General features: G+C 73.4%; 50 protein-coding genes and 1 tRNA gene (2 of these 51 cut by a window edge). 36 read left to right on the forward strand and 15 right to left on the reverse strand.

Features of this window, described 5'->3' with window-relative positions; translation table 11 throughout:
* Positions 1-322: the 3' portion of a WhiB family transcriptional regulator gene (locus tag IE180_RS05780; RefSeq protein WP_015034550.1), read on the forward strand. It extends 23 nt beyond the left edge of the window; the window shows 322 of its 345 coding nt (coding positions 24-345); the start codon falls outside the window, past its left edge; it ends in the stop codon at positions 320-322.
* A 62-nt stretch (positions 323-384) separates the two neighbouring features.
* On the opposite strand, the gene bagB is transcribed toward IE180_RS05780, so the two are convergent.
* Entirely contained in the window at positions 385-1,704 is a 1,320-nt protein-coding gene (bagB, locus tag IE180_RS05785) for an ATPase BagB (RefSeq protein WP_190155816.1), read from the reverse strand.
* 140 nt (positions 1,705-1,844) lie between these two features.
* The gene (bagA, locus tag IE180_RS05790) at positions 1,845-2,807 is read right to left on the reverse strand and encodes an ATPase BagA (protein WP_190155639.1); all 963 of its coding nucleotides are present in this window, start codon (positions 2,805-2,807) and stop codon (positions 1,845-1,847) included.
* A 122-nt stretch (positions 2,808-2,929) separates the two neighbouring features.
* On the opposite strand from bagA, the gene sp36 reads away from it, so the two are divergent.
* The 5 genes from sp36 to IE180_RS05815 all read left to right on the forward strand — a co-directional run bounded on the left by sp36 (position 2,930) and on the right by IE180_RS05815 (position 6,573).
* On the forward strand, positions 2,930-3,088 hold the full coding sequence (gene sp36 / locus IE180_RS05795) for a Sp36 family protein (protein WP_015034547.1): 159 nt from the start codon (positions 2,930-2,932) through the stop codon (positions 3,086-3,088).
* Complete coding sequence (locus IE180_RS05800) at positions 3,085-3,555, forward strand: RidA family protein (RefSeq protein ID WP_030690870.1); 471 nt, start codon at positions 3,085-3,087, stop codon at positions 3,553-3,555. The genes sp36 and IE180_RS05800 overlap by 4 nt, the downstream gene beginning before the upstream one ends.
* A gap of 152 nt (positions 3,556-3,707) precedes the next feature.
* Positions 3,708-4,595: an NUDIX hydrolase gene (locus IE180_RS05805; protein WP_190155640.1), complete on the forward strand. Its 888-nt coding sequence runs from the start codon at positions 3,708-3,710 to the stop codon at positions 4,593-4,595.
* Entirely contained in the window at positions 4,592-5,422 is an 831-nt protein-coding gene (locus tag IE180_RS05810; protein ID WP_190155641.1) for an MBL fold metallo-hydrolase, read from the forward strand. The genes IE180_RS05805 and IE180_RS05810 overlap by 4 nt, the downstream gene beginning before the upstream one ends.
* Positions 5,423-5,688: 266 nt before the next feature.
* Positions 5,689-6,573 carry a prohibitin family protein gene (locus IE180_RS05815; RefSeq protein ID WP_190155642.1) on the forward strand — a complete coding sequence of 295 codons (885 nt, stop codon included), beginning with the start codon at positions 5,689-5,691 and terminating at the stop codon, positions 6,571-6,573.
* A gap of 68 nt (positions 6,574-6,641) precedes the next feature.
* Here IE180_RS05815 and IE180_RS05820 read toward each other — a convergent pair whose 3' ends face one another.
* Positions 6,642-7,316, reverse strand: a complete 675-nt coding sequence (locus IE180_RS05820; RefSeq protein WP_015034542.1) for a Crp/Fnr family transcriptional regulator — start codon at positions 7,314-7,316, stop codon at positions 6,642-6,644.
* Between the two features lie 254 nt (positions 7,317-7,570).
* On the opposite strand from IE180_RS05820, the gene nth reads away from it, so the two are divergent.
* The 3 genes from nth to IE180_RS05835 all read left to right on the forward strand — a co-directional run bounded on the left by nth (position 7,571) and on the right by IE180_RS05835 (position 10,487).
* Complete coding sequence (nth, locus tag IE180_RS05825; protein ID WP_229860313.1) at positions 7,571-8,395, forward strand: endonuclease III; 825 nt, start codon at positions 7,571-7,573, stop codon at positions 8,393-8,395.
* A 109-nt stretch (positions 8,396-8,504) separates the two neighbouring features.
* On the forward strand, positions 8,505-9,209 hold the full coding sequence (locus IE180_RS05830) for an NUDIX hydrolase (protein ID WP_190155644.1): 705 nt from the start codon (positions 8,505-8,507) through the stop codon (positions 9,207-9,209).
* Between the two features lie 78 nt (positions 9,210-9,287).
* Complete coding sequence (locus IE180_RS05835) at positions 9,288-10,487, forward strand: MarP family serine protease (RefSeq protein WP_190155645.1); 1,200 nt, start codon at positions 9,288-9,290, stop codon at positions 10,485-10,487.
* Positions 10,488-10,647: 160 nt separating this feature from the next.
* Here the strand turns inward: IE180_RS05835 and IE180_RS36155 are convergent, their stop codons facing one another.
* The 6 genes from IE180_RS36155 to IE180_RS05860 form a co-directional block, all read right to left on the reverse strand.
* On the reverse strand, positions 10,648-10,839 hold the full coding sequence (locus IE180_RS36155; RefSeq protein WP_229860314.1) for a hypothetical protein: 192 nt from the start codon (positions 10,837-10,839) through the stop codon (positions 10,648-10,650).
* Between the two features lie 152 nt (positions 10,840-10,991).
* Positions 10,992-11,927: an alpha/beta fold hydrolase gene (locus IE180_RS05840; RefSeq protein WP_190155646.1), complete on the reverse strand. Its 936-nt coding sequence runs from the start codon at positions 11,925-11,927 to the stop codon at positions 10,992-10,994.
* Positions 11,924-12,409 carry a phage holin family protein gene (locus tag IE180_RS05845; protein WP_190155647.1) on the reverse strand — a complete coding sequence of 162 codons (486 nt, stop codon included), beginning with the start codon at positions 12,407-12,409 and terminating at the stop codon, positions 11,924-11,926. Before IE180_RS05845 ends, IE180_RS05840 begins: the two co-directional genes overlap by 4 nt.
* 38 nt (positions 12,410-12,447) lie before the next feature.
* Positions 12,448-13,836 (reverse strand): Na+/H+ antiporter NhaA, encoded by a 1,389-nt coding sequence (gene nhaA / locus IE180_RS05850; protein WP_229860315.1) that lies wholly within the window; start codon positions 13,834-13,836, stop codon positions 12,448-12,450.
* A gap of 256 nt (positions 13,837-14,092) precedes the next feature.
* Positions 14,093-16,048: an acetate--CoA ligase gene (gene acs / locus IE180_RS05855; protein WP_190155649.1), complete on the reverse strand. Its 1,956-nt coding sequence runs from the start codon at positions 16,046-16,048 to the stop codon at positions 14,093-14,095.
* A 266-nt stretch (positions 16,049-16,314) separates the two neighbouring features.
* Positions 16,315-18,735, reverse strand: coding sequence for a SulP family inorganic anion transporter (locus IE180_RS05860; RefSeq protein WP_229860316.1), 2,421 nt, complete (start codon positions 18,733-18,735; stop codon positions 16,315-16,317).
* Between the two features lie 292 nt (positions 18,736-19,027).
* Between IE180_RS05860 and IE180_RS05865 the strand changes: the two genes are divergently transcribed.
* Complete coding sequence (locus IE180_RS05865; protein WP_190155650.1) at positions 19,028-20,329, forward strand: polysaccharide deacetylase family protein; 1,302 nt, start codon at positions 19,028-19,030, stop codon at positions 20,327-20,329.
* A gap of 147 nt (positions 20,330-20,476) precedes the next feature.
* Here the strand turns inward: IE180_RS05865 and IE180_RS05870 are convergent, their stop codons facing one another.
* Positions 20,477-21,463, reverse strand: a complete 987-nt coding sequence (locus tag IE180_RS05870) for an ATP-binding protein (RefSeq protein WP_190155651.1) — start codon at positions 21,461-21,463, stop codon at positions 20,477-20,479.
* 102 nt (positions 21,464-21,565) lie between these two features.
* Between IE180_RS05870 and IE180_RS05875 the strand changes: the two genes are divergently transcribed.
* A complete protein-coding gene (locus IE180_RS05875; protein WP_190155652.1) occupies positions 21,566-22,408 on the forward strand; it encodes a Fic family protein in 843 nt (280 codons plus the stop codon).
* A 530-nt stretch (positions 22,409-22,938) separates the two neighbouring features.
* Here IE180_RS05875 and IE180_RS05880 read toward each other — a convergent pair.
* Complete coding sequence (locus IE180_RS05880) at positions 22,939-23,805, reverse strand: HAD family hydrolase (protein WP_190155653.1); 867 nt, start codon at positions 23,803-23,805, stop codon at positions 22,939-22,941.
* Between the two features lie 478 nt (positions 23,806-24,283).
* Here IE180_RS05880 and ssd point away from each other — a divergent pair, with 478 nt between their 5' ends.
* The 7 genes from ssd to IE180_RS05915 all read left to right on the forward strand — a co-directional run bounded on the left by ssd (position 24,284) and on the right by IE180_RS05915 (position 29,405).
* Positions 24,284-25,384, forward strand: a complete 1,101-nt coding sequence (gene ssd, locus IE180_RS05885; protein ID WP_190155654.1) for a septum site-determining protein Ssd — start codon at positions 24,284-24,286, stop codon at positions 25,382-25,384.
* Positions 25,381-26,580, forward strand: a complete 1,200-nt coding sequence (locus tag IE180_RS05890; protein ID WP_190155655.1) for a TadA family conjugal transfer-associated ATPase — start codon at positions 25,381-25,383, stop codon at positions 26,578-26,580. Before ssd ends, IE180_RS05890 begins: the two co-directional genes overlap by 4 nt.
* 8 nt (positions 26,581-26,588) lie before the next feature.
* Complete coding sequence (locus IE180_RS05895) at positions 26,589-27,455, forward strand: type II secretion system F family protein (RefSeq protein WP_190155817.1); 867 nt, start codon at positions 26,589-26,591, stop codon at positions 27,453-27,455.
* Positions 27,452-28,243: a type II secretion system F family protein gene (locus IE180_RS05900; protein WP_373302679.1), complete on the forward strand. Its 792-nt coding sequence runs from the start codon at positions 27,452-27,454 to the stop codon at positions 28,241-28,243. The genes IE180_RS05895 and IE180_RS05900 overlap by 4 nt, the downstream gene beginning before the upstream one ends.
* Before the next feature lie 145 nt (positions 28,244-28,388).
* Complete coding sequence (locus IE180_RS05905; protein ID WP_190155819.1) at positions 28,389-28,595, forward strand: DUF4244 domain-containing protein; 207 nt, start codon at positions 28,389-28,391, stop codon at positions 28,593-28,595.
* Positions 28,582-28,938 carry a TadE family type IV pilus minor pilin gene (locus IE180_RS05910; protein WP_229860317.1) on the forward strand — a complete coding sequence of 119 codons (357 nt, stop codon included), beginning with the start codon at positions 28,582-28,584 and terminating at the stop codon, positions 28,936-28,938. The genes IE180_RS05905 and IE180_RS05910 overlap by 14 nt, the downstream gene beginning before the upstream one ends.
* Positions 28,939-29,084: 146 nt before the next feature.
* On the forward strand, positions 29,085-29,405 hold the full coding sequence (locus tag IE180_RS05915; protein ID WP_373302684.1) for an Rv3654c family TadE-like protein: 321 nt from the start codon (positions 29,085-29,087) through the stop codon (positions 29,403-29,405).
* Here IE180_RS05915 and sftH read toward each other — a convergent pair.
* On the reverse strand, positions 29,359-31,824 hold the full coding sequence (sftH, locus tag IE180_RS05920; protein ID WP_190155657.1) for a DEAD/DEAH box helicase: 2,466 nt from the start codon (positions 31,822-31,824) through the stop codon (positions 29,359-29,361). The two genes, IE180_RS05915 and sftH, sit on opposite strands and share 47 nt — an antisense overlap.
* A gap of 80 nt (positions 31,825-31,904) precedes the next feature.
* On the opposite strand from sftH, the gene IE180_RS05925 reads away from it, so the two are divergent.
* From IE180_RS05925 to IE180_RS05990, 14 genes are all read left to right on the forward strand, one after another.
* Complete coding sequence (locus IE180_RS05925; RefSeq protein ID WP_056569340.1) at positions 31,905-32,258, forward strand: STAS domain-containing protein; 354 nt, start codon at positions 31,905-31,907, stop codon at positions 32,256-32,258.
* A 15-nt stretch (positions 32,259-32,273) separates the two neighbouring features.
* Positions 32,274-32,732, forward strand: coding sequence for an ATP-binding protein (locus IE180_RS05930; protein ID WP_190155658.1), 459 nt, complete (start codon positions 32,274-32,276; stop codon positions 32,730-32,732).
* Positions 32,733-33,082: 350 nt separating this feature from the next.
* Positions 33,083-35,401, forward strand: a complete 2,319-nt coding sequence (locus IE180_RS05935; RefSeq protein ID WP_190155659.1) for a sodium-translocating pyrophosphatase — start codon at positions 33,083-33,085, stop codon at positions 35,399-35,401.
* A 161-nt stretch (positions 35,402-35,562) separates the two neighbouring features.
* Positions 35,563-36,279, forward strand: coding sequence for a small secreted protein (locus tag IE180_RS05940; RefSeq protein WP_190155660.1), 717 nt, complete (start codon positions 35,563-35,565; stop codon positions 36,277-36,279).
* 97 nt (positions 36,280-36,376) lie between these two features.
* Positions 36,377-37,942, forward strand: a complete 1,566-nt coding sequence (locus IE180_RS05945; protein ID WP_190155661.1) for a DUF7059 domain-containing protein — start codon at positions 36,377-36,379, stop codon at positions 37,940-37,942.
* Positions 37,939-38,943: an ArsR/SmtB family transcription factor gene (locus IE180_RS05950; protein WP_190155662.1), complete on the forward strand. Its 1,005-nt coding sequence runs from the start codon at positions 37,939-37,941 to the stop codon at positions 38,941-38,943. Before IE180_RS05945 ends, IE180_RS05950 begins: the two co-directional genes overlap by 4 nt.
* 130 nt (positions 38,944-39,073) lie before the next feature.
* Complete coding sequence (locus IE180_RS05955) at positions 39,074-40,090, forward strand: ABC transporter ATP-binding protein (protein ID WP_190155663.1); 1,017 nt, start codon at positions 39,074-39,076, stop codon at positions 40,088-40,090.
* Positions 40,087-40,860, forward strand: a complete 774-nt coding sequence (locus IE180_RS05960; protein ID WP_190155664.1) for an ABC transporter permease — start codon at positions 40,087-40,089, stop codon at positions 40,858-40,860. The genes IE180_RS05955 and IE180_RS05960 overlap by 4 nt, the downstream gene beginning before the upstream one ends.
* A gap of 14 nt (positions 40,861-40,874) precedes the next feature.
* Complete coding sequence (locus tag IE180_RS05965) at positions 40,875-41,693, forward strand: ABC transporter permease (protein ID WP_190155665.1); 819 nt, start codon at positions 40,875-40,877, stop codon at positions 41,691-41,693.
* A 228-nt stretch (positions 41,694-41,921) separates the two neighbouring features.
* Positions 41,922-42,119: a hypothetical protein gene (locus IE180_RS05970; protein WP_190155666.1), complete on the forward strand. Its 198-nt coding sequence runs from the start codon at positions 41,922-41,924 to the stop codon at positions 42,117-42,119.
* A gap of 318 nt (positions 42,120-42,437) precedes the next feature.
* Positions 42,438-45,266 carry a type I DNA topoisomerase gene (topA, locus tag IE180_RS05975; RefSeq protein WP_190155667.1) on the forward strand — a complete coding sequence of 943 codons (2,829 nt, stop codon included), beginning with the start codon at positions 42,438-42,440 and terminating at the stop codon, positions 45,264-45,266.
* A gap of 113 nt (positions 45,267-45,379) precedes the next feature.
* Entirely contained in the window at positions 45,380-48,667 is a 3,288-nt protein-coding gene (tmk, locus tag IE180_RS05980) for a dTMP kinase (protein ID WP_190155668.1), read from the forward strand.
* Between the two features lie 87 nt (positions 48,668-48,754).
* Positions 48,755-49,531 (forward strand): ABC transporter ATP-binding protein, encoded by a 777-nt coding sequence (locus tag IE180_RS05985; RefSeq protein WP_229860319.1) that lies wholly within the window; start codon positions 48,755-48,757, stop codon positions 49,529-49,531.
* A complete protein-coding gene (locus IE180_RS05990; RefSeq protein WP_190155669.1) occupies positions 49,528-51,954 on the forward strand; it encodes an FtsX-like permease family protein in 2,427 nt (808 codons plus the stop codon). The genes IE180_RS05985 and IE180_RS05990 overlap by 4 nt, the downstream gene beginning before the upstream one ends.
* 63 nt (positions 51,955-52,017) lie before the next feature.
* Here IE180_RS05990 and IE180_RS05995 read toward each other — a convergent pair whose 3' ends face one another.
* A complete protein-coding gene (locus tag IE180_RS05995; protein ID WP_030692566.1) occupies positions 52,018-52,662 on the reverse strand; it encodes a LuxR C-terminal-related transcriptional regulator in 645 nt (214 codons plus the stop codon).
* Positions 52,650-53,834, reverse strand: a complete 1,185-nt coding sequence (locus IE180_RS06000; RefSeq protein ID WP_190155670.1) for a sensor histidine kinase — start codon at positions 53,832-53,834, stop codon at positions 52,650-52,652. The genes IE180_RS05995 and IE180_RS06000 overlap by 13 nt, the downstream gene beginning before the upstream one ends.
* Positions 53,835-53,996: 162 nt before the next feature.
* On the opposite strand from IE180_RS06000, the gene IE180_RS06005 reads away from it, so the two are divergent.
* From IE180_RS06005 to IE180_RS06020, 4 genes are all read left to right on the forward strand, one after another.
* Positions 53,997-54,170: a hypothetical protein gene (locus IE180_RS06005; RefSeq protein WP_190155671.1), complete on the forward strand. Its 174-nt coding sequence runs from the start codon at positions 53,997-53,999 to the stop codon at positions 54,168-54,170.
* A gap of 80 nt (positions 54,171-54,250) precedes the next feature.
* The gene (locus IE180_RS06010) at positions 54,251-55,453 is read left to right on the forward strand and encodes a DNA polymerase III subunit delta' (RefSeq protein ID WP_190155672.1); all 1,203 of its coding nucleotides are present in this window, start codon (positions 54,251-54,253) and stop codon (positions 55,451-55,453) included.
* Between the two features lie 133 nt (positions 55,454-55,586).
* Positions 55,587-57,131, forward strand: coding sequence for an alpha/beta hydrolase (locus IE180_RS06015; protein ID WP_190155673.1), 1,545 nt, complete (start codon positions 55,587-55,589; stop codon positions 57,129-57,131).
* 84 nt (positions 57,132-57,215) lie between these two features.
* Positions 57,216-57,289 (forward strand) — tRNA-Thr (locus IE180_RS06020).
* Positions 57,290-57,335: 46 nt separating this feature from the next.
* Here IE180_RS06020 and IE180_RS06025 read toward each other — a convergent pair.
* Positions 57,336-57,540: the final stretch of a tyrosine-type recombinase/integrase gene (locus tag IE180_RS06025; protein ID WP_229860320.1), read on the reverse strand. 1,202 nt of this gene lie beyond the right edge of the window; only the last 205 of its 1,407 coding nucleotides appear in the window; the start codon falls outside the window, past its right edge; its stop codon occupies positions 57,336-57,338.

The raw sequence follows: 57,540 nt of genomic DNA on the forward strand, positions 1-57,540 counted from the left end.
TGCGCAGGCGGCCTGCCGCACTACCGATCCGGATGAACTTTTCGTGCAGGGAGCGGCGCAGAACAGGGCGAAGGCGGTGTGCACCGGATGCCCGGTGCGGACCGAGTGCCTCGCCGACGCCCTCGACAACCGCGTGGAGTTCGGCGTGTGGGGCGGCATGACGGAGCGCGAGCGTCGCGCCCTGCTGCGCCGCAGGCCGACCGTCACCTCGTGGCGCCGGCTCCTGGAGACCGCGCGGACGGAGTACGAGCGGGGAGCGGGCCTGCTGCCCGTGGCGATCGAGGACGACGCGACGTACGAGGCGTACGCCGCGGTCGGCTGACCCCGCGACCCGTACGAGAAGCGGGTACGAGTACGGATACGGGTACTCGTACGCGAGACGGCTCAGGCCGAGGGCGTCCGCCCCGCAGTGAGCCGGTCACCGATGGCCCGCAGCCCGGCGAGGTCGTGCACATCGCCGGGCAGGGCGGCCACTTCGGTCACCGCCACCTCCGGGTGGAGCGCGGTGAAGCGGTCGCGCGTGCGCTGCTCACGCGCGAGCACCCGCATGCGCTCTGCATGCAGGCGCAGAAGTCCTGCGGTGAGATGTCGTACGTCCACGTCTGTTTCCTGTGCCGGTTCGGCTGTGGGGGCAGCCTCGGGTACGGGATGTGCGGCGGCGGTGGCGAGATCGTTCGGCTCGGGCTCGGTCTCAAGCTCGGGCGTGGTGGCCGGGGAGCCACGCAGTCCAGCCTTCCCGTCCCCCTGATCCACAATGCGCCCCTCGTCAAGATTTTCCGCGGCGGCCCGCGCCCGCTCGGCCGAGAGCCGTGCGGCCCCGCTGCCGTGGACGCGGTTGAGGACGAGACCGGCCAGCGGCATCCGTTCGGCGGCCAGCCGCTCCACGAAGTACGCGGCCTCGCGCAGCGCGTCCCGCTCCGGCGTGGCGACCACGAGGAAGGCCGTGCCCGGGGCCTGGAGCAGTTTGTACGTGGCGTCCGCGCGGGTCCGGAAACCGCCGAACATCGTGTCCATCGCCGCCACAAACGTCTGCACGTCCTTGAGGAACTGACCCCCCAGCAGCTTCCCCAGGGTCCCCGTCATCATCGACATGCCGACGTTGAGGAACTTCATCCCGGCCCGGCCGCCGACCTTCGCCGGGGCCATGAGCAGCTTGATGAACTTCCCGTCGAGGAAGGACCCGAGCCGCTTCGGCGCGTCGAGGAAGTCCAGCGCGGACCGGGACGGCGGGGTGTCGACGACGATCAGGTCCCACTCGTCGCGGGCCCGGAGCTGCCCCAGCTTCTCCATCGCCATGTACTCCTGCGTACCGGCGAACCCGGCCGACAGGGACTGGTAGAAGGGGTTCTCCAGGATCGCCCGCGCCCGCTCGGGCTCCGCGTGCGCCTCGACGATCTCGTCGAAGGTCCGCTTCATGTCGAGCATCATGGCGTGCAGTTCGCCGCCGTCGGACCCCTTGATCCCGTCGACCTTGCGGGGCGTGTTGTCGAGGGAGTCGATGCCCATGGACTGGGCGAGCCGGCGCGCCGGGTCGATGGTGAGGACCACGACCCGCCGCCCGCGCTCCGCCGCCCGCACGCCGAGGGCCGCCGCCGTGGTCGTCTTGCCGACCCCGCCCGCGCCGCAGCACACGATGATCCGGGTCCCCCGGTCGTCGAGGAGCGGATCGAGCTCCAGGAGGGGCGCGCGATCGAGCCCGTCCACGGCGTCCGGTCCGGCCGCACCACCCGCTTCCTCCGCGGTGTCGGGCCCGGCCGCGGTGTCGGGCCCGACACCTGTTCCTGCGTCAGGCCCGGCTCCGGCGGTGGCCGCTTCGGGGGCCGTCGTGGCGTCCGCCTTCTTCGTCACGCGCCCACCCCTTGCTTCCGCAGTTCCTTCGCCAGCCGGTAGAGCCCGGCGATGTCCGCCCCGTCCCCGAGGAAGGGCAGTTCGTACGAGGGGACGCCGACGCCGTCCAGGACGGCGCGCTGCGCCCGTTCCAGCTCGACCCGTCGCGCGTGCCCGGTCGCCTGGTCGAGGAGCGGCTCGACCAGGCGCGTCCCGCCCGTGACGCCGACGGACGCCAGGGTGCGCGCGATCGCGTCCCGGTGGTCGCCCGAAGCGGCCCGCACCGCCGCCTCGTCGAGCACGTGCGGGCGGACCATGTTCACCACGACCCGCCCCACCGGCAGGTCGGCGGCCCTCAGCTCCGCGATGCCGTCGGCGGTCTCCTGGACCGGCATCTCCTCCAGGAGCGTCACCAGGTGCACCGCCGTCTCGGGGGACTTCAGGACCCGCATGACGGCCTGCGCCTGGTTGTGTATCGGACCGATCCGGGCCAGGCCCGCGACCTCGTCGTTCACGTTGAGGAAGCGGGTGATGCGGCCGGTGGGCGGCGCGTCCATGACCACGTGGTCATAGGTGGGGCGGCCGTCCTTCTCGCGCCGCCGGACCGCCTCGCACGCCTTGCCGGTCAGGAGCACGTCCCGGACGCCCGGCGCTATCGTCGTCGCGAAGTCGATCGCGCCGAGCTTCTTCAGGGCCCGCCCCGCACCGCCCAGTTTGTAGAACATCTGGAGGTAGTCGAGGAGCGCGCGCTCGGCGTCGATCGCCAGCGCGTACACCTCTCCGCCGCCGGGGGCGACGGCGATCTTGCGCTCCTCGTACGGAAGGGCTTCCGTCTCGAAGAGCTGTGCGATGCCCTGCCTGCCTTCGACCTCGACGAGGAGGGTCCGCTTCCCCTCCGTCGCGAGGGCGAGGGCGAGGGCGGCGGCGACCGTCGTCTTACCGGTACCGCCCTTGCCGCTGACGACCTGGAGCCTGCTCACGCTGTCGAGCCTAACCACTGGCGGCCGCGCGCAATCAGCAGGCCGCCCCGGAGAAGCTCCCTAGGGGGAGCTTCGGGGGCCACCTCGGCGGACGGCCCCGCGGCAGCGGATACAGTCGGCCCATGACCAAGTGGGAGTACGTCACGGTGCCGCTTCTGGTGCACGCGACCAAGCAGATTCTGGACACCTGGGGCGAGGACGGCTGGGAGCTCGTCCAGGTCGTGCCCGGGCCGAACAACCCCGAGCAGCTCGTGGCCTACCTGAAGCGGGCCAAGTCGTGAGCGGGGCCGTCGAGGCGCGGATCGCCGAGCTCGGCCTGACCCTGCCCGAGGTCGTGCCGCCGATCGCCTCCTACCAGCCGGCCGTGCAGTCCGGCGTGTACGTCTACACCTCGGGCCAGCTCCCGATGGTGGCGGGCAAGCTTCCGGTGACCGGCAAGGTCGGCGCCGAGGTCACGCCGGAGGAGGCCAAGGAACTCGCCGCCACCTGTGCGCTCAACGCGCTCGCGGCCGTGAAGTCGGTCGCCGGTGACCTCGACCGCATCAAGCGCGTCGTGAAGGTCGTCGGCTTCGTCGCCTCCGCCGCCGACTTCACCGGCCAGCCCGCCGTCATCAACGGCGCCAGCGAGCTGCTCGGCGAGATCCTCGGCGAGAAGGGCGTGCACGCGCGCAGCGCCGTCGGCGTGGCCGTGCTGCCGCTCGACGCGCCGGTCGAGGTCGAGGTCCAGGTCGAGCTCGTCGAGGCCTGACCGCCGATCCGGACGACTCGACGAGGGCCCTACGACTCCGTACGTTCGCCCGACTCGCGCGTCCGTGTGACTCCGTACGACAGGGAGCCGGTTTTCCACAGCCCGGGAAACCGGCTCTCGTGCATTCCGATGCTTGCGCATAGCATCCGGCCATGTCGAATGGTCAGTCGAAGCAGTCGAACGGTCAGTGGTACCCGGCGGAATGGCCGGACCGCATCCGGGCCCTCGCCGCCGGTGAGCTCACCCCCGTGACGCCCCGGCGCGCCGCCACGGTCCTGCTCCTGCGCGATGGGGCCTCCGGGCCCGAGGTCCACATGCTGCGCCGCCGCACCTCGATGGCCTTCGCGGGCGGTGCGTACGCCTACCCCGGCGGCGGCGTCGACCCGCGCGACGAGCAGCCGGTGCGCTGGGCGGGCCCGTCCCTGGAGACCTGGGCGGCCCGGCTCGGCCTCGACGATCCGGCGCAGGCCCAGGCCGTGGTCTGCGCGGCCGTGCGCGAGACCTTCGAGGAGGCGGGCGTGCTGCTCGCCGGAGAGACCACGGACGGCGTCGTCGGCGACACGACCGGCGAGGAGTGGGAGCGGGACCGGGAGGCGCTCGTCGCCCGGGAGCTGTCCTTCGCCGACTTCCTGGACCGGCGCGGGCTCGTCCTGCGCTCGGACCTGCTGGGCGCCTGGGCCCGCTGGATCACTCCGGAGTTCGAGCAGCGCCGGTACGACACCTGGTTCTTCGTGGCGGCGCTCCCGGCCGGGCAGCGCACCCGGGACGTGTCGGGGGAGGCGGACCGCACGGTCTGGATCCGCCCGGCGGACGCCGCGGCCGGCTACGACCGGGGCGAGCTGACGATGATGCCGCCGACGATCTCGACCCTGCGCACCCTGGAACCGTACGGGACGGCCGCCGAGGCGCTGGTGGCGGCGGAGGCGCAGGACATGGCCCCCGTCCTCGCACAGGCGCGCCTGGAGGGCGACGAGCTGGTCCTGAGCTGGCCGGGGCACGAGGAGTTCACCAAGGTCATCCCCGCGGGGGGTGAGCGATGAGCGACGCCGCCGCCCTGCCCGGCCGGCCGCGCGGACTGGTGGCCTCCGGGCCGGCGACCGACCGCGCCGTGAACGTCCTGGCGCCGAACCCGTCCGCGATGACCCTCGACGGCACCAACACCTGGCTGCTCTCCGAGCCGGGCTCGGACCTCGCCGTCGTGGTCGACCCGGGGCCGCTCGACGAGGGCCATCTGCGTCATGTGCTCGACACGGCCGAGAAGCTCGGCAAACGGGTCGCGCTGACCCTGCTGACCCACGGCCACCCGGACCACGCGGAGGGCGCCGGCCGGTTCGCTGAGCTGACCGGGACGGCCGTGCGGGCCCTCGACCCGGCGCTGCGGCTGGGCGACGAGGGGCTCGGCGCGGGGGACGTGGTGACGGTCGGCGGCATGGAGCTGCGGGTCGTCCCGACGCCCGGGCACACCTCGGACTCGCTCTCCTTCCACCTGCCGGCCGACCGGGCGGTGCTGACGGGCGACACGATCCTGGGACGCGGGACGACGATGGTCGCGCACCCGGACGGGCGGCTCGGGGACTACCTGGACTCGCTGCGGCGGCTGCGCTCGCTGGCCGTCGACGACGGGGTGCGCACGGTCCTGCCGGGACACGGGCCGGTCCTGGAGGACGCGCAGGGGGCCGTGGAGTTCTACCTCGCGCACCGGGCGAGCCGGCTCGCCCAGGTGGAGACGGCGGTCGAGGCGGGACACCGGACGGCGGCGGAGGTCGTCGCCCATGTGTACGCGGACGTGGACCGCTCGCTGTGGCCGGCGGCCGAGCTGTCCGTACGGGCGCAGCTGGAGTACCTGAGGGGCCGCGGCCTGGTCTGAGGGCGTGCGGCCGGGGCTGAAGGGGTGCGGCCGCACTCGAGGGACCGCGTCGGGTCCGGTCGACCGCGCCCCGGCCCGGCCCGGTCCACCGGGGCCCGACCGCGCCCCGGCCCGACTGCGCCCCGGCCCGACCGCGCCCCGGTCGGCCCCGCCCCGGCCCGGTCCACCGGGGCCCCGGCCCGTGGGACGGGACCCGGAACCTTTCGGCTTTCCCCTGTGTCTTACGCTCCGCTTACATCCGGCCGTAGCTCTCGGGGGGTCCACCCGTGTTCGTCATCGCCATCCTGCTGGTCATAGCCGCAGTGGTGCTCTTTCTCGTCGGTCGCGCCAACGACTCCAAGGGGCTGAAGTTCGGCGCCCTCGGCGCGGTCCTGGCCGGCCTCTTCTCGCTGATCGCGAGCATGACGTACGTGATCAGCGCGTACGAGGTCGGCGTGCCGGTCGCCTTCGGCAAGGTGGGCTCTCCGATGACCTCGGGCATGCACCTGAAGTCGCCGTTCACGGACGTCACGACCTTCTCCACCCGCCCGGTCGACCTCAACCTCTCCGACAAGGACGTGGTCGAGGTCCGCTCCTCGCAGGGCGGTGTCATGTACGTCGAGGTGACGGTGAAGTGGTCCGTCGACCAGGCCAAGTCCGTCGAGCTCTACAAGCTCGCGGGCAGCGAGGACGCCATCCAGCAGCGGCTGGTCTACCCGGACAGCCGGGAGATCATCCGTAACGTCTTCGCCCACTACACCAGCGAGCAGGGGTACGCCACCGACCGCGAGAAGATCAACGCCGAGATCGGCACCCTGATCAAGGAGCGTCTGGCCCCGCGCGGCATCGACGTGACCACGGTCAACCTGCGCAACGTGAAGCCCTCGGACGCCCTCCAGGGTCAGATCGACCGCAAGATCCAGCAGCAGCAGGCCACCGAGCGGGCCACCGAGGCCGCCCGTACGGCCAAGGCCGAGGCCGACCGGCGCCGCATCGAGGCGGAGGGCATCGCCCGCGCCAACAAGATCCTCAACGACTCGCTGACGGACAAGGTCCTGATGAACCAGTGCATCGACGCGTACCGGGAGGTCGCGGCGAAGAACCCGGTCTACGCGGTGCCCTGCGGCGACGGCGGCTCCGCCCCGGTGATCGTGGACGGCTCGAAGCGCTGACCGTCCCGCAGGACGCGGAAGGCCGCCCCGGTCCGACGACCGGGGCGGCCTTCCGCGTGCTCGGGGTACTAGCGCGAGCGCTTCGCGAGGCGCTCCACGTCCAGCAGGATCACGGCGCGGGCCTCCAGGCGCAGCCAGCCGCGCTGGGCGAAGTCGGCGAGCGCCTTGTTGACCGTCTCGCGGGAGGCGCCGACCAGCTGGGCCAGCTCCTCCTGGGTGAGGTCGTGGACGACGTGGATGCCCTCCTCCGACTGCACGCCGAAGCGGCGCGACAGGTCGAGGAGCGCGCGGGCGACACGGCCCGGTACGTCGGAGAAGACCAGGTCGGACATCTGGTCGTTGGTCTTGCGCAGTCGGCGGGCGACGGCGCGCAGCAGCGCGGTGGCCACCTCGGGCCGGGCGTTCAGCCAGGGCTGGAGGTCGCCGTGGCCCAGGCCGAGCAGCTTGACCTCGGTCAGCGCGGTCGCCGTGGCGGTGCGCGGGCCCGGGTCGAAGAGGGACAGCTCGCCGATGAGCTCGCCGGGGCCGAGGACGGCCAGCATGTTCTCGCGGCCGTCGGGGGAGGTGCGGTGCAGCTTCACCTTGCCCTCGGTCACCACGTACAGGCGGTCACCGGGGTCGCCCTCGTGGAAGAGCGCGTCGCCACGGGCGAGCGTCGCCTCACTCATCGAGGCGCGCAGCTCGGCAGCCTGCTCGTCATCGAGCGCCGCGAAGAGCGGGGCGCGCCGCAGAACGTCGTCCACGAGTTCTCTCCTACTGTCGACCTGCTCAAAGGACCTGGGTCCCATGATGCCGGACGCACAAAACAGTGCGATCAATCACAACAAGTTTGACGTACCGAGCCGCCCATCCGTACGTCAGGGGCCCGATTGGGCTCCGATCGGCCGTGCCCGGGGCGGATGTCGGCGGCGGCGCCTAGGCTGGTCGGGTGTCCAACTCGCCGGTGAGAGCGCAGGCCAAGGGGGCTGAAAGAGTGTCGGCCGAAGGTAATTCCGCCGTGGGCGAACACGGCGTGTCGAAACGGGTCAAAGGTGCGAACCGGAAGCCCGTCGGGCCCGAATCGCGGCTCGCCATGGTCCGTCGCGCCCGGAAGATCAACCGCGAGCTGGCGGAGGTCTACCCGTACGCCCACCCGGAGCTCGACTTCCGCAACCCCTTCGAACTGCTCGTCGCCACGGTCCTCTCGGCCCAGACCAACGACCTGCGGGTCAACCAGACCACCCCCGCCCTCTTCGCGAAGTACCCCACGCCCGAGGACCTCGCGGCGGCCGTGCCCGAGGAGGTCGAGGAGCTGATCCGGCCGACCGGCTTCTTCCGCGCCAAGACCAAGTCGATCATGGGCCTCGCCGCCGCCCTCAGGGACGACTTCGGAGGAGAGGTCCCCGGCCGCCTGGAGGACCTCGTCAAGCTCCCCGGCGTCGGCCGCAAGACCGCCTTCGTCGTCCTCGGCAACGCCTTCGGGGTCCCCGGCATCACCGTCGACACCCACTTCATCCGCCTCGCCCGCCGCTGGCGGTGGACCGAGTCCGACGACCCGGTGAAGATCGAGGCCGAGGTCGCCACGGTCTTCCCCAGGAGCGAGTGGACGATGCTCTCGCACCGGGTGATCTTCCACGGCCGCCGCATCTGCCACGCCCGCAGGCCCGCCTGCGGCGCCTGCCCGATCACCCACCTCTGCCCCTCGTACGGAGAGGGCGAGACCGACCCCGAGAAGGCGCGGAAGCTGCTCAAGTACGAGATGGGCGGCTTCCCCGGCCAGCGGCTGAACCCGCCGCCCGACTACCCGGGAACCCCGGCGCCCCCGCTCGGCGGCGGCGCCTGAACCCGCCCCCGGGAGCCCCGGGCGCGTTCCCCCGCCCCGGGCGTCCGGGGCGGGGGAACACCGGGAACGAACCCGTCCACCGACCGCGTTGTGAACCACGGGGGTACCTGTGACGCGCACTGACGAAGAGATCCACGGACCCGGGAAGGCCGGGCTGCTCAGCCGGGACGGCCTGCCCGACTGGCTCGAGCCGGTCGACCGGGCCGCCCGCACGGTCCGGCCCGAGCAGCTGAGCCGCTTCCTGCCGCCCGAAAACGGCACCGGCCGGCAGTCCGCCGTCCTCATCCTCTTCGGCGAGGGCGAGCGCGGACCCGAACTGCTGCTCATGGAGCGCTCCGGCAGCCTCCGCTCGCACGCCGGCCAGCTCTCCTTCCCCGGCGGCGCCCTCGACCCCGAGGACGGCGACCCGGCGGACGGCGGCCTGCTGCGCGCCGCCCTGCGCGAGGCCCAGGAGGAGACCGGCCTCGACCCGGCGGGCGTCCAGCTCTTCGGCGTCCTGCCCCGGCTCTACATCCCGGTCAGCAGCTTCGTCGTCACCCCCGTCCTGGGCTGGTGGCGCACCCCCAGCCCGGTCGGCGTCGTCGACCCCGGAGAGACCGCCCGCGTCTTCACCGTCCCCGTGGCGGATCTCACGGACCCCGCGAACCGTGCGACCACCGTGCACCCGAGCGGCCACAAGGGCCCCGGGTTCCTCGTCGCATCCGCTCTGGTCTGGGGTTTCACGGCCGGCGTCATCGACCGGCTGCTGCACTACGCCGGCTGGGAGCGCCCCTGGGACCGGTCCAGGCAGGTCCCGCTCGACTGGCGCTCATGACAGGCTGACCTCCGGGCGGACCGGCCGTGGGCCGACCGACCCCGGGTGACCGGAAACGAATCTGCGAGGCTATTGACGGTGAACGTGCTGGACATCTTGTTGCTGCTCGCCGCCGTGTGGTTCGCGATCATCGGTTACCGCCAGGGATTCGTCGTCGGCATCCTCTCGGTCGTCGGCTTCCTCGGCGGCGGCCTCGTCGCCGTCCTGCTGCTCCCGATCCTCTGGGACCAGCTGACCGACCACAGCGAGGTCTCGACGACGGCCACCGTCGTCTTCGTGATGGCGGTGATCGTCTGCGCCTCCGTCGGCCAGGCCTTCACCACCCACCTCGGCAACAAGCTGCGACGCCACATCACCTGGTCGCCGGCCCGCGCCCTGGACGCCACCGGCGGCGCCCTGGTCAACGTCGTCGCGATGCTGCTCGTGGCCTGGCTGATCGGCTCCGCCCTCGCCCGCACCTCCCTGCCCACCCTGGGCAAGGAGGTACGGAACTCCAAGGTGCTGCTCGGCGTGGAGCAGGTGATGCCGGATCAGGCCTCGGGCTGGTTCGGCGACTTCAGCTCCACCCTGGCCCGCAGCGGCTTCCCCCAGGTCTTCAGCCCCTTCGCGAACGAGCCGATCACCCCGGTCACCCCGCCCGACCCGGCGCTCGCCCACAGCCCCGTCGCCGCCCGCGCGCAGCGCTCCATCGTGAAGGTCGTCGGCACCGCGCAGAGCTGCGGCAAGGTCCTCGAAGGCACCGGCTTCGTCTTCGCCGACCGCCGCGTCATGACCAACGCCCACGTCGTCGGCGGCGTCGACGAGCCGACCGTCCAGATAGGCGGCGAGGGCAAGCTCTACGACGCCAAGGTCGTGCTCTACGACTGGCAGCGCGACATCGCCGTCCTGGACGTGCCGGGCCTCCGGGCCGCCCCGCTGGCCTTCACCGACGAGGACGCCCGCAGCGGCGACGACGCGATCGTCGCCGGCTTCCCGGAGAACGGCTCGTACGACGTGCGGTCGGCCCGGGTGCGGGGCCGCATCAGCGCCAAGGGACCCGACATCTACCACCGTGACGAGGTGCGCAGGGACGTGTACTCGCTGTACGCGACGGTCCGCCAGGGCAACTCCGGCGGCCCGCTCCTCACCGAGGACGGCGAGGTGTACGGCGTGATCTTCGCCCGCTCCCTCGACGACGCGAACACCGGATACGCCCTGACGGTCGACGAGATCCGCGAGGACATCGAGCAGGGCCGGACCGCCGACCAGCAGGTCGACACCCAGGCCTGCGCCCTCTGAGGCGAGTGGGGTGAGCCCGAAGGGGCTCACCGGGACGCCCCTTACGGGTTCTCGTTCACCGGGTGTCTGCCCACGACTGCCTGCTCACGGGCGCCTGTTCACGGGGTGCCCGTGCCAGGGGGTGCCTGTTCACGGGGTGCCCGTGCCAGGGGGTGCCTGTTCACGGGGTGTTCCTGGGGTGCCGCAGCCGGGCCGAGACCCATCGGGCCCGGCGGCGCAGGAGGCGCGAGATCCCCACCTCTGGTACCGCGTAGCCCGCGTCCGCCGGACCACCCCTCTCCCGGGAGCCCGGCCCCGTGGCCGAGCGGCGGTCGCGTGCTGTCGTGTCACCGTAGTCGTGCGTCCAGCCCATACTTCGACGTCTGCCCGGGGGCCAAGGTCGGTAACCGCCCCGGGGCCCGCCAATTGGAGTATGCGCGGGGCACATGGCCGTTCGACGGACGCCTGTGCGCCGGCGCCGTCCCCGAACGACGCCTGCCCGCCGGTGCCGCCCCTGACGGGGGCTCAGCGGTCGGGCTCGGGGTCCCTCAGCCAGTTGACGAGCTCCGTGGTGAAGGCCACCGGGTCCTCCTCGTGCGGGAAGTGCCCGAGGCCGTCGAAGAGCCGCCAGCGGTACGGCGCCTCCACGTACTCCCCGGACCCCGCCGCGCTGCGGGTCCGCATCACCGGGTCCAGGGAGCCGTGCAGATGGAGCGTCGGCACCCGGACCGGCCGCTTCATGCGCCGGTTGAACTGGATGCCGTCCGGGCGGGCCAGCGACCGCACCATCCACCGGTACGGCTCGATCGAGCAGTGCGCCGTCGACGGGACGCACATCGCCCGCCGGTACGCCTCGACGGCCTCCTCGTCGACCGGCTTCGGGCCCGACCAGTCCCGGATCAGCTCGCCCACGAGCGCGCCGTCGTCCGCGACGAGCTGACGCTCCGGCAGCCACGGCCGCTGGAAGCCCCAGACGTGCGAACCGGCCCGCGACTGGGCGAAGTCGGAGAGCATCGCCGAACGCCAGCGGCGCGGGTGCGGCATCGAGGAGACCACGAGCCGGCGCACCAGCTTCGGCCGCATGACGGCGGCCGTCCAGGCGAGGTAGCCGCCCAGGTCGTGCCCGACGAGCGCCGCGTCCGGCTCGCCCAGGGAGCGGACGACGCCGGTGATGTCGAGGGCCAGGTTGGCGGGGTCGTAACCGCGTGGTGTGCGGTCGCTGCCGCCCACCCCGCGCAGGTCCATCGCGACCGCCCGGAACCCGGCCTCGGCGAGGGCGGGCAGCTGGTGGCGCCAGGTCCACCAGAACTGCGGGAAGCCGTGCAGGAGCAGCACCAGCGGGCCGTCGCCCATCTCGGCGATGTGGAAGCGGGCGCCGTTGGCGGCGACGTCGCGGTGCGTCCACGGCCCGTCGAGCCGTACGGGCCCGCCGTTGCCGCCGGTGCTCTCGGGAAGGGTCATACGGACGAGCGTGCCACAACGGAGGCCTTGTCCAGCGCCGGGCGCGACTCCGGACGGGGGTGCGGCTTCGCGTTCTGCATGATCGCCGCCGTCTTCTTGGCGGAGGCGATGGACTTCTCCGGCGGCTTGACCTTCTTGAACTTGGCGACGGCGATCGCCCCGAGGAGACCCGCGATCAGCACGTTGAGGGTGAAGGACAGCAGGAAGCACCAGACGAGGTTCCAGCCCCCGTGGCCGTTGTGCCCGCCGGTCCAGGTGTTGATGGCGTACGCGAGCGCGAAGCTCAGCATCGGCAGCGAGAAGAGCAGTACCACGGCGGCCGCGATGCCCGCCGCGCTGCCGATCGCGCCGCGCTTGACGTCCTGTCGGATCTCGGCCTTGGCCAGGGCGATCTCGTCGTGCACCAACGCGGACATCTCGGCGGTCGCCGAGGCGACCAGCTGACCGAGGCTGCGCTCGGTGCCGTCGTACGGGTCGCTCATCGCTGCTCCCTCTCCTTGTGTCTACGGTCCGACTCAGATCATGCCGGACGGTCGGCGCCGTCGCGCGATGCCCCCGCCAGTTGGGCGCGCTCCCGGTGTTCCGCCGCCTTCCGCTCGTAGATCTCGGCCATCCTCAGGTGGTACTCGGGGTCGTCCTGTTCGTAGATGTCGGGGATGCCGTCCTCGTCGTCGTCGCGGTCCTCGTCGGCGCAGAGCGTCCGGTACTTCCGGTCCCGCAGCTTCAGCAGGACGGAGGCGAGAACGGCCGCGACGAGCGAACCGATCAGGACGGCGGCCTTCACCTCGTCGGTGAGGGCGTCGTCCCCGGCGAAGGCGAGTTCGCCGATGAGGAGCGAGACGGTGAAGCCGATCCCGGCGAGGGTGGCGACGGCGAACACGTCGGGCCAGGCCAGGTCCGGGTTGAGCTCCGCCCGGGTGAAGCGGGCGGCGAGCCAGGTGCCGCCGAAGACGCCGACCGCCTTGCCGACGACGAGGCCGAGGACCACGCCGAGGGTGACCGGCTGGGTGAAGACGTGGTGGATCGCGCCGCCGGAGATGCTCACGCCGGCGGAGAAGAGAGCGAACAGGGGTACGGCGAGCCCGGCCGAGAGCGGCCGGACCAGGTGCTCGACGCGCTCGCCGGGGGAGTGCTTCTCGCCCTCCCGGGTGGTGCAGCGGAGCATCAGGCCCATGGCGACGCCGGCGATCGTGGCGTGAACGCCGCTGTTGTACATCAGGGCCCAGATGACCAGGGCCAGCGGCACGTACACGTACCAGCCCCGGACGCCCTTGCGGAGCAGCAGCCAGAAGACGACGAGTCCGGCGGCGGCGCCGCCGAGCGCGGCGAAGTTCAGGTCGCTGGTGAAGAAGACCGCGATGATCAGGATCGCGAACAGGTCGTCGACGACGGCGAGGGTGAGCAGGAAGGCGCGCAGCGCGGACGGCAGCGAGGTGCCGATGACGGCGAGGACGGCGAGCGCGAAGGCGATGTCGGTGGCGGTGGGCACGGCCCAGCCGTCCAGTGGGCCGTCGCCGAGGGTGTTGACCAGGGTGTAGACGAGGGCGGGGGCGGCCATGCCGCAGAGCGCGGCGACGACGGGGAGCATCGCGGCCTTGGGGTCGCGCAGCTCGCCCGCGACGAGTTCGCGCTTGAGCTCGATGCCCGCGACGAAGAAGAAGACCGCGAGGAGGCCGTCGGCGGCCCAGTGCTGGATCGACAGGTCGAGTCCGAGGGCGGCGGGGCCCATGTGGAAGTCCTGCACGGCCTCGTAACCGCTGCCGAGCGTGTTCGCCCAGATGAGGGCGGCGACGGCGGCGAGGAGCAGCAGGACGCCGCCGACGGTCTCGGTGCGCAGTGCGTCGGCGAGGTACTGCCGCTCGGGCAGCGAGAGGCGGCCGAGGAACTTGCGGTCATTGGACACGGACACGTGGGAGACCTCCGTCGGGCAGGCAGGGCGAAGCACATGCCGACCAGACTTCCCGGCTCACCTGAGTCTTTCTGTCGCGTTCCTGACGCGTTCCTTACCTTACCTAACGAGCCCGGGGTGTGTCCGGCGAGAATAACTTTAGGGAAGTATGACCTTTTCGTCCCGTCGGCGGGGTGGGGACGGGGGGAGGGGCCCTGAGCACGCGGACGCCCGCCCCGAACGGCTCGGGGCGGGCGTCCTGCGGGGCCGTTGGGACTCAGTCCTCGCTGGGCGCGGCCGGCAGCTGGTTCTGGATGAGCGACATCACGGAGGAGTCGGTCAGGGTGGTGACGTCACCCAGCTCGCGGTTCTCCGCGACGTCCCGCAGCAGACGGCGCATGATCTTGCCCGAGCGGGTCTTCGGCAGCTCCGCCACCGGCAGGATCCGCTTCGGCTTGGCGATCGGGCCGAGGGTCGCGCCCACGTGGTCGCGCAGCTCGGCGACCAGACCCTCGTCCTCGCTCGCCGTACCGCGCAGGATGACGAAGGCGACGATCGCCTGACCGGTCGTCTCGTCGGCGGCTCCGACGACGGCCGCCTCGGCGACGGACGGGTGCGAGACGAGGGCCGACTCGACCTCGGTCGTCGAGATGTTGTGGCCCGAGACGAGCATGACGTCGTCGACCCGGCCGAGCAGCCAGATGTCGCCGTCCTCGTCCTTCTTGGCGCCGTCGCCGGCGAAGTACTTGCCCTCGAAGCGGGACCAGTACGTGTCGATGTAGCGCTGGTCGTCGCCCCAGATGGTGCGGAGCATCGACGGCCACGGCTCGGTGAGGACCAGGTAACCGCCGCCGCCGTTCGGGACCTCGTTCGCCTCGTCGTCCACGACGGTGGCGGAGATGCCCGGCAGCGGGCGCTGGGCGGAGCCCGGCTTGGTCTCCGTGACGCCCGGCAGCGGCGAGATCATCATCGCGCCGGTCTCGGTCTGCCACCAGGTGTCCACGATGGGGGTCCTGTTCGCGCCGATGTGCTCGCGGTACCAGACCCAGGCCTCGGGGTTGATCGGCTCGCCGACGGAGCCGAGCACGCGGAGGCTGGAGAGGTCGAACTTCGCGGGGATGTCGTCTCCCCACTTCATGAACGTGCGGATCGCGGTGGGCGCCGTGTAGAGGATCGTGACGCCGTACTTCTGCACGATCTCCCAGAACCGCCCCTGGTGCGGGGTGTCCGGGGTGCCCTCGTACATGACCTGCGTCGCGCCGTTGGCCAGCGGGCCGTAGACGATGTACGAGTGTCCGGTGACCCAGCCGATGTCGGCGGTGCACCAGTAGACGTCGCTCTCCGGCTTGAGGTCGAAGACGGCGTGGTGGGTGTAGGCGGCCTGGGTGAGGTAGCCGCCGGAGGTGTGCAGGATGCCCTTCGGCTTCCCCGTGGTGCCCGAGGTGTAGAGGATGAAGAGCGGGTGCTCCGCCGGGAAGGCCTCCGGGGTGTGCTCGGTGGACTGGCGGGCGACGATGTCGTCCCACCAGACGTCCCGGCCCTCGGTGACGGCGGTGTCCTGGCCCGTACGGCGGACCACGAGGACGTGCTCGACCTGCGGGCACTTGGCGACGGCCTCGTCGATGGCCGGCTTGAGGGCGCTCGGCTTGCCGCGGCGGTAGCCGCCGTCGGCGGTGACGACCAGCTTGGCGTCGGCGTCCTGGATGCGGGAGGCGACGGCGTCGGCCGAGAAGCCGCCGAAGACCACCGAGTGGGCGGCGCCGACGCGGGCGCAGGCCAGCATCGTGATGGCCGCCTCGGGGATCATCGGCAGGTAGACGGCGACCCGGTCGCCCTTGCGGACGCCCAGCTCGATCAGGGCGTTGGCGGCCTTGGAGACCTCGTCCTTGAGTTCGGCGTAGGTGATCGCGCGACTGTCGCCGGGCTCGCCCTCGAAGTGGATGGCGACCCGGTCGCCGTGGCCGGCCTCGACGTGCCGGTCGACGCAGTTGTACGCCACGTTCAGCTCGCCGTCCGCGAACCACTTGGCGAACGGCGGGTTCGACCAGTCGAGGGTCTCGGTCGGCTCGGTGGCCCAGCTGAGCCGCCTGGCCTGCTCGGCCCAGAAGCCCAGCCGGTCCGCCTTGGCCTGCTCGTACGCCTCCGCCGTCACATTGGCGTCCGCGGCCAGCTCGGTGGGCGGCGCGAACCGCCGCTCTTCCTTGAGCAGGTTGGCCAAGGATTCGTTGCTCACGACATCTCCCTTTCCCAGGGCGTCCTCTGTGCGTATGTGTCCCGCGTCATAGCTCACCAGCCAGATGCCCGGGTGACAAGAGCATCCAGGAAATTGGTTTAGACCTGTGAGCGGGCCGGTGCGCGACGGCCCCTTCCTCCCGAGCGGTGGGAGAAGGGGCCACACAGTCTCACGGCCGGGAGGGCCGGAAGGTTCAGGACGCGTGCGTCACCGGCGGCGCGGTCGCGGAGGTCGGACGCGCGCCACCGGTGTCGTGGCCGCCGGGATCAGGACGCGCGCGCCGCCTCCAGTCGGTCCGCCGGCGTGTCCCGGGTCACCTCTTCGAGGGAGACCGCGGGCACGTCCCGGGTTGCCGTCCCGGGGGAGTCCATGGGCAGCACCCGCGTGAAGACGTCGTCGTAGCCGTGCACCTCGTCCGCCCCGGTGAGCAGGTACGCCTGCGCCTCGCCCACGTGGAAGTACACGCCGTGCAGCGTGAGCGTGCCCTCGGCCAACCGGCGCGCGACCGGCTCGTACGCCCGCAGGTGCTCCAGCTGCTGGACCACGTTGGTCAGACAGAGCTGCTCGACCGCGTCGGCCGGAAGCCGACCGGCGATCCGGGCCCAGGCGTGCCGTCGGCTCGCCATCCGCTCCAGGCTGGGACGGCCGTGGCGCAGCCAGCGGCGGAGCGGGGTCGGCGGGTCGTCGGGGCTGCCGCCCAGCAGGGCCTGCATCGCGCCGCAGCCGGAGTGGCCGCAGACGGTGATCGACTCCACCCGCAGCACCTCCACCGCGTACTCGATCGCCGCCGCCACCGAGTCGTCCCCGCTCTCCTCGCCGGGGAGCGGGACGAGATTGCCGACGTTGCGCACGGTGAAGAGGTCGCCCGGACCGCTGGAGGTGATCATGCTGGTGACGAGACGGGAGTCGGAGCAGGTCAGGAAGAGCTGGGAAGGCCGCTGCCCCTCCCTGGCGAGCCGCGCGAGCTCGTCCCGCACCAGCGGGGCGGTGTTCCGCTGGAACTTGCCGATGCCGCTCGCGAGGTGCAACCCCGTCGCCCGTCCGGTCTCGTGTCTGCTCTCGGCCGGCTTCGTCCCGCACTGGTGGTTGTGCCAGGGAGTCCAGGGACGACAGCAGGAGTGCGCGGCGGAGTCGGTGACGGGCGCGGGTTCGGCGATCCGGGCACCGGACGGCCCGGTGGTCTCGACCGTCCCGCCGTGGGCGAGGTGCCCGGCGGTCCAGTCGCTCAGCGCCTCGTAGGCGGCGTGGTCCATGAAGGACCCGTCGAGCTCGACCACCACGTCGGATCCCCGCGGCAGTTGGTGCAGCGCCCGGCTGAGCCGGGGCACGGCGAGGAAGGTCAGTTGGCCCCGCACGTGCAGCAGGTGGCGGCCGTCCCGCTCCTCCCGGGTGATCCGGGTGCGGGTGAGCCGGTGCAGGGCGACCGCGATGGCCACGGCGATGCCGAGGGCGACGCCCTCCAGGATGCCGACGAGGACGACACCGGCCAGCGTCACCACGTAGACGACGACCTCGCGGTGCCGGGTGACCGTACGGATGTGGGTGATGCTCACCATCTGGATGCCGACCACCATGACGAGGGCGGCGAGCGCGGGCAGCGGGATCAGGTCGAGCACCGGCACGAGCAGCAGGGCCGCGAGCACGATCCACAGGCCGTGCAGCATGGTCGAGGCTCGACTCACCGCTCCCGCCGAGACGTTGGCGACGCTGCGGACCGCGACCCCGGCGACCGGGAGGCCGCCGAGTGCTCCGGAGACCATGTTGGCCGCGCCCTGTCCGGCGAGCTCGCGGTCGAGGCGGGAGCGGGGGACGCCCTGGCCGCGGTCCCCCCGGGCGGCGACCAGCTTGTCGACCGCGACGGCCGACAGCAGCGACTGCACGCTGGTGACGAGCGTGATCGTGAGCACGCCCGCCGCGATGCCGAGGGCGGGGCCCTCGGGCAGGCCGGGCAGGGCGTGGCTGCTCCAGGACGGCAGGTCCACGCGCGGCACGGCGAGCCCGGCGAAGGCGGCCGCGGCCGTCGCCCCGGCCACCGCGACGAGCGCGGCGGGGACCTTCCGTACGAGCCGCCCCGCACGGCCCGGCAGGCGCGGCCAGCACAGCAGCACGACCACGGTGAGAGCACTGATGGCGAGCGCCTCCGGGTGGGCCCGCGCCAACTGGGCGGGCAGCCCCAGGACGTTGTCCACGGCGGAGCTCTGCGGGGTGCCGCCGAGCACGATGTGGAGCTGGGCGAGGGCGATGGTGACGCCGATGCCGGCCAGCATGCCGTGCACGATCGCGGGCGAGACGGCGAGTGCCGAGCGGGCCACGCGCAGGGCCGACAGGACGAGTTGGGCGAGGCCGGCGAGGACGGTGATGGCGCAGGTGGTGCGCCAGCCGTACTTCTGGATGAGCTCGGCGGTCACGACGGTGAGTCCGGCGGCGGGGCCGCTCACCTGGAGCGGGGCGCCGCCGAACCGGCCGGCGACGAGGCCGCCGACGGCGGCGGCCACCAGGCCTGCCTGGAGCGGGGCTCCGGTGGCGAGTGCGATGCCGAGCGAGAGCGGCAGCGCGATCAGGAAGACGGCGACGGACGCGGAGACGTCGGCGCCTGCGAGGCGGAAGCGGCGGGGCCCGTCCGGCGGGCTGTGGGGCCGCTGGATGCGGGGCCGGTTGGTCGTGCGGGCAGGGGTGCAGAGAGTCATGTTCCCGTCTCCTCCGGGGCAGCGCGGTCGCGGCTCGTGCGGGGTGCAGCGGCGGGATTCGCGAGACCCTCCGGGTGATCTGCGTGTTCGAGTGGAGGATCAACGCTCAGTAAATGGATCGTAATGGAGAGTAAAGACTGCGGCATTATTTTCGGGGCAAACAGGGCAAAGGTTCACCTGTTCCGGTGACAGAACGTGCGCATGCCGCTTGTCGTTGACGGCCCCCGGTCCTCGTGGTGCGACGTTTACGCCGCTTGTACGGAAATCCGAGGATCTGAGGAGAGGTGCGCGGATGTCAGCCGCCCGCAGAACGACCACTGTCCGGAGGAAGGCGCTCGCCGTCGGCGCCCTCACCCTCGCCCTCGCCACCGGCCTCGCCGGCTGTTCGGGCTCCGACGACGCCGCCACGAAGAGCGCCTCGGGCGACGCGGGTGCCAAGAAGGGGCCGGCCGCGGCCCCGCAGACCGTGACCCGGCTGATCGGCGACGGCTCGACCGCCTTCACCGGCACCCAGCCCCACCAGCCGGTCTGGCAGAAGCTCAAGCCCGGCGAGGTCCCGCCGCAGTTCGTGGTCTTCTCGTGGGACGGCGCCGGCGAGGACAGCCAGAAGCTGTTCTCCCACTTCCGCGAGGTCGGCAAGAAGTACGGCGCCACCATGACGTACTTCCTCAGCGGCGTGTACCTGCTGCCGGAGGAGAAGCGGGAGCTCTACGCCCCGCCGCAGCACAGCCCCGGCCGCTCCGACATCGGCTTCAACGACGTCGCGGGCATCCGCGCCACCGTCCGCGAACTGCGCGGCGCGTGGCAGGAGGGCAACGAGATCGGCACCCACTTCAACGGCCACTTCTGCGGGAAGGAGAGCGGCGTCGACAACTGGTCGGTCGAGGACTGGAAGAGCGAGATCAACCAGGCCAAGTCCTTCGTCAAGCACTGGAAGACCAACGCCGGCCTGCGCGCCGAGCAGCCGCTGCCCTTCGACTACGACAAGGAGCTCGTCGGCGCCCGCACCCCCTGTCTGGAGGGCCGGAAGAACTTCGTCCGGGCGGCGGCGCAGATGGGCTTCCGCTACGACACCAGCGGAGTCAACGACCAGATCTGGCCCAAGAAGGACATGGGCCTGTGGGACCTGTCGATGCAGCTCGTGCCCGTCCCGGGCCGCGCCTTCCAGACGCTCTCCATGGACTACAACTTCCTCGTGAACCAGTCGGGCACGACCCAGGGCGACCCCTCCCAGCACCGCTACTGGGGCGACCAGATGCGCGACGGCCTGGTGCAGGCCTTCGAGCGCTCCTACCGGGGCAACCGCGCGCCGCTGATCATCGGCAACCACTTCGAGTCCTGGAACGGCGGCACGTACATGCGGGCCGTCGAGGAGACCATCGCCACGGTCTGCGTGCAGAAGGACGTCAAGTGCGTGTCCTTCCGCCAGCTCGCCGACTGGCTCGACGCCCAGGACCCCGACGTCGTCGCCAAGATGCGCACCCTGAAGGTCGGCGAGGCGCCGGCGGGCGGCTGGAAGGCCTTCCTCGCCCCCCAGCCGGCCGTCCCGGCAGGCGCCCCGGCCAAGGGCGCCAAGCGGACCGAACGACACTGAGCTCGGCCCTCGACGTCAGGCGGCCGAACGGCCCTGGGGCCTGCTGTCGGCAGCAGGCCCCAGGCAGCAGGCAGCAGGCGGCCGAAGTGCTCTGGGCCCTGCTGTCGGCGACAGGCGGCCGAAGGGCCTCAGCCCGGCCCTCGGGGGTCAGGCGGGCTGAACGGCACTGAGCCCTTCGGCCAGCACGAAGCCGGGGTCGACCTGCGACGCCAGGTCGGCCCCGGTCTTGGCGTTGCCCCAGCTCTCCGCGTTGCGCAGGTGGAAGTGGACCATCTGGCGCGTGTAGCGCTCCCAATCGCGGTGGGCGTACGAGTCGTCCGCCGCGTCCTGGAGGGCCTGGAGCGCCATGCGGTTCTCCGCCTCCAGGAGCTCGAAGCGGGACGGACGGCCCTTCTCCATCGCGCGCACCCAGTCCGAGTGCCCCACCGTCACCAGCAGGTCCTCGCCGACCTCCTCGCGCAGGAAGTCCAGGTCGTCCTGGCCCTGCACCTTGTTGCCGACGACCTTGAGCGCCACGCCGAAGTCCCGGGCGTACTCCTTGTACTGGCGGTAGACCGAGACGCCCTTGCGGGTCGGCTCGGCGACCAGGAAGGTCATGTCGAAGCGGGTGAAGAGACCCGACGCGAAGGAGTCCGAACCCGCCGTCATGTCGACGACCACGTACTCGTCGGCCCCGTCGACCAGATGGTTGAGGCAGAGCTCCACCGCGCCGACCTTGGAGTGGTAGCAGGAGACCCCGAGGTCCGACTCGGTGAAGGGTCCGGTCGCCATCAGTCGGATCTCGCCGTCGTCGAGCGGGACCGGACGCGCGCACGCCTCGTACACCGGGTTGTCCTCGCGGACCCGCAGCAGCCGTGAACCCTCCCCCGGGGGCGTCGTCTTGATCATCGTGTCGGCGGAGGCGATCCGCGGGTTGCTGCCCCGCAGGTACTCCTTGATGAGCGGCAGGTGCGCGCCCATCGCGGGCAGTGCGGCGGCCTCCGCCTCGGACAGGCCGAGTGCGGCGCCCAGGTGCTGGTTGATGTCGGCGTCGACGGCGACGACCGGCGCTTCGTTGGCGGCGAGGTGGCGGATGAAGAGCGAGGACAGCGTGGTCTTGCCGCTGCCGCCCTTCCCCACGAAAGCGATCTTCATGTTCACCTAGGGTAGCGGTATGATCGCGCCGCGTGGTCGGACTGCGTGAAGAAGACCACTCCATCGTGGGGCGGACCTCCAAGGCGCGTAGCCTCCCTACTTATGAGTACGCACGCCTCTGACCCCTTGGCCGCCCTCGGCTCCCTGCCGGGCGTCGCCGAAGCGGTGGACTCCGTACGCAAGGCCGTCGACCGGGTCTACGGCCACCGCGTGATGCGCCGCCGCAGCAACGAGATCTCCTCCGAGGCGGCCCTGCGCGGCGCGCGCGGCTCAGCCGCCCTGTCCGGGGCCGACTGGGCCCTGGAAGAGGTCCGCCGGCGCACCGACTTCAGCGCCGACGCCGAGGCCCGCACCGTCGGTGCCGCCCTGCGCCTCGGTGCCGAGGCCGGGCAGCTGCTCTCCATCTGGCGCCAGTCACCCCTGCGCGTGCTCGCCCGGCTGCACCTGGTCGCCGCCGGCGACGCGGGCCTGTCGGCCGGGGCCGGTGTCGGCGACTCCGTGGGCCGGCCCCGGTTGGACGGCGAGACGGTCGACGAGCCCCTGATCGGCCTCCCGCTGCCGACTCCCTCCGAGGTCGCGGGACGACTCGACGGCCTCGCCGAACTGATCGTCGCGGGCAGCGAGGCCCCGGCCCTCGTCACGGCCGCCGTGATCCACGGCGAACTGCTCGCGCTGCGCCCCTTCACCTCGTACAACGGCCTCGTCGCGCGGGCGGCCGAGCGGATCGCGCTGGTCGGCAGCGGCCTCGACCCCAAGGCCGTCTGCCCGGCAGAAGTCGGCCACGCGGAGCAGGGTCGGGCCGCGTACCTCGCCGCCTTCGAGGGGTACCTGTCGGGCACTCCTGAGGGCATGGGCGCCTGGATCGCGCACTGCGGACGCTCGGTCGAGCTGGGAGCCCGGGAGTCGACGGCCGTCTGCGAGGCCCTCCAGCGCGGAGCCGCCTGAACCGGCCCTGGGGCCTGAACCGGCTCTGAGGGGCCGTTCGGATCTTCGTGGGGCGTGCGAGATCTTCGTGGGGTGTGCGGGCCCGGGGCGTACGGCTCCTGTGCCTCACGGGCCAAGCGAGGCTTCGCGGGCGGTCCGGGCCGCGCGGGCGGCCTGGGGTCTCGCGGGCTCGGCCTGGGCCTCCTGGTCGGCTCGGCCCTCAGGGGGACGGCCAGGCCCTCGTGGGGCGAACAGGCCCGGAACGGGTTGCGGCGGCACCAGTTCTGGTACCGCCGCTGGCACGTCCACCCAGTTACCAAGCGTCCTCGATATGTGCCCATCAGGCCGGGTGCTTTGCCCGTGGCCTGGTGCGGCTGGCCCGTAATCGACGGGTCGACGTCGCGTGGGTGCCCGGTTTCAGTGCTAGGTCCGTGGGGCCTTCATGCTCAACAGGTGATCCTCTCGGATGTCCTCGGTCTCGCGGGCCTGATTCCTTTCTACTCCTGTCCGGGGGGAAGCGAAAGTGGTGGCTCCACTTCTCTGGCGATTGCTCAAATTCGGGCAAATTCCCCGGCGGGGCGAGGGGTGAGGGCCGCCTGTCGGCGTCGCGCCGCGTACCAGACGAGTCCGGCCCCGATGACCGCCGCTCCGACCGCCGCCGCGGCGACGAGCGTGGGGCGGGGCGGCATCCGGAATGCGGGCAGCCGCTGCTTGAGACGCACCGGCTTCTCGAAGGCCAGGACCGGCCACTCCCGTGCCACGGCCTCACGGCGCAGCGTCCGGTCGGGATTGACCGCGTACGGGTGGCCGACGGCCTCCAGCATGGGGATGTCGGTCGCCGAATCGCTGTACGCGTAGCAGCGCGAGAGGTCGTAGCCCTCCGACTTCGCGAGCTCCCGCACCGCCTCCGCCTTCGTCGGCCCGTAGGCGTAGTACTCCACCTCCCCGGTGAAGCACCCGTCCTCGCCGACCACCATCCTGGTGGCGACGACCCGGTCGGCGCCGAGCATCTCACCGATCGGCTCGACCACCTCGGCTCCTGAGGTGGAGACGATCACGACGTCGCGGCCGGCGGCGTGGTGGCCCTCGATGAGGGAGGCCGCCTCGTCGTAGATGATCGGGTCGATCAGATCGTGAAGGGTCTCGGCGACGAGCTCCTTCACCTGGGCGACGTTCCAGCCTTTGCAGAGCGCGGAAAGATATTCACGCATCCGCTCCATCTGGTCGTGATCGGCTCCGCCCGCCAGGAAGACGAACTGGATGTAGGCCGTCCGCAGGGCGGCGCGGCGGCTGATCAGTCCGCCCCTGTAGAAGGACTTGCTGAAGGTCAGCGTCGAAGACTTCGCAATGACCGTCTTGTCCAGGTCAAAGAAGGCGGCTGTGCGCGGCAAGGAGTGGTTTTCCACAAGCCTGAGCATAGGTGCCCGCCATTCGGCGTACGCTGGGGCGCGTGGGTTTGCCTGAGAAGGCTCTCGGGTACACCATGGAAGTCACGGATCGTTCGCGACCGTGCTAACCCGGCCCGGCTCCTCCCCCCCCGAGTCGGCCGGAAAGACGACCCCCGCTCTCCCCCCCGGCGGGGGTCGTCGCATGTCCGGAGCCATTTCAGCCCTGTGGGCCATCGCTTGCTCCCTTCCTGTCCGTTCATCGGTCACGAGTCGACCGAGGCCCCGCCCGGCTCTCGATTCATCACCCACAGTAATCAGTGGACTGCGTTCCGGACAGCCCCCGAAGGGGTGGCGGAGTTATTCACAGCCCCTCGCTTATCCACAGTTTTTCGGCGAGATCGGCACGATTTCCAGGACGGCCCCACGGTGATTCCTGTCGCGAAGTCCGCGGCCGACATGAATCACGAGAGGGGCGTGCGCCGTGGAGACATCCAGGACTTCCGGGGCCATGGGTACGGCACACGGGGCGGGGCGGGACGGGGCGGGGCAGGACGGACCGCGCCGGGCCGGCCCGCTGATCGTCACCGAGGACCTCGGGCTGCTCGACGACCTCCTGCGGCTGTGCGCCGCCGCCGGAGTCGAGCCCCAGGTGGACCACCGGGTGCCGCACCGGCGCGCGACCTGGACCGATCCGCCGCTCGTCCTGATCGGCGACGACGTCGCCGCCCGCTGTCGGGGGGCGGCGCGCCGGCCCGGGACCCTCCTCGTCGGCCGTGACCGGGACGATCCGGAGCTGTGGCGGCTGGCGGTCGAGATCGGCGCGGAGAGCGTCCTGAGTCTCCCGGGCGCCGAGAGCCTCCTCGTCGACCGCCTCGCCGACGCGGCCGAGGGAGCGGACGGGGCGGCGCTGACGGTCGGTGTCGTCGGGGGCCGAGGCGGCGCGGGCGCCTCCACCCTGGCCTGCGGTCTCGCGCTCGCCGCGGCGCGGGCCGGGCACCGCACGCTGCTCGTCGACGGGGACCCGTTGGGCGGAGGACTCGACGTGCTGCTCGGCGGCGAGCGTGAGGAAGGCAGGCGGTGGCCCGACTTCGCCGCCTCGAAGGGCCGTTTGGCCGGCGGCGCCCTGGAGGAGGCCCTGCCGTCGGTGCGCGGCGTCCGGGTGCTCAGCTGGGGCAGGGACGTGGTGGCGCCGGTGCCGCCCGAGGCCGTGCGGTCCGTGCTCGCCGCCGCGCGCCGCCGGGGCGGGGCCGTCGTGGTCGACCTGCCGCGCGGGGCCGACCCGGCGGCCACCGAGGCACTGGTCCAGCTCGACCTCGGACTGCTCGTCGTACCGGGAGAGCTGAGGGCCGTAGCGGCCGCCCACCGGATGGTCTCGACGATCGGCCCGGTGGTGCGCGACCTGCGCGCCGTGGTCCGCGGTCCGTACGCGGCGGGACTCGACGAGCGGTGGGTCGCCGAAGCGCTGCGGCTGCCGCTCGTGGGCGAGCTCCCTTACGACCCGGGGATCGTGGCCGACCAGGACGCGGGAGTGCCGCCGGGAGCCGAACCCCGGGGGCCGCTCGGCCGGTTCTGCGCCGCCTTCTGGGAGCGCGTCGGCGGTGAGGCATGACCGGCTCGGGGCTTGCGGCCCGGGGCGCGGAGGGTGCCGCGGGTGGTGGGACGGGGCTTCTCGACGCCGTGCGGCAGCGGCTCGCGGCGAGCGGGGCCGAGCCCACTCCGGCGCGCGTGGCGGCGGCGCTGCGGGCCCAGGGAAGACTGCTCGGCGACGCGGAAGTGCTCGGTGCGGCCGAGGAGCTGAGGTGCGAACTGATCGGCACCGGGCCGCTGGAGCCGCTGCTCGCCGACCCGGCGGTCACCGACGTCCTGGTCTCCGCACCCGACCAGGTGTGGGTGGACCGGGGCACCGGCCTCGAGCGGGCCCCGGTGTCCTTCCCCGACGCCGCCGCGGTCCGCCGACTCGCGCAGCGACTCGCGGCGGTGGCCGGGCGCCGTCTCGACGACGCCCGGCCCTGGGTCGACGCCCGGCTCCCCGACGGCACCCGGATGCACGCGGTCCTGCCGCCGGTCGCGGTCGGCTCGACCTGCCTGTCGCTGAGGGTGGTCCGCCCACGCGCCTTCTCCCTGGAGGAGCTGGTCGCGGCGGGCACCGTGCCGCCGGACGGCGCGCCGATCCTGCGGGCCCTGATCGACGCCCGTGTGTCGTACCTCGTCAGCGGCGGCACCGGGACGGGCAAGACCACGCTCCTCGCGTCACTCCTGGGGCTCGTGGGGGAGCGGGAGCGGATCGTGCTCGCCGAGGACTCGGCGGAGCTGCGGCCGGACCACCCGCACGTGGTGCGTCTGGAGGCGCGCCCGGCGAACCAGGAGGGCGCCGGGCTCGTGACCCTGCGGGACCTGGTCCGTCAGGCGCTGCGGATGCGCCCCGACCGGCTGGTGGTCGGTGAGGTCAGGGGCGGTGAGGCGGTGGATCTGCTCGCCGCTCTCAACACAGGCCATGAAGGCGGCTGCGGAACGGTCCACGCCAACACGGCCGCGGACGTCCCGGCACGGCTCGAAGCCCTGGGGACGGCGGCCGGACTCGACCGGGCCGCCCTGCACAGCCAGCTGGGCGCGGGCCTGTCGGTCGTGCTGCACGTCGTACGGGACCGGGACGGGCGGCGGCGGATCGCCGAGGCGCACGTCCTGGAACGGGACCGGGACGGTCTGGTCCGGACGGTACCGGCGCTGCGGTGGGGCGCGGCCGGGTTCGAGCGGGAGCGGGGCTGGGAGCGGCTGAGGTCGCTGATCGGAGGGGGATCGCGGTGACGGGCGAGATGGTGGCGGTACGGGGCGTGGCCCATGGAGCGGCGGTGCTCTGTGCGGCGCTCGCCCTGGGGTGGACGGTCGAGCGGCGGCGCGGTGCGGGCCGGGTGCGGGCGGTGCTCGCGGGCGGGGTCACCGGCGGGCGCGGCGGCTGGGCGTGGCCGGCGGTGGCCGCACGGTGGTGGGCCGCGCTGCGGGGACGGCGCGCGTGGCTCTGCCTGCCGGTGGCGGGCGTCCTCGCCTTCCTCGGCGAGTCCCCGCTGCCGTTGCTGGCAGGGGTGCTCGCGGTGCCCTTGGTGGGGCGGCGGCTGCGGGCCGCGGGACGCGGGAAGGAGCGCGAGGCGCGGGCCGAGCGGGTGATGGCCCTGTGCGGGGCTGTGGTGGGTGAGTTGAGGGCCGGATGGCAGCCCGCGCAGGCGCTGTCCTTCGCGGCCCGGGAGACGGGCGCGCTCGGTGCCGCGGAGGCGTCGGTGCTGGCGGCGGCCCGGTTCGGCGGGGACGTGCCGGAGGCGCTGCGGCGGGCGGCCCGGCAGGACGGCGCCGACGGGCTCGCGGGCATGGCGGCCTGCTGGCAGGTGGCCGTGGACGGGGGCGCGGGCCTGGCCGCCGGGCTCGACCGGCTGGAAGCCGCCCTGCGGGACCACCGTGAGCAGCGCGACCGTCTGCGGGCCGAACTGGCCGGTGCCTGGGCCACGGTGACGGTCCTCGCCCTGCTCCCGGCGGCCGGACTCGCCCTCGGTGCCGCCCTGGGCGCCGATCCGTTGCGGGTGCTGCTGCACACACCGGCCGGGCTGGGCTGTCTGGCCGTGGGCGGGGCGCTGGAGGCGGCCGGCCTGTGGTGGGCCGCGCGGATCGTACGGGCAGGGGAGCGGGTGTGATCGGGGAAGCGGTCCGCCACGTGCCGGACGGCGTTCGAGCGGTGGGCCTCCCGCTCCTGGCCGCGGTCCTGTGCGCGCAGGGTGTCGTCGAGGTGGTGCGCGGGCTGCGGGCGCGCCGGACGCGGCGGCGGGCGGGGAATCTCCTCGCGGGCCCGGAACCGCGTCCCCGGAAGGGCTGGGTCGGGTTGCCGCCGTGGGCGCGGCCGTGGCCGGCGCCCCTCATGGGTCTCGTTGTCGGCTGGGTGCTGTTCGGCGGTGCCGGCGGCCTCTGCGTCGGGGCCTTGGCGGCCGCCGGAATGAGGTGGAGGGCGGCGCGGCGGTCCCTGCCGCCGGCGGCAGGAGAGGAGGAGGCGGCACGTCACCTTCCGCTCGCGGCGGATCTGCTGGCGGCCTGCGCCGCCTCCGGAGCCGGACCGGGTGAGGCGGCGGAGGCGGTGGGCCGGTCATTGGGCGGCCCTCTCGGCGAGCGTCTGACCCGCACGGCCGCCGAGCTGCGGCTCGGCGGCGAACCGGCCGAGGTGTGGGGGAGGTTCGGCGCGATACCGGGCGCCGAAGGGCTGGCCCGCTGCATGGAGCGGGCCGGTTCCTCGGGAGCACCGGCGGCGGAGGCCGTCGCCCGGCACGCGGCCGCCCTGCGCGCCGCCCGCGCCCGCGCGGCGGCGGCCGGGGCCCGTAGGGCCCAGGTGCTGATCAGCGCGCCCGTGGGGCTCTGTTTCCTGCCCGCCTTCCTGGCGGTGGGCGTGGCTCCGGTGGTGATCGGTCTCGCGACGGGACTGCTGGACACATGAACGCGACGACACGACGAGACACGACACGACGAGACACGACACGACGAGACACGACATGGCACGACGAGAGATGACGAGGAACGGCGACATGACAGATCACAGCGGGACGCGGCGGGACGAGACGGGGCGGGACGAGGAGGTCGGCATGACGTTCAAGGTGTGGCTGCGCGGCTGGTGGCGGGCGCGGCGGACGGCAGCGTGCCGGGACGAGGGGATGACCACGTCCGAGTACGCGGTGGGGACGATCGCCGCGGCGGCGTTCGCCGCCGTGCTCTACAAGATCGTGACCAGTGGGGCGGTCTCGGGGGCACTGGAGTCGGTGATCGGGAAGGCCCTCGATGCGCCGTTCTGACCGGGGGTTCGTGACCGTGGAGGCGGCGATGGTCCTGCCGGTCCTCGCGCTGTTCACGGTGACGTTGCTCTGGGCGCTGGCGGCGGCCGCCGCGCAGATCCGGTGCGTGGACGCGGCGAGGGCCGGGGCGAGGGCGGCGGCCCGTTCGGAGCCGGTGGCCTCCGCGGAGGCGGCTGCCCGTGCCGCCGCGCCCGGGGGCGCCCGGGTGTCGGTGGTGAGGGAGGGCGAGCTGTGGCGGGTGACGGTGGAGGCGGCGGCTCCGGGCCCCCGGGGCATGGGCGTCACCCTGAGGGCCGACGCGGCGGCCCTCGCGGAGGACACGGTGGGCGGAGGGACCCCATGAGGACCACCGGGTACCGCGGCACCCCCGGTCGTGCCCGACCGGGACACGGGGCCGCGAGGCGGGGAGCGGCCCAGCCGCCGGACAAGCCGCCGGGCAGGTGGGCAGGCCGGTGTGCGGGGGCGGTGGGGGATCGTGGGGCGGCGACCGTGTGGGCGGCGTTCGCGGCGTGTGCCTTGTGCGTGGTGTTCGGGGTGGTGCTCGCGCTCGGGCAGGTGGTGGCGGCCAGGCACCGGGCCGGCGGGGCCGCCGACCTGGCCGCCCTCGCCGCCGCCGACCGGGCCCTGTGGGGCGAGGCCGAGGCGTGCGCCGCAGCCTCGCGGGTGACCGCCGCGCAGGGCGCCGAGCTGGCGCGGTGCGCGGTGCGGGACGGGGTCGCGGACGTGACCGCCCGGGTCGTGCGCGGCCCGTACCGGCCGGAGGTCAGGGCGAGGGCGGGTCCTCCGGGGCCTCCCGGAGGAGTTCCGTGAGGAGGCGGACCGCGCCGCGCTTGTGGAGCGGATCGTTGCCGTTGCCGCACTTCGGGGACTGGATGCAGGAGGGACAGCCCGCCTCGCACTCGCAGGAGGCGATGGCCTGCCGGGTGGCCGTCAGCCAGGCGCGGGCGGTGTGGAAGGCGCGCTCGGCGAAGCCCGCACCGCCCGGGTGCCCGTCGTACACGAAGACGGTGGGCAGCAGGGTGTCGGGATGGAGCGGGACGGAGACGCCGCCGATGTCCCAGCGGTCGCAGGTGGCGAAGAGCGGCAGCATGCCGATGGAGGCGTGTTCGGCGGCGTGCAGGGCGCCGCCGAGGATCTCCGGGCCGACCCGGGCGGCGTCGAGCTGGTCCTCGGTGACCGTCCACCACACGGCCCGGGTGCGCAGGGTGCGGGGAGGCAGGTCGAGCTTGGTCTCGCCGAGCACCTCGCCGGTGATCAGGCGGCGGCGGAGGAAGGAGACGACCTGGTTGGTGACCTCGACGGAGCCGTAGCAGAGGCGGCCGGCTCCCCAGGGGATCTCGGTGTCGGTTTCGAGGACGGTGATGGAGGTGGTGTCGCGGGCGGTGGTGGAGTACGGGGGGACGGCCTCCTCGACGAGGGCCACGGAGTCCTTGAGGTCGAGCTCCCGCACCAGATAGGTGCGGCCCTGGTGGAGGTGGACGGCGCCCTCGTGGACGGCTGTGTGGGAGGCGGCCTCGTCGACGGTGCCGAGGAGGCGGCCGGTGCCGGCCTCGACGATCCGGACGGGGCTGCCGCCGCCGCCCCGGATGTCGGTGAGGTCGGCGGCCCGCTCGCGGCGGGTCCAGTACCAGCCGGTGGGGCGGCGGCGCAGCAGGCCGGCCCCTTCCAGCTGGGGCAGCAGGCCGGGCGCGGCCGGGCCGAAGAGGGCCAGGTCCGGCTCGGTCAGCGGGAGCTCCGCGGCGGCGGCGCACAGATGGGGGGCGAGGACGTAGGGGTTGTCGGGGTCCAGGACGGTCGTCTCGACCGGTTGTTCGAAGATCGCCTCCGGGTGGTGGACGAGGAAGGTGTCCAGCGGGTCGTCCCTGGCGACCATGATCGCCAGGGCGCCCTCGCCGGAGCGGCCGGCGCGGCCCGCCTGCTGCCACAGGGAGGCCCGGGTGCCCGGGTAGCCGGCGATCAGGACGGCGTCCAGGCCGGAGACGTCCACGCCCAGCTCCAGGGCGGTCGTGGCGGCCAGGCCGAGGAGTTCCCCGGAGTGCAGGGCCCGCTCCAGGGCGCGGCGCTCCTCGGGCAGGTAGCCGCCCCGGTAGGCGGCGACCCGGCGGGCGAGCGCGTGATCGGTCTCGGCCAGCCGTTCCTGGGCGATGACCGAGATCAGCTCGGCTCCGCGCCGGGAGCGGACGAAGGCGACCGAGCGGACGCCCTGCCTGGTCAGATCGGTCAGCAGGTCCGCGGTCTCGGCGGTGGCGGTGCGGCGCACGGGCGCGCCGCGCTCGCCGTGCAGCTCGGTCAGCGGCGGCTCCCAGAGGGCGAAGACCAGCTCGCCGCGCGGGGAGGCGTCGTCGGAGACCTCGGTGACCGGCAGGCCGGTGAGGCGGCCGGCGGACCGGGCCGGTTCGGCGGAGGTGGCCGAGGCGAGGAGGAAGACCGGTTCGGAGCCGTACCGGGCGCAGACGCGGCGCAGGCGGCGCAGCACCTGGGCGACGTGGGAGCCGAAGACGCCCCGGTAGGTGTGGCACTCGTCGATCACGACGTAGCGCAGGGAGCGCAGGAAGGAGGACCACCTGGGGTGGGAGGGGAGTATGCCCCGGTGCAGCATGTCGGGGTTGGTCAGCACGTAGTTCGCGTACTGCCGGACCCACTCGCGTTCCTCGAACGGCGTATCGCCGTCGTAGGCGGCGGGGCGGATCCGGTTGCCGAGCGGGGCGGCCAGTTCTCGTACGGCGCGCCGCTGGTCGGCCGCGAGGGCCTTGGTGGGGGCGAGGTAGAGGGCGGTGGTGCCGCGGCCGTTCGGGGCCTCCGAGCCGTCCAGGAGGGTGCTGAGGACGGGGGCGAGGTAGGCGAGCGACTTGCCCGAGGCGGTGCCCGTGGCGATCACCACGGACTCGCCGTCCAGGGCGTGCTCCGCGGCCTCCGCCTGATGGGCCCAGGGGTGCTCGATCCCGGCCTCCCGGATCGCCGCGATCACCTCCGTGCGGATGCGGTGCGGCCAGACGGCATGCCGACCCTCCCGGGCGGGCATGTGCTCCGTATGAGTGATGCGCGCAGCCCGGCTCTCGCCCGAGGAGAGCCGGTCGAGAACCATGCCGGGAGAGGGGCGGCTGCCCGTTTCCCCGGCCGGACGACGGGGGCGCTGATTCTTGGCCATCGGCACCGAGTGTGTCACTGCCATGACGGACAATGCTTCCAAGGCGTCGTGCATGGCTGCTGGTAAGTGATTGAATGCCATCGCGGCTGGCGTTCCGTTCCTCGGCTCCGCCCCGGAGACCCGAGGGGACGATCGCCCGATAGCAAGGTGCTGGAGGATCCGTGGACCTGTCCCTGTCGACTCGCAATGTGACCGGCGCTGGTGGTGACCGTACGGTCGTCGAGGTCGGTGGCGAGATTGATGTGTATACCGCGCCCAAGCTGCGCGAGCAGTTGGTCGAGTTGGTGAACGACGGCAGCTACCACCTGGTCGTCGACATGGAGGGCGTGGACTTCCTCGACTCCACCGGCCTCGGTGTGCTCGTCGGCGGCCTGAAGCGCGTTCGCGCGCACGAGGGCTCGCTGCGTCTGGTCTGTAACCAGGAGCGCATTCTGAAGATTTTCCGGATCACGGGTCTCACCAAGGTGTTCCCGATCCACACCTCGGTCGACGAGGCCGTCAACGCCGTCGACTGAGCCCAGGGGGTTCGCATGGCCACCGTTGAACTCCGCTTCAGCGCTCAGCCGGAGCACGTCCGTACGGCCCGCCTGGTGGCGGCCGCGGTCGCGCGCCGGGCGGGTGTGGGCGAAGCGGCCCTCGACGAGGTGCGTCTCGCCGTGGGCGAGGCCTGTTCCCGTGCGGTCGGGCTGCACCGCAGCAACGACGTCGTGACCCCCATCCGGGTCGTCCTGACCGAGGAGGAGAAGACGTTCTCCATCGAGGTCGGCGACGAGGTGCCGGGTGCGGGGGTGGCGGCGGCCGATGCGGCCGGTGTCCCCGGCGCGCGGGACGCGGCCCCGGCCGAGGACTTCGACGACGCCGACGGCGAGGACGAGATGGGGCTCGCGGTGATCCGCGGGCTCGTCGACGACGTCGAGGTGAGTGCCGGCCAGGACGGCGGCACCATCCGGATGACGTGGCCGGTGAGCTCGGCGGACGTGCTGTCCTGACCCGTACGCGGGGTGGGACCTGACCCGCTGTATGTGCTGAGAGAAGAGGCCCTGCTCCGCAGGGTCTCTTCTCTTGTGTTCTCTTGCGTTCTCCTGTGTCGTTCTGTTGTCCCGGTGCCTCCCCGGCCCGCCCGTCCCGGTGCCCCCCCCGGCCCGCCCGTCCCGGTGTCTCCCCGGGCCGCCCGCGCCGTGTCTTCCCGGCCTCTGCGCCGGTGCCTTCCCCGCTCCTCTGCGGCGGTGTCTTCCGGGCCTCTGCGACGGCGTCCTTCCCGCCTTCCGCTCCGGGTGTCCTCGCCCACGAATTGGCGCATCCCCGTATGTACCGTCTTGTCTCCCTATGATCCGTCCCCATGTACCCCACAACTCTCGCCGCGGCGGTGCTCACGAGCGGGAACCGGACGATCGTGGTCGTCGTCGCGGTCGTCGCCCTCGCCGCACTGGTCGTCGCGCGGCTCCTCGTCCGTCAGGTGCTCGCGGCGGGTGAGGGCACCGAGAGGATGAAGGAGATCGCCGCCGCGGTGCAGGAGGGCGCCAACGCCTACCTCGCGCGGCAGCTGCGGACCCTCGCCGTCTTCGCGGCCGCCGTGTTCTTCCTGCTGATGCTGCTGCCGGCCGACAACTGGTCACAGCGGGCAGGACGTTCCCTGTTCTTCCTGGTCGGAGCGCTCTTCTCGGCGGTCACCGGCTACCTCGGCATGCGGCTCGCCGTACGGGCCAACGTGCGGGTGGCCGCCGCGGCCAGGGAGGCCACGCCGGCGCCGGGCGCACCCGAGAGGGACCTGAACGAGGTCGCGCACCGGGCCATGCGGATCGCGTTCCGTACCGGCGGGGTCGTCGGCATGTGCACGGTCGGCCTCGGGCTGCTCGGGGCCGCCTGCGTGGTCCTCGTCTACGCCGCCGACGCGCCCAAGGTCCTGGAGGGATTCGGACTCGGCGCGGCGCTCATCGCCATGTTCATGCGAGTGGGCGGCGGGATCTTCACCAAGGCCGCCGACGTCGGCGCCGACCTCGTCGGCAAGGTCGAGCAGGGCATCCCGGAGGACGACCCGCGCAACGCCGCCACCATCGCCGACAACGTGGGCGACAACGTCGGCGACTGCGCCGGCATGGCGGCCGACCTCTTCGAGTCGTACGCCGTCACCCTGGTCGCCGCGCTCATCCTCGGCAAGGCGGCCTTCGGCGACCACGGCCTCGCGTTCCCCCTGATGGTGCCGGCGATCGGCGTGGTCACCGCCGTGATCGGCGTCCTCACGGTCTCCCCGCGCCGCGCCGACCGCGGCGGGATGAGCGCGATCAACCGCGGCTTCCTGGTCTCGGCGGTCATCTCGCTGGTGGGCGTCGCCGTCGTCTCCTTCGCCTACCTGCCGTCCTCGTACGCCGAGCTCGCAGGCGTCACCGAGCCCGGCATCCACGACCACGGCGGCGATCCGCGGGTCCTCGCCCTGGTGGCGGTCGCCCTCGGCATCGTCCTCGCCGCGCTCATCCAGCAGCTCACCGGCTACTTCACCGAGACGAGCCGGCGGCCGGTCAGGGACATCGGGAAGTCCTCCCTCACCGGTCCGGCGACCGTGGTCCTCGCGGGCGTGGCGCTCGGCATGGAGTCCGCCGTCTACACGGCCCTGCTGATCGGACTCACCGTCTACGGAGCCTTCCTGCTCGGCGGCGCCTCGATCATCCTGGCCCTGTTCGCGGTGGCCCTCGCCGGGACGGGGCTGCTCACCACCGTCGGGGTCATCGTCGCCATGGACACCTTCGGCCCGGTCGCCGACAACGCCCAGGGCATCGCGGAGATGTCCGGGGACGTCACGGGCGCGGGCGCGCAGGTCCTCACCGACCTCGACGCCGTCGGCAACACCACGAAGGCCATCACCAAGGGCATCGCCATCGCCACCGCCGTCCTGGCGGCCTCGGCGCTCTTCGGCTCGTACCGGGACGCCATCGCGACCTCGGTCGCCGACGTCGGGGAGTTCGGCGTGAAGGCCGGTGAGGTGACGCTCTCGATGGACATCTCGCAGCCCAACAACCTCTTCGGCCTGATCCTCGGCGCGGCGGTCGTCTTCCTCTTCTCGGGGCTCGCGATCAACGCGGTGTCCCGCTCGGCCGGTTCGGTCGTCTACGAGGTGCGGCGGCAGTTCCGCGAGCATCCCGGGATCATGGACTTCACCGAGAAGCCGGAGTACGGGCGGGTCGTCGACATCTGCACCAAGGACGCGCTGCGCGAACTCGCCACGCCCGGGCTGCTCGCCGTGATGGCCCCGATCGCGGTCGGCTTCGCGCTCGGGGTCGGCCCGCTCGGCGCGTACCTCGCGGGGGCGATCGGGACGGGCGCGCTGATGGCGGTCTTCCTCGCCAACTCCGGTGGCGCCTGGGACAACGCGAAGAAGCTGGTCGAGGACGGGAACCACGGCGGCAAGGGCAGTGAGGCGCACGAGGCGACCGTCATCGGGGACACGGTCGGAGATCCGTTCAAGGACACGGCGGGTCCGGCGATCAATCCGCTCCTGAAGGTGATGAACCTGGTCGCGCTGCTGATCGCCCCGGCGGTCGTGCGGTTCGGCTACGGCGGCGACGCGAGCGCCGGGCTGCGGGCGGCGGTCGCGGCGGTCGCGCTGCTCGTCGTGATCGGCGCGGTCCGGGCGTCCAAGAGGCGGACGGTGGAGATGTCCTGACGTGGTGTCCGTCTCATTACCGGAGGTTTCCGGGGTGATCGGGAGGCTCATCCCTTGGTTCAAAAGGTTGCAATACGGTACGAATCAGTCGTACGAAAAGTGGAAGTAGCCCGTTCGGCGTGTATGTTCCGGGGCCGAGAGCCTTGGAAGGGACCGATCCGTTGAACAAGAAGCTTGCGGCCGCACTGTCCGGCGGCGCGGTACTGGTGCTCGCGCTGACCGGTTGCAGCGAAGACGAGGGCGACAAGGTGGGTGACTGGGCGAAGACGTTCTGCGACCAGGCCAAGCCACAGATCCAGAAGCGGGCCGACGCCCACCAGATCATCATCTCGACCGCGGCCGACAGCAAGCCGGCCGAGATCCAGGCCGCCGACTCGAAGGCGTTCCAGGACATCGCGAACGCCGACCGGGCCCTCGCCAAGGCCGTCCAGGCCGCCGGAGCCCCGCCCGTCGAGAACGGCGAGAAGATCAAGCAGGACGCGATCAAGGAGCTCAACGACACCGCCGTGGCCTACGAGGGCCTCAAGAAGCAGGTCGACGCGCTGGACCCGACGAACCAGCAGAAGTTCGCGGACGGTCTCCAGAGCGTCGCCGACGGCCTGACCAAGATCGAGAAGATGGACCAGAACGCCCTGTCCAAGCTGGAGGACGGCGAGCTGGGCCAGGCGATGGCCAAGCAGCCCGGCTGCCAGAAGCCCACGGCCTCGGTCCCGCCGAAGACCTCCGCCTCCCCGAACGCCGGCGCCACCGCCGACGCCGCCGCCACCTCGGACTCCGACTCCGACTCCGAGTCCGACTCCGACTCGGACTCCACGAACCCGGCCAAGAAGGCGTCCGCCAAGCCGACCAAGAAGTCCACGACCGCCAAGAGCGAGTAGCGGAACCCGGGACCGGTCGGCCCGGCGCCCGCGGCGATCCGCCGCGCGCCGCCGGGTCGGCCGCCCGGATGTCGGTGGCGGCCGTCACAATGGAGCGGTGAGTACGACCAGCCTGCCTCCCCGCCTCCCGGTGCCCGCGCACGCCCCCCGTCTGCGCGAGGCGCTGCTCGCCGCCGACTTCACCGCCGACGGACTGCTCGACCTGCTCGGCGCCCCGGCCTACGCGGCGCTCGCCCGCAGCGAGACCGTGCCCGCCCTCCGCGCCACCCGCGGCGACTCCCCGCTGGAGACCCTCGTCCGCCTCTTCCTGCTCCAGGAGCCCGTCACGGCCGACCGGGCCGCCGCCGCGCTCCCGCTGGAGGAGGCCCTCGACGACGGCTGGGTGGTCCGCGAGGACGGCACCGTGCTCGCCACGGTCGACGTCCGGCCGTACGGCGGCCCGGACGGCGAGGACTGGTTCATCGTCTCCGACCTGGGCTGCGCCGTCGGCGGCGCCGGAGGCAGCGGGAAGAACGGCCACCAGGCAGACGCGGCAGTCGTCCTCGGCGTCGGCGGCGCCTCCACCACCCTCGCCGGCATCACGGTCCGCACGCCGGTCTCCTCCGCGCTCGACCTCGGCACCGGATCCGGCATCCAGGCCCTGCACGCCGCCCAGCACGCCACCCTGGTCACCGCCACCGACCTCAACCCGCGCGCCCTGGACTTCACCCGGCTCACCCTCGCCCTCTCCGGGGCCCGGGAGGCCGAGCTGCGGACCGGCTCGCTCTTCGAACCCGTCGACGGCGACACGTACGACCTGATCGTCTCCAACCCGCCCTTCGTGATCTCCCCCGGCGCCGGCCTCACCTACCGGGACGGCGGGATGAGCGGCGACGACCTGTGCCGCACGCTCGTGCAGCAGGCCGGGGAGCGGCTCAACGACGGCGGATACGCCCAGTTCCTCGCCAACTGGCAGCACGTCGAGGGCGAGGAGTGGCAGGAGCGGCTGCGGTCCTGGGTGCCGCGCGGCTGCGACGCCTGGATCGTGCAGCGCGAGGTCCAGGACATCACCCAGTACACGGAGCTGTGGCTGCGCGACAGCGGCGACCACCGCGGCGACCCGGACGCCTACCGGGCGGCGTACGACCGCTGGCTCGACGAGTTCGAGGCGAGCAAGACCCGCGCGGTCGGCTTCGGCTGGATCACGATCCGGCGCAACGAGGCCGTGCTCTCCGGCGCGGTCGAGCCCTCGATCGTCGTCGAGGAGTGGCCGCACCCCGTCGAGCAGCCCCTCGGCCCCACCGTCCGCGCCCACTTCGAGCGTCAGGACTACCTGCGCGGCCACGACGACGCCGCGCTCCTCGCCGACCGGTTCACGCTCGCGCCCGAGGTGGTGCAGGAGCAGGTCGGGCTGCCGGGCGCAGAGGACCCGGAGCACGTGGTCCTCCGGCAGAACCGCGGCATGCGCCGCGCCACCAAGGTCGACCACGTCGGCGCCGGGTTCGCCGGCGTGTGCGACGGCACGCTCAGCGCCGGCCGCATCCTCGACGCGATCGGACAGCTGATGGGCGAGGACCCCGTCATGTTGCGGGACCGCACCCCGCAGGCGATCCGGCTGCTCGTCGAGGAGGGCTTCCTGATCCCCGACTCCCTGCTGCCCGTGACCGAAGGGAGCGGTGCTTGATACGGATCGAGCTGGACGAGGCCTCCCTCGGGGCGACCCGGATCGCGATCAGCCCGCTGCGCGACGCGTTCTGCTCGATGCACCTCGCGCAGCCCCACCGGCACCCCTCCTGGCCCTACCAGGAGTGGGTCGGGCAGGCGCGCGAGGTGTGGCGCGAGGACGACCGGCTCCGCCCGCTGTGGGACCTGTTCGTCCGGGAGCGGCACGTGGTCTCCGACTTCCTGCTGCCCCGGCCCTTCGGCACGGTCCACGTCCACGAAGAGCTCGCCGCGCTGCGGGCCACCGACCCGGAGTTCGTCCGCGCCCAGGCGGCCGTCTGCTACCCCGGCATGACCGACGCGCCCTTCCTGCAGCCCTACCTGAAGGACCCGGAGGCCGCCTGCGCGGCGCTCGCCGACGCGTACGCCGCCTACTGGGAGGGCGCGATCGAGCCGTACTGGCCGACGATGCGCCGGCTCGTCGAGGACGAAGTGCTCGTCCGGGCCAGGACGTTCGCGACGGAGGGCGTCGACGCGCTGTTCGCCGGCCTGGAGACACGGGCGCGCTGGCAGCCGCCCGTGCTCGAACTGACCAAGCACATCGACGCGGAGTACGCGCCCGGCGAGCGCCGCCTCGTCCTCGTGCCGCTGGTCTTCGCGGAGGGCTGCCGGCTCTACTCCACCGACGACCCCGAGGTCTTCGCGCTCAGCTTCCAGGCCCGGGGCGCCGCCGCCCTGCGCGAACCGGCCGAGCCCGTCGCCGAGGACCGGCTCGGGCTGATGCTCGGCCGGGGCCGGGCGGCGGTCCTGCGCGAACTGGGCGGCCCCCTGACCACCGCCGGGCTCGCCGACCGGCTCGGTCTCGCCCCCAGCACGGTCTCCGAGCACCTGTCGGTGCTCGCGGAGGCCGGTGTCGTGACCCGCCACCGCGTCGGGCGCTCCGTGTACTACCAGCTGACGGACACGGGCCGTTCACTGCTCGCGCTGCTCGCGGGAGAGGACGTCCTCACCGCCGTGGCCTGACGATCCGGGGTCGCGACCCGACGGCCGGACCCGCGAACCGGAGAGCCGGGCGGCCGGGGCCGCGGCCCGACGATTCGGGGCCCTCCGAATCGATGGCCCGGCCCTTCCGCCGGCCCCTACCGTCCGGCGCATGCTCGCAATCGAGGCGGACGCGCTGCGCCGCACCTACACCAGCCGGACCGGGTGGCCGAGGTCCCGGCGGACCGAGACCGAGGCCGTGCGCGGCGTCACCTTCGAGGTGGCGCCGGGGGAGCTCTTCGGCCTGCTCGGGCCCAACGGCGCCGGCAAGACCACCACCATCAAGATGCTCAACACCCTGCTGCTGCCGACCTCCGGCACGGCCCGGGTGTTCGGCCACGACGTGGCCCGCGACCCCGTCGCCGTACGCCGCAGGATCGGGTACGTCTTCGGCGGCGACCGCGGGCTGTACGACCGGCTCTCCGCCCTCGACAACCTCCGCTACTTCGCCGAGCTGTACGGAGTCCCGGCGCGCGAGCAGAAGCGGCGCATCGCCGAACTCCTCGACCTCGTCGGCCTGGCGGGCCGGGAGAAGGAACGCGTCGAGGGGTACTCGCGCGGCATGCGCCAGCGCCTCCACATCGCCCGCGGACTGCTCCACCACCCCGACGTCCTCTTCCTCGACGAACCGTCCATCGGCGTCGACCCCGTCGCCGCCCGCGACCTGCGCCGTACGGTCGCCGACCTGGCAGCCGCCGGCACCACGGTCCTCCTCACCACCCACTACATGGCCGAGGCCGACGAACTCTGCGACCGGATCGCCGTCATCGCGGGCGGCCGCATCCGCGCCCTCGGCGCCCCCGACAGCCTCAAGTCCCTCGTACGGGAACGGGACGTGCTGGAGATCGAGGCCTACGGCGTGGACGAGGAACGGCTCGACCGGGTACGGCACGTGCCGGGCGTGCGGGGCGTGTCGACGGAGGACCGGGGCGCCCTGCAGACGGTCACCGTGCAGACCGGACGCGGCGCCTCCGACCTGCACGGCCCCGTCCTCGCCGCACTCGACGGCGTACGGATCGGCAGGGTCACGACCCGCGAACCCTCCCTGGAGGACGCCTACATCGCGATCGTGGAGGAGACGGCCGGCCCCGGGGCCCTCGGGGCCGGAGCCGAGGAGACGGCCGTATGAGGCGCCTCCCCCGTCTGATCCTCGTCGGGGTGCGCACCCACGTCTCGTACATGTCGCGCTCCCCGATCGAGATCACCTTCGCCGTCCTCGTCCCGCTCGTCCACGCCACCCTCGCCGTCCACCTGTTCCGCGCCGCCGGCGACCCGGACCGGCTGCTCACCGCCTCCGTCGGGGCCGGGCTCATGGGCATCTGGGGCTCGGTCCTCTTCGGCTCGGGCGGCGCGGTGCAGAACCAGCGTTGGCTCGGCACCCTGGAGACCCTGGTCGTCGCCCCCACGCCGCTCGCCCTCGTCCTCCTCCCCATCACCCTCGCGACCGCCGTCATCGGCACGTACGCGATGGGCGCGACCGTCCTGTGGGGCGTGCTGCTCTTCGACGTGCCGCTCGACTTCGCGCACCCGCTGCTCTTCCTCGTCGCCGTCCCGGTGTGCGTCCTCGTCCTCGGCATGACGGGGCTGCTGCTCGCCGCGACCTTCGTCCTGCTCCGCAACGCCAACGCCCTCGCCAACCCGCTCGACACCCCCGTCTGGCTGCTCTCCGGGCTGCTCGTGCCCATCACCGTGCTGCCCGTCTGGACCCGCCCGATCTCCTGGGCGCTGCCCACGACCTGGGGTGCGCGGGCCGTGCACGCGGCGACCTCCGGCGGGGACGTGATCACGCCGATGCTCACCGCCGTCGCGCTCGGTTCCGGATACGCCCTCGCCGCCGTCCTCGTCCTCGGGCGCGTGGAGCGCCGGGCCCGCGCCGCCGCCACCCTCGCCCTCACCTGAAAGGCCACCGTCGGATGTTCCGCTTCCGGTGCCGGCTCCTCGGCTTCCGCTTCCACGCCTCCTCCCGGCTGCTCGTGGTCGGCGGAGCGATCTCGTACCGCGCCCTGTTCAACTGGACGACCCCGCCGATGTTCATCGGAACCCTGCTGGTCGGACCGCTCCTCCAGGTTTTCTTCTTCGTCTTCCTGGGCAGGGAACTGGGTGTCGCCGACGATCGTTTCCACCTCGTCGGCAACGCCGTCCTCGCAGCTTCCGCCTCCTGCGTGTACGGCGGCACGATGGCCGTCGCCAACGAGCGCCGGTACGGCACCCTCGGAGCCGTCCTGCTCTCCCCCCGCCGCAGAGTCCCGATGTGGCTCGGACGAGCCCTCCCGTACGTCCTCAACGGGCTGTTCGTCAGCGCCTTCGTGCTCACCGCCGCCGCCCTCGTCCTCGGGCTGCCCGTGCCCGCGGGGGCGCTGCCCGGGCTCGGCCTGGTGCTGTTCGTCGCGGCGGGCGCCTGTTCGGCCTTCGGGCTCGCGCTCGGGGCGCTCGGGCTGCGCTTCCGCGACGTGTTCCTGGTGTCGAACGTGGCCAGTTCCGGGCTGCTGCTCCTGACCGGCGCCGCCGTGCCCCGGGAGACGCTGCCGGAGTGGATGCGGGCCGCCGGTGAGCTGCTGCCGCTCACGCACGCGGCGGACGCGGCGCGCGGGCTGACCGCCGGTGCCGGCCTGGACGGTCACCTGCTCGGGGCCGAGCTCGCGGTCGGCGCCGGGTGGGGGTTGCTCGCCGTCGTCCTCCTCGCCGTCTTCGAGCGGGGGAGCCGGCGCCGGGCCACGCTCGACGTGATGTGACGAGGGACGTCACACGGCGGGAGCGGAAGCGGGCGGGAAAAGGGGGAGGGGTGGGGCGGGGGAGGGGGGAGGGAGGCCCCCCGGAGGCGGACCACTACCGGCCATCTTCGTGAACCCGTACGCCCCCGGCCCGCTCCGTTCACCCGGAGTTCGCGCCTTCGATGCCCGGGGCTGTCAGCCTCGGCCGGGAGGGGCGAACACCGCACGTGAACGGAACGGGGTACGGGCATGGAGAGCGGGCCGGCGATCTTCGCGGGGGCGGCGTTCACGCTGTTCGGAGGCGCGCTGCTGCTGTGGACCACCGTGCGGGCGCTGCACCGTGAGCCCGTGGTGTACGGGGTCCCCCCGCGCGCCGCCGTCGCGCTGACGGGCCTCGCCGGCGCCGTCTCGCTCCTCCTCGGCGTCTGGTGTTTCGGTCGGCTCTGACGCGGGCCCCGACGCCGGCCCCGAACCACGTGCCGGACCCGGTCCCGGGCCCTGCTCCGGAACCGGTCCGGGTTCCGCATCCGGTTTGTTTGTGATCTCTCCGAGATGTCCTCCGCCCCGCCGGACCGGGAGTCCGGGCGGCAGGAATGCCAGGACTCGGGTTACCGTTCGAGTGGCCGTTGCGGGCTTTCGCCGTTTGACACGGGGGCGGGTTGTACCGTCACACTCCGCAGCGACGGGAGCGTCACCGTCCGTGCGCTGTCGTGCGTGCCAGTGCCGTACGTGCCAGAGAGTGTCGATCCGGAGAGAAGAGCGAAGTTGTCCCCGACCAGCGAGACCGCACACGGCGGCCGCCGACTCGTCATCGTCGAGTCGCCTGCCAAGGCGAAGACGATCAAGGGCTACCTCGGCCCGGGCTACGTCGTCGAGGCGAGCGTCGGGCACATCCGCGACCTCCCCTCCGGCGCGGCCGAGGTGCCGGAGAAGTACACCGGCGAGGTGCGCCGCCTCGGGGTCGACGTCGAGCATGACTTCCAGCCCATCTACGTCGTCAACGCCGACAAGAAGGCGCAGGTCAGGAAGCTCAAGGAGCTCCTCGCCGAGTCCGACGAGCTCTTCCTCGCCACCGATGAGGACCGCGAGGGCGAGGCCATCGCGTGGCACCTCCAGGAAGTCCTGAAGCCCAAGGTCCCGGTCCACCGGATGGTCTTCCACGAGATCACCAAGGACGCGATCCGCGAGGCCGTCGCCAACCCGCGCGAGCTGAACCAGCGCATGGTCGACGCCCAGGAGACCCGCCGCATCCTCGACCGGCTGTACGGCTACGAGGTCTCGCCGGTCCTGTGGAAGAAGGTCATGCCGCGGCTGTCCGCCGGCCGCGTGCAGTCCGTCGCCACCCGTCTCGTCGTCGAGCGGGAGCGCGAGCGCATCGCCTTCCGCTCCGCCGAGTACTGGGACCTCACCGGCACCTTCGGCACCGGCCGCACCGGTGACGCCTCGGACCCGTCCTCGCTGGTCGCGCGCCTCGCGACGGTCGACGGCAAGCGCGTCGCGCAGGGCCGTGACTTCGGCGCCGACGGCCGGCTGAAGACCGCGAACGTGCTCCACCTGGACGAGGCGAACGCGCGGGCACTGGCCGCCGCGCTCGCCGACACGGCGTTCTCGGTGCGCTCGGTCGAGTCGAAGCCGTACCGCCGCTCCCCGTACGCCCCCTTCCGGACCACCACCCTCCAGCAGGAGGCGAGCCGCAAGCTGGGCTTCGGTGCGAAGGCGACCATGCAGGTGGCGCAGAAGCTGTACGAGAACGGCTTCATCACCTACATGCGTACGGACTCCACGACCCTCTCCGACACCGCCGTGGCGGCGGCCCGGGCGCAGGTCACGCAGCTGTACGGCGCCGACTACCTGCCGGAGAAGCCGCGCGTCTACGCGGGCAAGGTGAAGAACGCGCAGGAGGCGCACGAGGCGATCCGGCCTTCGGGTGATCGTTTCCGCACTCCGGCGGAGACCGGCCTCACCGGCGACCAGTTCAAGCTGTACGAGCTGATCTGGAAGCGGACCGTCGCCTCCCAGATGAAGGACGCGACCGGGAACTCGGTCACCGTGAAGATCGGCGGCACCGCCGCCGACGGCCGTGACGCCGAGTTCAGCGCCTCCGGCAAGACGATCACCTTCCACGGCTTCATGAAGGCGTACGTGGAGGGGGCCGACGACCCGAACGCGGAGCTCGACGACCGCGAGCGGCGCCTGCCGCAGGTCGCCGAGGGCGACGCGCTGACCGCCGAGGAGATCACGGCGGACGGCCACGCGACCAAGCCGCCGGCCCGCTACACCGAGGCCTCGCTGGTCAAGGAGCTGGAAGAGCGCGAGATCGGCCGCCCGTCGACGTACGCCTCGATCATCGGCACCATCCTCGACCGCGGCTACGTCTTCAAGAAGGGCACGGCGCTCGTCCCGTCCTTCCTGAGCTTCGCCGTCGTCAACCTCCTGGAGAAGCACTTCGGGCGGCTCGTCGACTACGACTTCACCGCCAGGATGGAGGACGACCTCGACCGCATCGCGCGCGGTGAGGCCCAGTCCGTGCCGTGGCTGAAGCGTTTCTACTTCGGTGAGGGCGAGTCCGGCGGCACGGGCGGCGCGGCGGAGGCCGGGAACGGCGACGGCGACCACCTCGGCGGCCTCAAGGAGCTCGTCACCGACCTCGGCGCCATCGACGCCCGCGAGATCTCCTCGTTCCCCGTCGGCAACGGCATCGTGCTCCGCGTCGGCAAGTACGGCCCGTACATCGAGCGCGGCGAGAAGGACCAGGAGGGCTACCAGAAGGCCGACGTGTCGGCCGACCTGGCGCCCGACGAGCTGACCGTCGAGTACTCCGAGGAACTGCTCGCCAGGCCGAGCGGCGACTTCGACCTGGGCACCGACCCGGTCAGCGGCCACCAGATCGTCGCCAAGGACGGCCGCTACGGCCCGTACGTGACGGAGGTCCTGCCCGAGGGCACCCCGAAGACCGGCAAGAACGCGGTGAAGCCGCGTACGGCCTCCCTCTTCAAGTCGATGTCCCTCGACACCGTCACCCTGGAGGACGCGCTCCGGCTGATGTCCCTCCCGAGGGTCGTCGGCACGGACGCCGAGGGCGTCGAGATCACCGCGCAGAACGGCCGCTACGGCCCGTACCTGAAGAAGGGCACGGACTCGCGGTCGCTCACCGACGAGGAGCAGCTCTTCACGATCACCCTCGAAGAGGCGCTCGCGATCTACGCCCAGCCGAAGCAGCGGGGCCGGGCCGCGGCCAAGCCGCCGCTGAAGGAGCTGGGCACCGACCCGGTCAGCGAGAAGCCCGTGGTCGTCAAGGACGGGCGGTTCGGCCCGTACGTGACGGACGGCGAGACCAACGCCACCCTGCGCACCGGTGACAGCGTGGAGACGATCACGCCGGAGCGCGGCTACGAGCTGCTCGCCGAGAAGCGGGCCAAGGGTCCGGCGAAGAAGACCGCCAAGAAGGCCCCGGCGAAGAAGACCGCGGCGAAGAAGACGGCCACGAAGACGGCGGCGAAGAAGACCACCGCCGCCAAGAAGACGGCCGCGAAGAAGACCACGACGGCCAGGACGACCGCTGCCAAGAAGACGGCGGCGGCCAAGCCGGAGTAGCCCCGGGCGGTTGCCGGAGGGGCGAGCGGGAGGGCGGGAGCGGTGCTCCCGCCCTCCCACGTTTGTTCGGGCGCGGGCCGCGGGGGGCAAGACCGTCCGGATAGGGTGGACGGATGACGCGAGCAGAGCAGCCAGACCGCCTGGGCGATTCCGACGCCGCACTCGTCGCGGATTCCCGGGAGCGCGCCGTACGCGCCCTCTTGCGCCATCAGCCGTTGCGCAGACTGTGGGGCGCGCACCTGGTCGGCGGCACCGGTGACGCCCTCGCCCTCCTCGTCCTCGTGCTCCTCGGCTATCAGGCGGCCGTCGCCGAGGGCGCGCTCGGAGGGGGTTACCGGGGGGCCGCGTTCGCCGTGGCCGCCGTCGTCGGGGCCCGCCTGCTGGCCTCGGTCCTCTTCGGGGCCGTCCTCCTGGGCCCGCTGACCGCGCTCACCGGGCCCGGCGGTCCGCTCGACCGGCGCTGGACCATGATCGGTGCCGACGGGGTGCGGATCGCGCTCCTCGTCGTGGCCCCGCTGTGGATCGACTGGGTTCCCGGCAGCGCCCTCTGGTACCTGCTCGGCACCGTCTTCGTGGCCGGTGCGGCCGAGCGGATCTGGACCGTGGGCCACGAGGGCGCCGCGCCCGCGCTGCTGCCCGCCCCTCCCCCGGAGGGCGCCGCCGTGCGGCCGCTGCCCGACCACCTCGGCGCGCTGCGCCGGCTGTCCCAGCGGACCGGCTTCCTCGCCGTCCCCGCCGCGGCCGCCGTGCTGCTCGTCGCCACCCTCGTCGGGAACCTGCTCGGCGCCGGCATCGACTGGTTCACGCTGCACCAGGCGGCCCTCGGCTCGTACGTCTCGGCCGGACTGTTCGCCGCCTCCGTCACCGTCCTGTACGCGATGGCGCTGCCCGGCGGGCAGACGCCCCGGCCCCGCTCGCCCCTGGAGGGCCTGCGCCGGCCGGCCCGGAAGACCGACGGGGACGAGGGGAAGGGCCGCACCGGCGCCCTGCCGCTGTTCGTCCTCGCCTCCGCCACCGTCGCCGGGGCGATCGCCGCGGCCGCGTCCCTCGCCGTGCTCCACGCGTACGACCTGGGCGGCGGGCCCGTCACGTACGCCCTTCTGATCCTGGCGCTCAGCGGCGCCACCGCCGTCGGCATCCGCACCGCGGGCTCCGTCCTGCCGGTCCTGTCCCGGCGCCGGATGCTGGCCCTCGCCCTCACCGTCACCGGCGTCGCCCTGATCGCGATGGGCCTGGTCCCGGACACGGCGACCGTGCTGTTCCTCGCCGTCCTCGCCGGGTACGCGGCCGGGGTCGCCGCCAACACCGGCCACACCCTGATCGACCAGGAGACCGAGGAGCCCCGCCGGGCCCGGACCACGGAGCACCTCCAGGCCACCGCCCGCGTCGCCATGGGCCTCGGCGCGCTCGTCGCCCCGCTGCTCGCCGCCGCGATCGGGCCGCACCGGCTCGCCTCCGGGGAGTTCGTCTTCGCGCACGGCGGCGCCGCCTTCACGCTCGCCCTCGTCGGCGCCCTGCTGCTCCCGGTCGCCGCGCTCGTCCTCGCGAAGACCGACGACCGGGCGGGCGTTCCGCTCCGCCGCGACCTGCGCGACGCGCTGCGCGGTTCCGACCCGGCCCAGGCGCCGTCCCCGACCGGTTTCTTCATCGCCCTGGAGGGCGGCGACGGCGCCGGGAAGTCCACGCAGGTCCAGGCACTCGCCGAGTGGATCCGCGCCAAGGGCCACGAGGTCGTCGTCACCCGCGAGCCGGGGGCCACGCCGATCGGCAAGCGGCTCCGCTCGATCCTCCTCGACGTGTCGTCGGCGGGGCTCTCGAACCGGGCCGAGGCCCTGCTGTACGCGGCCGACCGCGCCGAGCACGTCGACTCGCTGGTCCGTCCGGCCCTGGAGCGGGGCGCGGTGGTCCTCTCCGACCGGTACATCGACTCGTCCGTGGCCTACCAGGGCGCGGGCCGCGACCTGTCCCCGACGGAGATCGCCCGCATCTCGCGCTGGGCGACCGGCGGCCTCGTCCCGAACCTGACGGTGGTCCTGGACGTCTCGCCGGAGACCGCGCGGGAACGGTTCACCGAGGCGCCCGACCGGCTGGAGTCCGAGCCGCCGGAGTTCCACGCGCGCGTACGGGCCGGTTTCCTGGCCCTCGCGGCCGCGGACCCCAGCCGTTACCTCGTCGTCGACGCCGGGCAGGAGCCCGAGGCCGTCACCACCGTCGTGCGCCACCGGCTCGACCGGATGCTGCCGCTCTCCGAGGCCGAGGTGAAGGCCGCGGAGGAGGCCCGCCGCAAGGCCGAGGAGGAGGCCCGGCGCCTGGCGGAGGAAGAGGCCGCGCGCAAGGCCGAGGAGGAGCGCCTGGAGCGCGAGCGGCAGGAGCAGCTCGCCAGGCTCCGTGCCGAGGAGGAGGAGCGCAAGCGGCGCGAGGAGGAAGAGGCGCGCCGCCTGGAGGCCGAACGGCAGGCGGAGGAGGCCCGCCGCAGGGCCGAGGAGGCCAGGCTCGCCGCCGAGGAGGAGCGCCGGCGTCTCGCCGCCGAGGAGAAGGCCCGCCAGGAGGAGCAGGAACGACTCCGCAAGGAGGCCGAGGAGGAGGCCCGGCTCCGCAAGGAGGCCGAGGAGCGCCGTCTGGAGAAGCAGCGCAAGGCCGAGGAGGCCCTGCTGCGCGCCGAGGAGGCCCGCCGGAAGGCCGAGGCCGCCGCGGCCGCGAGGGCCGCGGAGGAGGCTGCGGCGAAGGCCGCGGCGGAGAGGCTCGCCGCCGAGGCCACGGCGAAGGCCGCGGCGGAGCGGGCGGCCGCCGAGCGCGCCGCGGCGGAGCTGGCCGCCGCCGAACGGGCCGAGGCCGCGAAGGCCGCCCGGGAGAAGGCGGCCCGGGAGCGGGAGGCCGCGGAGAAGGCCGCCGCCGAGCGGACGGCCGCGGCGGAGCGGGCCGCTCGTGGGACGCGGTCGGCGGAGGTGTCGGCGAACGAGGTCACCGTGGCGACCCCGATCGTGAATCCGGACGCGCCGACCGTCTCGCCGGACGAGGTCACGGTGGAGACGCCGATCGTGAAGCCGGGGACGGCCGAGCGGCCGGAGGCGGAGACCGCCGTCCTGCCGCAGATCCGGGACCCGAGGGCCGCCGACGAGACGGCCGTGCTGCCTCCCGTACGGGACACCCGGGCGTCCGGCCCCGCCGGCCGGGTGCCGCCGGGCCTCTTCCGCGACGAGCGGAACGAGCGGAACGAGCGGAACGAGCCGCACGGGGCCGACGACCGGACCCGGGAGCTGCCCCAGATCGACGAGAACGGACGGCCGCGCCGCCGCTCCGACTGGGCGGAGGAGACCCCGCTCGACGATCTGCCGACCCTCGCGGACGAGCTGTTCGGCCCGCACGAGGACGAGGACGGGGGACCGCGCCGCCGTCGCTGAACCCCGGTGGGGGTGGAGCTGGCTCCACCCCCACTCCGGCAGCCAGCTCCATACCGCTGTGACCTGCGCTTTTCTAGCGTGGTCGGCATGATGACGACAGCAGTGACGGAGAACGGCGCCGCCCTCGCCCTGGACGGGGTGAGCCGTACGTACGGAGGTGGGGCGCCGGCGCTCGACGGGGTCGACCTGGTCGTGCCGCGCGGGCGCTTCGTGGCCGTGATGGGCCGCTCGGGCTCCGGCAAGTCCACCCTGCTGCGCTGCGCGGCCGGGCTCGAACGGCCGACGGCCGGGCGGGTGCGGATCGGGGGCACCGACCTCGCCACCCTGAAGGCGGCCGGTCTGACCCGGCTCCGGCGGGACCGGATCGGCTTCGTGTTCCAGTCGCTCAACCTCGTCTCCGCCCTGAACGTGCGGGAGAACGTCACCCTGCCGCTGCTCCTCGCCGGCGCCCGCGAAGGCCGGGCGCTCGACGCCCGTGCCCTGGCCGCCCTCGACGCCGTGGGGCTCGCCGACCGGGCCGAGGACCGGCCCGAGGACCTGTCCGGCGGCCAGCGGCAGCGGGTGGCGATCGCCCGCGCCCTGATCGACGAGCCCGAGGTCGTCTTCGCCGACGAGCCGACCGCCGCCCTCGACCCGGTCACGGCGGCCGGGGTCCTCGCCCTGCTGCGGCGCGCGGTCGACGAGCGGGGGCGCACGGTCGTCCTCGTCACCCACGACCCGGTGGCCGCCACCTGGGCCGACGAGGCCGTCTTCCTGGACCGGGGCCGGATCGTCGCCCGCCTCGACCGCCCGGACGAGGCGGGCGTACGGGAGGCGCTCGGCGCCCGCTCCGTGGCCGTCCGTCACCCGGCGGTGGCGCGATGAGCCGCCCCGGGAACCCCGCCGTGCGGCTGCTCGCCGCCCGGTCGCTGCGGGCCCACCGCAAGGCGTGGGCCGCCGTGTTCGCGGCCGTCGCCGTCACCACCGCGCTGCTCGGCGCCCTGGCCCTCGCGCTGGGTTCCACCGGACTGGGCCACGCGCGCGTGGAGCGGTACGCCGCCGCACCCGTCGTCGTCGCCGGCGACCAGGAGGTCCGCTGGACGGTCACGCCGTGGGGCGGCGAGCCGACGACCGGGACGGCGGGCCTGACCGAGCGGGTACGGGTCCCCGAGGCGGCCGTCGCCGTCCTGCGGGCCGTGCCGGGAGTACGGGAAGCGGTTCCGGACGACACCTTCGTCGTACGGGAGGGGGACGCGGGCCGCGCGGGTGCGGCCACGCGCGCGTACACCGGGCGTTCCTGGGAGGCGGCCCGGCTCGCCCCGTACCGGCTGCTCGACGGGCGGGGGCCCCGGAGCGCCGGGGAGACCGTCGTGGGGGCCGGTCTCGGTGCGGCCGTCGGGGACACCGTGGCCGGTCGCCGGGTCGTCGGCGTCGCCGAGGGGCCGGCCGCGCTCTACGTCACGGCGGGGGAGGCGCGGCGGCTCGCCGGGCACCCCGGTGCCGTCGACGCCGTCGGAGTCCTCGCCGAGCCCGGCGTACCGGTGGACACCCTCCACGCGCGCGTACGGGCCGCCCTGGACGCCGCCGGACTGGAGGACACCGCCGCGGGGCAGCCGCTCCGGGCGCTGACCGGGGACGGCCGGGGCGGCGTCGAGCACCTCGGCGCGCCGCCCGCGCGCATGGAGCTCCTCCAGCTCCTCGCGGCCGTCTCCGGGACCCTCGTCCTGGTCGCCGTCCTCGTCCTCGCCTCGCTCGTCGCGCAGGCCCTCCAGCAGCGTGCGGCCGAGCGGGAGCTGCTGCTCTCGGTCGGCGCGACGCCCCGTCAGGTGCGGGGTGCGGCGGGCCGGGAGGTGACCCGGGTGGCGGGTGCGGCGGCGCTGCTCGGCGCCCTCGTGTCCGTACCGGTCTTCCCGGCGCTGTGGTCGGCGCTGCGGGCCCGTGCCGGAGTCGTGCCGGAAGGGCTCGAACTCCCCACTCCGCCGTGGCTGTTCGCCGTCGTCCTGGTCGTCGCCGCCCTCGTGGTGGGCATCACCCGGCTCGTGGTCCTCCTCGCGGCCCGCCGGCCGGGCCGCGCGGGGAAGGGCCGCGCCCGCCGTGTCGCCGGGCTCGTGCTGCTCGTCCTGGGCGCGGGCTCGTCCGGTACGGCCGCGATCCAGGGCGGCGACGCGGCCGCCGCGGCCGCCGGGGCGGCCACGGTGACGCTGGTCGCCGGGTGCGCGCTGCTCGGGCCGTGGATCGCGCGGGCCGCGATGACGGCCCTGGACAGGCCGTTCCGGTGGTTCGGCGGCGCGCCGGGGCGGCTCACCGCGGCCGGTGCCGCCGCGCACTCGCGCCGCCTCGGGGCCGCGCTCGTCCCCGTCGTCCTGGTCACCTCCTTCGCCCTCGTGCAGCTCTCGGCCGGCGCCACCATGGAGCGGGCCGCCGCCGCGCAGGCCCGGGCCGCGACCACCGCCGGCCTCGCCTTCACCGGCACCACGGCGGAGCGGGTGCGCGAGCTCCCGGGGGTGGAGGCGGCCACGGACGTGCTGCGGTCGACCGTGGTCCTGGCCCGCACCGAGGCCGGCGCGCCGCGCCTGGACCGGCTCCCGGTCCTCGGCGTGGACGCCGACGGGCTGGCGGGCACGCTCGACCCCGGCGTCGTCGCGGGCGACCTGGCCGGACTCGCCGCCGCGGGCACGGTCGCGGTCGGCGCGGACACGGCCGGGTCCCTCGGGGCGAAGCCCGGTTCGACGGTGGAGCTGCGGCTCGGCGACGGGACGCCGAAGCGGCTGCGGGTGGTCGCGGTGTACGAACGCTCGCTCGCCCTCGGCGAGTTCCTCCTGCCGAAGGGCGAACTGGCCCCGCACATGAGCGATCCGTACCCCGCGCGCGTCCTGGCGGCGGGACCCGCGGGCGCCTCCCCCGTCGCGCCCGAGGCGGTGACGCCGCCCGGCGCCGAGCTGAACGGGATCGTCTCCGGCGGGATCGTCGCGGCGATCGGCGGGCTCACGGTCCTCTCCGTCCTGAGCACCCTCGCCCTGATCGGCGCCGGGCGGCGCGGCGAACTGGGACTGCTCCGCCAGGTCGGCGCCTCGGCGGGCCAGCTGCGCCGGATGCTCGGCCTGGAGGCGGGGTTCCTGACCGCGACGGGCCTCCTCGTCGGGCTCGTGGTGGGCGCGCTGCCGCTGACCGCCTTCGCCTGGGCGCTCACCGGCGGCCTGCCGTACCTGCCGCCCGCGCAGGCGGGCGCGATCGCGGGAGTCGTCCTGGTCACGGTGGTGGCGGGCGTGTTCCTGCCGGTCTCCCGGACGACGGCGTCCCGGCACTGAGGAGGCGCGTCCGGGTGTTTTCCGGGCGTGACCGGGTGTTTCCCAGGTGTGGCCGGGTGTTTCCTAGGCGTTGAGGTACGCCAGGACGGCGAGGACCCGGCGGTGGCCGCCGCTGTCGGTCGGCGGCAGGCCGAGCTTCAGGAAGACGTTCCCGATGTGCTTGTGCACGGCCCGCTCGGTGACCACCATCGAGCGGGCGATCGTGCCGTTGTCGTGGCCCTGCGCCATCAGCTCCAGGACCTCGCGCTCGCGGGGCGTGAGGGAGTCCAGCGGGTCGTCGCGGCGACGGGCCATCAGTTCGGTGACGACCTCCGGGTCCAGGGCCGTACCGCCGGCCGCGACCCGTTCCAGGGCGTCCAGGAACTCGTCGACCCGGCCCACCCGGTCCTTCAGGAGGTAGCCGACGCCCCGCGCGCCCCCGCCCAGGAGCTCGGCCGCGTACGTCTCCTCCACGTACTGCGAGAGCACGAGCACCGGCAGCTCCGGGAGCCGCTCGCGGGCCGCGAGCGCCGCCCGCAGCCCCTCGTCGCGGAAGCCGGGCGGCAGCCGCACGTCGAGGACGGCCACGTCCGGCCGGTGTTCCAGGAGCAGCGGCAGGATCTCGGGGCCGGTGGCCGCGACCCCCGCGACCTCGTGGCCGGACGAGGTCAGCAGCAGCACCAGGCCCTCCCTGAGGAGGGCGTTGTCCTCGGCGATCACCACACGCACGGAAGCTCCACTTCGATCACGGTCGGGCCCCCGGAGGGGCTGGTCAACCGTACGGTGCCGTCGAGGGCGGCGACCCGGCGGCGCATGCCCGTCAGGCCGGAGCCGCCGCTCTCGCCCGCCTCGGCCCCACCGCGGCCCTCGTCCCGCACGCGCACGCGCAGGGCGGCCGGTTCACGGGCCAGGGAGACGGAGGCGCGGGCGGCGCCGCTGTGCTTGGCGGCGTTCGTGAGCGCCTCGGCGACCACGAAGTACGCGGCGGCCTCCACGGCGGCCGGGGCGCGGGGGCCGTCCTGGTCGTGGTCGCCGAGGCCGGTCACCGAGACCGCCGCCTCCAGGCCGCTGCTCGCGGCGAGGGCCCGTACCGCTCCGGTCAGGCCGCGGTCGGTGAGGATCGGCGGGTGGATGCCGCGCACCACGTGCCGCAGCTCGGCCAGCGCCTCCTCGGCCTGCGTCTGGGCGTCGTCGAGGAGCCTGCGGGCGGTCGCGGGATCGGAGTCGTACGCGCGCCGGGCGAGCCCGATCCGCATGGACAGCGCCACCAGACGGGCCTGTGCGCCGTCGTGGAGGTCGCGCTCGATCCGGCGCAGCTCGGCGCCGTGCGCGGCGATCGCGCCCGCCCGGGTGGCCGTGAGCTGTTCGATCCGGGCGGCGAGGGCGGCGTCCCGGGCGGCCGACGGGCTCGGCGTGAGCAGCGTGCGCGACCAGTCCGCCGCCAGGCCGGCGAGCCGTCCGACCAGCGGCAGGGCCACCGGCCGCCGCCCCGCGAGCCCGGTCCTCACGCCGTCGACCAGCAGCGCGGGCGTCCAGAGGAGCAGCGAGAGGTACCAGAGCACCAGGCCGTAGAGCAGCTGCGCGGCGGCCCAGACCAGGTCCTGCCGGGTGCCCGGGTCGCCGACCGCGGTCCGCACGCGCGCGGGGAGGGGCCCTTCGAGCGGCAGGTACGCCTCGGGGACGGGTGCCCCGGTCCACGCGGCCGTGCGGCGCCGCTCCCAGCCGGCGAGCCGGCGCAGCAGCAGCACGCTCTCGGGGAGGACGCCGGCGCCGATGACCGTGAGGGTGACGACGGAGGTGAAGAGGGCGACGCCCGCCATCAGGCAGCAGAGGAGGGAGACCGCGGCCCCGACCGTGAGGTGGAGACACGCCCGGGCCGCTTCCTTGATCGCCTCACGCATGGAGCCAGGGTAGGCGGCGGTCCCGGAGGAGACGGTGGAGCGGGCTACACCATCGCTCCGGGGGCGGGCACGGCTGCGCGGAGGGCGGGGCGGGGACCAGGATCGGAGAGCCGCCGGGACCCCGACGGCGAACTCCCGGAAACCGCCCCACGGAGGCATCCCATGCGCGCCCTTCTCTGGCTCCTGCTCACCGCGAGCGTCCTGGCCAACGTCTTCGTCGGCACCTTCTCCGACTGGACCGGCGCCCTCCGGATCGTCGGAAGCGTCGGCACCGGGGTGGTCCTGCTCGGTTCCGCGGTCGGCCTGTGGCTGACGAGGCCGCGCGGCGAGGCCTGAGGGGAGGGGTTCTCCCCGGGCCGGTGGGGACTGTCAGAGCGCTGCCCCACAATGGAGGGCGTACCTGAGGAGGGGCAGACATGGCCGTATGGGACGACCTGGTCGGACAGGCCCGGGTCGAGGAGCAGCTCGTCGCCGCCGCGCGTGACGCCGACGCGCTCGTCACCGCCCACGCCGCCGGCGAGCCGGCGCCCGAGGCCTCCAAGATGACCCATGCCTGGTTCTTCACGGGGCCGCCGGGGGCCGGCCGGGAGACCGCCGCGCGGGCGTTCGCCGCCGCGCTGCAGTGCGTGAGCCCCGACCGGGCGCTGGGCGGCGCGCCGGGCTGCGGGTTCTGCACCGGCTGCCACACCACGATGATCGGCACCCACGCCGACGTGACCACGGTCAAGGCCGTCGGTGCCGTGGTCCGCGCCGAGGACATGCGCGACACCGTGCGCAAGTCGTACACGGCGCCGGCGAACGGCCGCTGGCAGGTGATCCTGGTGGCCGACGCCGAGCGGCTGAACGAGAAGTCGGCCAACGCCGTTCTGAAGGCCGTGGAAGAGCCCGCCCAGCGGACCGTGTGGCTGCTCTGCGCGCCCTCCTTGGAGGACGTGCTGCCCACGATCCGGTCGCGCTGCCGCCACCTGAACCTGAGCACGCCGTCGGTGGCGGCCGTCGCCGACGTGCTCGTGCGGCGCGACGGCATCGAGCCGGAGGCGGCGTACGCGGCCGCCCACGCCACTCAGGGGCACGTCGACCGGGCCCGGCGGCTCGCCACCGACGAGCGGGCCCGCGCGCGCCGGGCCGCCGTCCTCAGGGTGCCGCTGCGCGTCGAGGACGTCGGCGGGTGCCTCAAGGCGGCCCAGGAGCTCTTCGACGTGGCGGAGGAGGACGCGAAGCAGGTCGCCGAGGAGCTGGACACCAAGGAGACCGAGGACCTGAAGGCGGCCCTCGGCGTGGCCCCGGGCGGCCGGCTGCCGCGCGGCACGGCCGGTGTGATGAAGGACCTGGAAGCGGACCAGAAGCGGCGCAAGACGCGCACCCAGCGCGACAGCCTCGACCTCGCGCTCACCGACCTGGCCGGCTTCTACCGCGACGTCCTCGCCCTCCAGTTCCGCTCCCGCGGCGACCTGGCCAACGCGGACGTGCGGGACGCCATCGAGCGGGTCGCCCGCGCCTCCACCCCCGAGCGGACCCTCCGCCGCATCGAGGCGATCCTCGCCTGCCGCGAGGCGCTCGACCGGAACGTGGCCCCGCTGCTCGCCATGGAGGCGATGACGCTGGCCCTGCGCGACTAGGGGGCGTCTCGTCGATCGGGCCGGGCGTCGCGAGCCCGGCCCGATCGGCGACACCCCCGGGGCCCGCCTTTCGGATCGTGCCGGGCCCCGGGCGATTGGACACGGTCCGTACCGGTACGGATACGCTCCGGGGATGGATTCCAGGCGTTTGCTCCGCACGTCCGCCACGGCCCTCGTGGCCGCCGGGCTGGTCCTCTCCGGCTGCTCGGGCGGGAGCGACGCCGCCGCGCCCCGGACGGCCGCGCCGGCACCCTCCTCCGCGCCCGAGGCGCCGAAGCTGAAGAAGTACTACGAGCAGAGGCTGAAGTGGCGCGACTGCGGCGTCGAGGGTTTCCAGTGCGCCACCCTGCGCGCCCCGCTCGACTACGCGAAGCCGGACGGGGAGGAGATCGAGCTCGCGGTCTCCCGGGCCCGCGCCACCGGCCCCGGCAAGCGGCTCGGCTCGCTCCTGGTCAACCCCGGCGGGCCCGGCGGCTCCGCCGTCGGCTACCTCCAGGGGTACGCGGGCATCGGCTACCCGGCGCCCGTCCGCGCCCGCTACGACATGGTGGCCGTCGACCCGCGCGGCGTGGCCCGCAGCGAGCCCGTCGAGTGCCTGACGGGCCCGCAGATGGACGCGTACACGCAGGTCGACCAGACCCCCGACGACACGGCGGAGATCAACGCGCTCGGCGCGGCCTTCAAGGACTTCGCGGCCGGCTGCGAGAAGAAGTCGGGGAAGGTCCTGCCGCACGTCTCCACCGTCGAGGCCGCCCGCGACATGGACGTCCTGCGGGCGGCGCTCGGCGACGGGAAGCTCACCTACGTGGGGGCGTCGTACGGCACGTTCCTCGGCGCCACCTACGCCGAGCTGTTCCCCGACCGGGTCGGCCGTCTCGTCCTCGACGGGGCGATGGACCCCTCGCTCTCCGCGCTCGACCTCAACCGGGACCAGACCGGCGGCTTCGAGACCGCCTTCCGCGCCTTCGCCGCCGACTGCGTCCGCAAGCCGGGCTGCCCCCTGGGCACCGGGTCCGTCGCCGCCGCCGGGGAGGCGATGAAGAAGTTCTTCCGCGACGTGGACGCCGAGCCCGTGCCCACGGGGGAGAGCCGGAAGCTCGGCGAGTCCCTCGCCACCACGGGCGTGATCGCCGCCATGTACGACGAGGGCGCCTGGCCGCAGCTGCGCGAGGCCCTCGCCCAGGCGATGGGCGGCGAGGGCTCCGGGCTGCTCGCGCTGGCCGACAGCTACTACGAGCGCGAGGCGGACGGCACGTACGCCAACCTGATGGCCGCCAACGCGGCCGTGAACTGCCTGGACCTGCCGCCCGCCTACCGTGACGCCGCCGCCGCGGAGAAGGCCGTCCCGTCCTTCGAGAAGGCCTCTCCGGTCTTCGGCGCGGGCCTCGCCTGGGCCGCCCTCAACTGCACCTACTGGCCCACCCCGCCCACCGGCCGACCGCACCGCATCACCGCCGAGGGCGCCGCCCCGATCCTCGTCGTCGGCACCACCCGCGACCCGGCCACCCCGTACCACTGGGCGCGGTCCCTGGCCGACCAGCTCTCCTCCGGCACCCTGCTGACCTACGAGGGCGACGGCCACACCGCCTACGGCCGGGGCAGCGACTGCATCGACACAGCGATCAACACCTACCTCCTGGAGGGGACCCCTCCGGCAGACGGAAAGCGCTGCTCGTAGGCCTGGTCCGGGGGTGGTCGGAGCACCTCCGGAAACTGTGTAGACTTGGCGACGCTGCTGCACCACGATGTGTCTGCACGGCGCGCCGCCTTAGCTCAGTTGGCCAGAGCAACGCACTCGTAATGCGTAGGTCTCGGGTTCGAATCCCGAAGGCGGCTCGGAATTACCCCAGGACTCACTCGCCGTGACCTGGGGTTTTTTCATTTACCGGATGCGTCGGCGTCGTCGAGCGCGGGCTGAGCGTGTGTCCCCGGTCTCAGTTGTGGTCTCAGTCGGGCCCTGGGCGGGCGCTTCGGGTTGGCTCTGAAGCCGGGGGAGGAAGGCGTCCCCCATGCGCTTCATGGCGTCCCGGGACTGCTCGGAACGCCCCTTCACGTACCGCCGGGTCTGGGTGACCTGGGTGTGCCGC

Source organism: Streptomyces litmocidini, assembly GCF_014649755.1.
Classification (GTDB): domain Bacteria; phylum Actinomycetota; class Actinomycetes; order Streptomycetales; family Streptomycetaceae; genus Streptomyces; species Streptomyces litmocidini.

Bases quoted from the DNA above. Each gene is read 5' to 3' on its own strand.
- IE180_RS05935 (WP_190155659.1), top strand. From the start codon at position 33,083: ATGTACCCCACAACTCTCGCCGCGGCGGTGCTCACGAGCGGGAACCGG.
- IE180_RS05895 (WP_190155817.1), top strand. From the start codon at position 26,589: ATGGTGGCGGTACGGGGCGTGGCCCATGGAGCGGCGGTGCTCTGTGCG.
- IE180_RS05845 (WP_190155647.1), bottom strand. From the start codon at position 12,409: ATGAGCGACCCGTACGACGGCACCGAGCGCAGCCTCGGTCAGCTGGTC.
- sp36 (WP_015034547.1), top strand. From the start codon at position 2,930: ATGACCAAGTGGGAGTACGTCACGGTGCCGCTTCTGGTGCACGCGACC.
- sftH (WP_190155657.1), bottom strand. From the start codon at position 31,824: ATGGCATTCAATCACTTACCAGCAGCCATGCACGACGCCTTGGAAGCA.
- IE180_RS05905 (WP_190155819.1), top strand. From the start codon at position 28,389: ATGACGTTCAAGGTGTGGCTGCGCGGCTGGTGGCGGGCGCGGCGGACG.
- ssd (WP_190155654.1), top strand. From the start codon at position 24,284: ATGGGTACGGCACACGGGGCGGGGCGGGACGGGGCGGGGCAGGACGGA.
- IE180_RS05990 (WP_190155669.1), top strand. From the start codon at position 49,528: ATGAGCCGCCCCGGGAACCCCGCCGTGCGGCTGCTCGCCGCCCGGTCG.
- IE180_RS05870 (WP_190155651.1), bottom strand. From the start codon at position 21,463: ATGAAGATCGCTTTCGTGGGGAAGGGCGGCAGCGGCAAGACCACGCTG.
- IE180_RS05970 (WP_190155666.1), top strand. From the start codon at position 41,922: ATGGAGAGCGGGCCGGCGATCTTCGCGGGGGCGGCGTTCACGCTGTTC.
- IE180_RS06000 (WP_190155670.1), bottom strand. From the start codon at position 53,834: ATGCGTGAGGCGATCAAGGAAGCGGCCCGGGCGTGTCTCCACCTCACG.
- IE180_RS36155 (WP_229860314.1), bottom strand. From the start codon at position 10,839: ATGGGCTGGACGCACGACTACGGTGACACGACAGCACGCGACCGCCGC.
- tmk (WP_190155668.1), top strand. From the start codon at position 45,380: ATGACGCGAGCAGAGCAGCCAGACCGCCTGGGCGATTCCGACGCCGCA.
- IE180_RS05890 (WP_190155655.1), top strand. From the start codon at position 25,381: ATGACCGGCTCGGGGCTTGCGGCCCGGGGCGCGGAGGGTGCCGCGGGT.
- IE180_RS05960 (WP_190155664.1), top strand. From the start codon at position 40,087: ATGAGGCGCCTCCCCCGTCTGATCCTCGTCGGGGTGCGCACCCACGTC.
- IE180_RS05805 (WP_190155640.1), top strand. From the start codon at position 3,708: ATGTCGAATGGTCAGTCGAAGCAGTCGAACGGTCAGTGGTACCCGGCG.
- IE180_RS05955 (WP_190155663.1), top strand. From the start codon at position 39,074: ATGCTCGCAATCGAGGCGGACGCGCTGCGCCGCACCTACACCAGCCGG.
- IE180_RS05930 (WP_190155658.1), top strand. From the start codon at position 32,274: ATGGCCACCGTTGAACTCCGCTTCAGCGCTCAGCCGGAGCACGTCCGT.
- IE180_RS05865 (WP_190155650.1), top strand. From the start codon at position 19,028: ATGTCAGCCGCCCGCAGAACGACCACTGTCCGGAGGAAGGCGCTCGCC.
- IE180_RS05810 (WP_190155641.1), top strand. From the start codon at position 4,592: ATGAGCGACGCCGCCGCCCTGCCCGGCCGGCCGCGCGGACTGGTGGCC.
- IE180_RS06015 (WP_190155673.1), top strand. From the start codon at position 55,587: ATGGATTCCAGGCGTTTGCTCCGCACGTCCGCCACGGCCCTCGTGGCC.
- IE180_RS05965 (WP_190155665.1), top strand. From the start codon at position 40,875: ATGTTCCGCTTCCGGTGCCGGCTCCTCGGCTTCCGCTTCCACGCCTCC.
- IE180_RS05840 (WP_190155646.1), bottom strand. From the start codon at position 11,927: ATGACCCTTCCCGAGAGCACCGGCGGCAACGGCGGGCCCGTACGGCTC.
- IE180_RS05860 (WP_229860316.1), bottom strand. From the start codon at position 18,735: ATGACTCTCTGCACCCCTGCCCGCACGACCAACCGGCCCCGCATCCAG.
- IE180_RS05985 (WP_229860319.1), top strand. From the start codon at position 48,755: ATGATGACGACAGCAGTGACGGAGAACGGCGCCGCCCTCGCCCTGGAC.
- IE180_RS05880 (WP_190155653.1), bottom strand. From the start codon at position 23,805: ATGCTCAGGCTTGTGGAAAACCACTCCTTGCCGCGCACAGCCGCCTTC.
- IE180_RS06010 (WP_190155672.1), top strand. From the start codon at position 54,251: ATGGCCGTATGGGACGACCTGGTCGGACAGGCCCGGGTCGAGGAGCAG.
- IE180_RS05875 (WP_190155652.1), top strand. From the start codon at position 21,566: ATGAGTACGCACGCCTCTGACCCCTTGGCCGCCCTCGGCTCCCTGCCG.
- IE180_RS05910 (WP_229860317.1), top strand. From the start codon at position 28,582: ATGCGCCGTTCTGACCGGGGGTTCGTGACCGTGGAGGCGGCGATGGTC.
- IE180_RS06005 (WP_190155671.1), top strand. From the start codon at position 53,997: ATGCGCGCCCTTCTCTGGCTCCTGCTCACCGCGAGCGTCCTGGCCAAC.